Genomic DNA, 40,773 nt, shown 5'->3' on the forward strand with positions numbered 1-40,773 from the left:
ATCGCTGCATCCTCATGTTTTTGCGGGTCCCAAGCTCAAAAACCTAATCGTGCAAGCACGAACGGCTTTTGGAGCTTGGGACCCTGGTATCATATTATTATTTTGGAAGAACGATCTTTCTCTTCTTCTCTTCTTTTGCCGGGCGATACAGTACGATCATCTTTCCGATTACCTGTACAACTTCTGCGCGTGTACGCTCTGCTAATACCTCAGCAATAGAAGAACCATCATCAAAACAGTTCTTCAATACATGAATCTTAATCAGTTCACGTGCTTCTAATGCTTCGTCTACTGATCTGGTAATTTCTGGTGTCAGGCTGGACTTTCCAATCTGAAGGATCGCAGACTGATCCATAGCCAGACTCTTTAAATATGCTCTCTGCTTACTTGTCATTTAAAGTCTCCTTTTTCTTTACTCGTGATAATAATCAAAGTGCTGACCATACATCTTAACAGTATCGCCATCTTCGATTCCAAGATCCTCAAGCTCCTTTAAGATTCCTGTCTCCTTTAAGAAGCGCTGGAAGAAAGTAAAGCCCTTCTCGGAATCTAAGTTTGTATAGCCAAGCATCTTTTCAATACGAGGTCCTTCAACTGTAAATAAATGTTCATCTGTTTTTTCTACTGTATAAGGAAGATTGCTTCCAAGATCGTATTCCGGAACATATTCCTTTTCATAAACAGTCGGTTCTGGATCCATTGTAGACAGAATCTGCCATACATGGTATAAAAGCTCTTTTAAGCCCTGATTTGAAGCTGCTGAAACTGGAAATACCTTTAAGCCTTCTGGTTCAAAAGTATTCTTTAAACGCTCAATAGGATCTTCATCGCCATCTTCTGTCTGAATAACGTCAACCTTATTGGCAGCAATGACAGCTGGTTTCTTTAACAGCTCTGGATCATATGATGCCAATTCATTCTGAATGGTGCGAATATCTTCAATTGGATCGCGGCCTTCAGTGGAGGCTGCATCTACTACATGAATGAGTACTTTTGTACGCTGAATATGTTTTAAGAACTGGAAGCCAAGGCCGATTCCTTCTGAAGCACCCTCAATAAGACCAGGAATGTCAGCAAGTGCAAAACCGTTTGTACCCTCAAGGTCTACAATTCCTACATACGGATCAAGCGTAGTAAAATGGTAATTTGCAATCTTTGGCTTTGCATTTGTTACCATTGATAAAATGGTAGATTTTCCAACATTCGGATATCCAACAAGTCCGACATCTGCGATAACCTTTAACTCTAAGCGAACCCAAAGCTCCATAGCCGGCTGACCTGGCTTTGCAAACTTAGGAACCTGCATGGTAGGTGTGGCAAAATGCATATTTCCGGCGCCGCCTCTGCCACCTTTTAAGATTACTTCACGCATATTTTTTCCAGACATATCGGCAATAATCTTTCCGCTTGCATCGTCACGAATGATTGTTCCTTCTGGAACCTTTACAATCAAATCCTGTCCGTCTGCACCATGAGAGCGGCGTTTTTTTCCGTCCTCTCCAGACTGCGCAATATATTTGCGTACATGACGAAAGTCATTTAATGTATTCAGACCCTTATCTACTTCAAAAATAATGTCTCCGCCTCTTCCGCCGTCGCCGCCATCAGGACCACCGGCAGCAACAAAAAGCTCACGACGAAAGCTTACATGTCCATCGCCACCCTTACCGGATTTAATGAATATTCTGGCACTATCTATCATAAATACGTTACCAATGCCTTTCTTTTGATTTTCTTTTTATATATTGTTGCTTTTTTTCTTGTTTTTATCTACATTACCCAAAAGAGACCGTTGCGAACGGCAACGGTCTCTCCTCGTTTCATACTATTAATCTTACTCAGCCTTTGGATAAACAGAAACCTGCTTCTTATCCTTGCCCTTTCTCTCGAAACGGACAACTCCATCAACCTTCGCAAATAAAGTATCGTCTCCGCCGATACCTACATTGTTACCTGGATGGATATGGGTTCCACGCTGTCTGTAAAGAATGTTTCCAGCTAAAACGAACTGTCCATCTGCTCTCTTTGCACCAAGTCTCTTGGACTCGGAATCACGGCCGTTCTTTGTAGAACCAACACCCTTCTTATGTGCAAATAACTGAAGATTCATCTTGAACATGATTTACACCTCCCTGAATCGGATTTTAATATACTTCTTACCATACTCCTCGGCAATACTTGTCAAACCAAGTACCATCGAGTCCAACAATAGCCTGGAATCCTTCCCGACACCATGAGGAAACGAAACAGCAAGACTGCCAGTTTTCTCATCTATCTCACCGGAGAATGTATCATCCGTAAATTGCTCAATAGAATTTACGGTATTCTGCGCTAAAACGGAAACCGCTGCACAAATGATATCCTGCCCGTGCTCTGCATAGCCGGCATGTCCTTTTATAGAAAAACCAACATACGCTTTGGAAGCATCCCGGATAATCTCTACCTGAATCATTGATTAAGCGTTGATCTTCTCAATCTTTAACTCAGTATAGGACTGTCTGTGACCATTCTTCTTGTGATAGCCGGTCTTTCTCTTGTACTTGTATACAATAACCTTCTTAGCACGGCCCTCGCCCATAACAGTTGCGCTTACAGTTGCTCCAGCAACAGTCGGGGTACCAATGATCATCTCACCATTGTTTACAGCTAAAACCTGATCAAAGTTGTAGGTCTGTCCAGCTTCTACTCCAAGCTTCTCAACGCGAATGACATCGCCTTCTGCTACCTTGTACTGCTTGCCACCAGTTGCAATAATTGCGTACATATAGCACCTCCTAGATAATTACTCGCCAAGTACGGTGTCTGCTAAATTGCAGCGCTTAAACCTCATTGTGCGGCACACGATTAGTACTTTAACATATCTTTAATTGTTTGTCAAGTGGCTCTCTTATTTTTTTTCTCGTAATTTCAACAAGACCAAGTGCTGTTATATCAACGATTCTTGTATGCACAGGATCTTTACGTGCAAGAAGGGAAAGTTCTTCCATCAGTGCATCCTCAAGTGCATGATCAGTCATGTTAATAAAATCTACAAGAATCATACCAGATAAGTTCCTGAGTCGCAGCTGATACAAAATTTCCTTTGCTGCTTCTAAATTAATGCGGTAAAAATAAGAATCCTGATTTTCCTTTTTGCGTCCTGATGCAATTGCTTTTCCTGTATTAACATCTATTGCTACAAGCGCTTCCGTCTGTTCAATAATTAAGTAGGCGCCTGATGACAGATATACTTTACTTTTTAATGCCTTTTCAATAGTAGTATCCAAGTTGTAACATTTTCGCATAGGATATGAAGAATCCTGATAAAGCGAATAAGTTAATCCCTCACTTCCTTTACATTCATCCAAGGCATTTTTTACTTCGTTTAAAAGTTCTTCATTATCACAGACAATTGATTCTAAGCCATTTAAAGAAGTATCACGGATGGCACTTATATAGCATGGAAGCGGCTGCCAAAGCAAGCTTCCACTACTGCGAAAAGCTGCTGTTGACAGTACAGTCTGAAGCTGTCTGCAGCAGACTGATATTTCATCTAGTACAAGATCAGATGATACCTCTGCCGCGTTTGTGCGTACCATCACAGATAATGAAAAGCCCCTAAGACTTACAGCTTCAAAAAGCTGCTTTACTTCTTCAAGAGCCTCTGCCTCCTCAGAAATCTTTTCACGAAATGTAGCCTCTGTAATCTTTCTCGACAAAAGAATCTTTGTCTTTGGCTGTTTTCCTGCCGGCTCCATCATAACGACACAATATCGTCCTCCAATTTGAAGGGCAGAACCAGCACCAGGTTCCTTTGTCTTTAGCGCTTCCTTTGTCACCTGTACAACAATCTCATCGCCTTGTGTAATCATTCCCTCACGCTTACATGAGACAGCAACAGGCAGCGGATTTTCTTTTAGTGAATAATAAAGCTTCTGATCACCCGCAGACAAAAATGCACCGCTAATGCTTGGCACTATATGATCTACCTTTGCCAGATAAATACGTCCTAAAAATGCAGGTACACGCTCGTCCACACTGCATTCTATAATACGTCCATCATCCCAGAGGGCCGTCAGCACACGGTCCCCCTGCATAGAAAGAAGTCGGCGGCTCATAATACGTTTCCCATCTCGCGAAGCGGCACAAACTGCGGTGCTACAATGCAGTCTGGCGCAGAGACTGCCGTATTAGTATAAGTCTCAAGGCGGCAAATTGAAATGTCTCCAGGATTCCAGGAAAGACCAGTCTGCTCATGATATGCCTTTAATACAAGTTCAGGCTTTAAATTATCGGTGCTTCCAGTTGATACCTGCAAAAAGATTGCCGGACCGTCTCCTGTCTCACTTTTTTCCTGTAAACAAAAATCATAAATCAGCGGACGAATATCCATTTCGCGAGTGCCTTTTTTTGTTTCCTTAATAATTACAATAGATTCCTGCTGTAAAAACTCTTCAAAGCCTTTTAAATAAGCAGCAGATGTCATGCCAAACGTATCAAGCGGTGTGTGTTTCTCTCGAAATGTCAGGCAATAATCTGCAGCAGCCACACAGCTCATCGCGTTTTTTGCATCATCTGGCAATACACGATAGTCAATAATCTCCATTCCCGGAACCATAACTTCATTGAGACGCGCCAGCATTTCCTTAGAGGAACCGCTTGAATTAACCTCAAGATCAGCATACTCACCGCAGCTTGTAATGCCTACACCAAGAGGAGCCGCAAAAGATAAAATAGGATGCGGATTGTAACCCTGTGTATAGGCAAGATCTACATCTGCACGGCGAAGTGCCTTCTGAAAATAACGCATTATATCAAGATGTCCGATATAGATCATCTTTCCGTATTTAGCAAACTGAATTCTGATTTTCAAAGCAGACACCTCCTCCAAAACGCTTTGCTCCGCAGCCGGAACAGGACTGGCGGCAATTCGGCGTAATCTTCTCCTGCATTGCACGCTCCCATTCTCTCTTATAAAATGCCTTTGTCACGCCAGTATCAATGAAATCCCACGGGAATACCTCATCAAGACTGCGCTCTCTTGTATTATAAAAATCAATTGATAAGCCGCATTTTTCAAAAGCAGCTGTCCAAATCTCATAGTGGAATGTTTCTCCCCATGCATCATACAGTGCACCCATCTTATAGGCTGTCTCAATGGCATCAGCCACTTTTCTGTCACCGCGTGCCAAAACACCCTCGAGAACTGTTACATATGCTTCATGCCAGTTGTACTTGAGACTCTTTTGGTTATGCTGCTGCTTCATTGTGTGATTTACAATTCTTGCGCGTCCCAAGTAATCCTCAGGAGAATACATTCTTGCCCATTGGAATGGTGTACATGGCTTTGGAACAAAGAAAGATGTACTCATGGTAATCTGACATTTTCCATTTCTTCTTTCCTTTGGGATCTCATAATAAGCCTCTGCCATGCGCTCTGCAAGCTCTGGTATGCCCTTCATATCCTCTTCTGTCTCAGTTGGCAGTCCAAGCATAAAATACAGCTTTACATGACTCCAGCCGCCCTCAAAAGCTTCTCTTGCACCCTGAAGAATTACCTCCTCAGTCAAGCCCTTGTTTATTACATCACGAAGACGCTGTGTACCTGCCTCTGGTGCAAATGTAAGACTGCTTTTTTTGACATCCTGCACCTTACTCATAACATCAAGTGAAAATGCATCAATACGAAGAGACGGCAAAGAAATATTGATTTTTCGCTTGCTGCATTCTTCAATTAAGAAATTTACAAGCTCAGGCAGCTTTGAGTAGTCACTAGAGCTTAATGAGCTTAATGAAATCTCATCATAACCGGTATTATGAAGCATTGTAACTGCAAGTTGCTTCAGACGCTCTACATCACGCTCACGCACAGGACGGTAAACCATACCAGCCTGGCAGAAACGACAGCCTCTGATACAGCCTCGCTGAATCTCTAACACAACACGATCCTGCACAGCACGAATATGAGGCACAAGCGGTCTTTCCGGATAGACTGCACCTGTCATATCGAGTACAATTTCCTTGCGTACTGTTTTTGGCACATCATCGTAGATTGGTGTCATTGCATCAATAGTTCCATCTTCCTTGTAGGTGACATCATATAAAGAAGGTACATATATGCCAGGAATTTTAGCTGCCTCATGTAAAAAGTCTTCCCTTGAGCCGCCTTCTGCGCGCCACTTTTTATAAAGATCAAGAAGTGCACGATACTGAGTCTCACCCTCTCCCATATAGAAAAGGTCAAAGAATGGAGCAATTGGTTCTGGATTATAAGTACATGGTCCTCCTCCAATTACAAACGGATCATTAATATCACGGTCAGCGCTTCTAAGCGCAATGCCACTTAAATCCAAAATCTGCAGGATATTTGTGTAGCACATCTCATATTGAAGTGTGATTCCAAGAAAATCAAAACTCTTTACCGGTTCCTGCGATTCTACTGCAAACAGCTTTATGTCTTGTTCTCTCATCATTTTATCAAGATCAATCCATGGAGAATACACGCGGTCACAATATGTATCCTCAAAACGGTTAAACATATCATATAAAATCTGGATTCCAAGATGAGACATACCAATCTCGTAAACATCTGGAAAACACATACAGAAGGATACCTCTGCCTTTGATTTATCCTTATTTGCCGCATTTACCTCATTTCCAAGATAACGAGCTGGCTGCTCTACCTTCATTAAAAGCTCATCGGACAGAGCCATCTTCACTGATGGCCTGCTAAATTGCTTTGTTATCATTCAAAATTCCTCACTTTAATCTTTTTGCTTTTCAGTAGTTCTTGTTTCTGAATATAGATTTCTGAATATCAGATTTCTTTAACTGCATACTTTTCAACAATTTTCTTTAAAATCTCAACACACAGTTCCATCTGCTCAATACATGCATATTCAAAGCGGCCATGATAATTAGCGCCTCCTGTGCAGAGGTTCGGACATGGAAGTCCCATAAAGGATAATCTTGCACCATCTGTACCACCACGGATCGGAACACTCTTAGCATTTAATCCAAGCTCTCTCATAGCTTCCTTTGCATACTCAACCAAATGCATATGAGGAAGAATCATTTCCTTCATGTTTTGATAAGAACCGGTACGCACCACCTTAAAAGATCCCTCTCCATATTTAAAATTCAGATACTCCGAAGCCTTATCAATCTCAGCTAACTTCTGGTTAAGCTTTCCAGCGTCATGATCACGTACAATGTAATGCATTGTTGTATGATCTGAATCGCCTTCGATACCGCCAAGATGATGAAAACCCTCATAGCCATCTGTATATTCCGGATTATCAAATACTGTCAGCATCTGCTCAAATTCCATTGCCATGCGGATGGCATTTTTCATTTTGCCCTTTGCGCTGCCTGGATGGATGCCATATCCCTGCACTTCAACACGCAGATTTGCAGCATTGAAGTTTTCATATTCAATTTCACCGACAGAACCGCCATCTACTGTATAAGCAAAGTCAGCACCAAAGCCCGGCACGTCAAAATATTCAACACCATTTCCCACTTCCTCATCTGGTGTAAATGCGATGCAGATATCACCGTGCTTTACTTCCGGATGTGCCAAAAAGAATGCTGCCATTGTCATGATCTCAGCAACACCGGCCTTGTCATCTGCGCCAAGAAGTGTTGTTCCATCTGTAGTAATAAGACTCTTTCCTTTTAATTCGGCAAGTGCCGGGAACTCATTTGGTCCCATAGAAAAGCCACTTTCACCAAGTTTGATTACACCACCGTCATAATTTTGTATTATCTGCGGCTTAATATCTTTTCCGCTTAATGCAGGTGAAGTATCCATATGGGCTATAAAACCGATTGCCGGAACCTTCTTATCTAAGTTAGACGGAATCTTTGCGTACACATAGCAGTGATCGCTAAGACGTACATCAGAAGCTCCAATCTCCTCAAGCTCTTTTTTTAATACCTTTGCCAAGTCAAACTGCTTTTGTGTGCTCGGCACTTCACTGCTTTCATCCTTTGACTGTGTATCGTAGGAAACATAGCAAAGCAAACGCTTTACTACTTCAGAATTCATAACATTTGTTGTTTCAGACATTTTGTTACCTCCACTATTTAATATTATCTTTCAGTATTATACCTGTTTTTTGTCTGGAGAGCAACCAATATTATTTTGGAACTGCTGATAAAAGGGATCGCTTGAAAAAAACGTATTTGTCTGAGTTATATTTTCTTTAGATAATCCTTCACAGTCAAAAAAAATAGAAAGCGATGGAAGTGTATTAGAAACTGTATTGTCTATGCAACGATTTAAAAACTGTTCTGTCTTTTGTTTTGTCCAGCCAATGCCGCGCTGAATTGGATAGGGATTAATTTTCCATAAAATATAGGTAGAGCAGGCAAGTGCCAAAAACCAAAGTATCGTTGTGACTATTTTCTCTTTTCTCCTTGGATGAAAGCTTCTATACATTTATAAAATCCTTTCTTATTTTCTGGCCTATTCTATGCATCAGCCAGTTTTCTTTATTACAGCATTTTATCGTTTACATATTACTTGTGACAATGACGCTGCAAGTAAGCTGCTCATCGTATCTAATTCTTCATCAAGGTTTTTAGGCATCACAAAGAGACTCCCAAGCTCTGGCGCAAACACTTCTGATATAAGCTGATAATATTCCTCTTTATCAAGCATCGCAATACTTCCAAGAATCGTTTCATTATAGCCTATCTGCTTTAAAGAATCCATTGCATCAGATACAATTGCTGCGGCACTTACAACTGTTGGAATCCCAATGGCAATCACAGGAATCTTCATATTTTCCTTAGTTATGCCCTTTCTTGCATTTCCGACACCAGATCCTGGACGAATACCTGTATCGGTAAGCTGAACTGTTGTACCAAGCCGAAATGCACTTCTTGCTGCAAGCGCATCAATAGTTATGATGCAGTCTGGAGAAGTTTGTTGTACAATACCCTGTATGATTTCACAGCTTTCCATTCCAGTCTGCGCAAATACACCGGGAACGATCATTGAAGTATATGAAGCCATTCCTGACTGAGCCATTTTCTCAATTGTTAATGGTCCGAGTGCATCTGCTGTCATATTGGCATTTCCAAGACCAACAATCAAAAAAGAATGAGCCGATGATGGAAGCAGCCCATTTATATAGGATGCAAGAAGATTTGTATCAGGAAGCTTCGTTCCAGAAAGATTTTTATCGGAATGTTTATTAGAATGTTCTTTATCTGCAGACTCAAGTGTCATATAATTTCCTATGGGCCGCCCCATGCGTTTTGCTCCATCTGCCGTTTGGATTTGTATTTTTGTGACACGGATACCTTTGCCATCTTCTTTGTATTGTTCCAGTACAACGCCTGGAATCTCACCTTGCCTGCCACTGCATTCTTCCTGAATTTCAACAGCGAGATCAGTATACATCATTGTTTTGTTGTCTTTTACATTGAGCATTATATTTTCACCTTCCTTAGTTAAAATGGTTCATGAAATTATTCAAAGTTTTACACGTAAAACTTTATTAGAAGTTCCTACTTGTTTTACATGTAAAACTTTTTTGTATTTTTTGCATTTTTTTTGAAAATATGTATTGACAGATCAATGTTTTTAGGCTATGATACCACTTGTGTTGAAACGGTGTTTTCGAGTGATACACAGTATCGTTTTCAAACTATAAAAAGATTAAAAAACAAGAAATTTTGGAGGTGCCCCATGGCAAATATTAAGTCCGCAAAGAAGAGAGTTTTAGTTAGTCAGGCAAAGGCAGAGAGAAACAAGTCTGCTCGTTCTAAGGTAAAGACCTACATCAAGAAGGTAGAGAGCGCTGTTGCTGCAGGTGATAAGGCTGCTGCTCAGGCTGCAGTTGTTGAGGCTGAGTCCGTAATGAGAAAGGCTGCATCCAAGGGTGTTTATCATGATAACACTGTATCCAGAAAGATCAGCCGTATGAACAAGGCTGTTAACGCTATGAACTAATTTGTGTCTTGTACACATAAAAAGCTGTCTGCTTCATGCAGGCAGCTTTTTTTAGTCAGGCATGATATTCACGATTTGCAATTGATAATAAAACCATCTCGACTGCAATCCTTTCATTCATATTTCCTCTTTTTACAGCTTCTTCAAGCTCAACACATCGCTCAACACAGCGTATCAGCTGATCAATGGTGAATTGTCTTGCCTGTCCAAGCAATTTGTTAACTACAAACGAACGAACCTTTAAAGCAGCTGCAATTTGATCCTTATTCTGACGTCCGACTTCCATCTCCTTTACACATAAAAGTTGGTTCATCTGACGTGCAATCAAAAATAAAATACGCATTCCCGGCTCTTTCAATGCTAATAGATCAGCATATAACTCAAGAGCATACTGTGTCTTTCCCTCTGCTACGGCCTGTGTCATATCAAAGATTCTATTTTCAATCTGTTCTGTACAGACAAAATCAACATCTTCTTTTGTGATGCCTTCTTTTCCCATACAAAAAGAAGCCAATTTTTCCATCTCATTTCTGATGTTTTCCATGTCATCACCTGTTTTTTCAAGAAACGAATCAAGTGCAGACTGTGTGATTTTTAACCCATAACGCCCAAATCCCTTTAAAATCCACTGTGTACGCTGCTGCATTGAAGGATGCGTCATCTCTGCGCAATAGCCACATTCCTTTACAGCCTTATACATTCTGCTTCGCTTATCTACCTCCTGCTCAACAAAAAGGACATGGCAGCTATCCGGAATTGTTTTAACAAGATTACTCCACTGCTCATCACTGCTTTTAAATAACCCTGTATCCTCTAGCAGAACCAAACGTCTGTCTGCAAAAAACGGCATTGTCATTACCGCATTTTCCACCTCTTGTACAGGCAGACCTTTCCCGGTATATTGATTCAAATTCATCGTATCATCGCCGATGATTGCTTTTTTTAACTGATTCTTATACATCTGAACCAGATATCGTTCCTCACCATATAAAAGATATACGCGCTCAAACTGATTGGCACGAATATCTTGTCTGAGTTTTTCCATAAAGACTCCTATTAATGTTTTTTGTATTATTGTATCATTCTTTTTGCCGTCAATCAAGCAAATGGTGTTTACTTTACATCGTCAAGGAATTATAATCTCTTTGTGATAGTAAAGAAAAATATAAGGAGATTTACCTAATGCAATCATCAATGCCTAAAATTTTATTGATCGGCAGTACATGTGTCGATGTAATCATTGAAATTGATCATCTACCCAAAACAGCAGAGGATATTCAGCCAAAGCGCCAGACACTCGCACTTGGCGGCTGTGCCTATAACGCAGCTAATATTGTACGTCAGTCAGGTGTCCCGTATATGTTTGTGACACCTATTGGAACTGGTGTATATGGCGATTATATAAGAAAGTCGTTTCAGGCACGTAAACTTCCTATTCATGTGAATGTAAATGCAGAAAATGGCTGCTGCTACTGTCTTGTCGACGAAAACGGAGAACGTACATTTTTATCGGTGCATGGTGCAGAATATACCTTTAATCATGAGTGGATGGAAAATATTGACATTTCACAGATTTCTATGATCTATGTATGCGGCCTTGAAATCGAGGAGCCAACAGGTGACGATCTAATTTCATGGCTTGAACAGCACCGCGGTCCGCAGATCTTCTTTGCACCAGGTCCTCGTATTCGACAGATCGGTGAAAAGAAAATGAAGCGCCTATATAATCTAAATCCTATTCTTCATATAAACGATGAGGAAGCATTCGAGCTAAGCAGCTTAACGGTCTCTGATTTTAAATGTGGAGTAGATGAATTTAGCGCTGTATCTCTTTTAGAGGCGGCAAAGATTCTTCAAAATGCAACATCTAATACTGTAATTATCACAAAAGGTAAGGATGGCTCCTGCTGTCTGGAGGCAGGAAAAGATAATTTAACAGAGGTTGATGGCATAAAGACAACTGTTGCAGATACAATTGGTGCCGGAGACAGTCATATTGGTCAGATCATGGCCAGCCGCGCAAATGGCTGCTCTTGGGCAGAGGCACTCTCACAGGCGAATAAGGTTTCTGCCCATGTTGTTGCTAAAAATGGTGCCGGACTGACAGACAGCGAATATCAAGACTGCTTTGCCAGATAAGTTTCCACTTCTACACGATAACCGTCAGTTTGTATTATGATTGCACCGCAGTCTTTTGTAATCAAAACTGACGGTATTTTTGCCTCTTCTAAGCGTTTTAAAAGCTGTTTCCCAGGATGACCATACCTATTATTTTCGCTGCAGGAAATCACGGCAAGCTGCGGTGTTATTTGCTGCAGAAATGTTTTAGTTGTTGAATAATCAGAGCCGTGATGTGCGACTTTTAAGACAGTTACTGGCTTTAAGCTGATAAGTTCATCCTCGCAGTCGCCTGGAAGATCTCCTGTAAAAAGCATAGAAAAATCATGATAATTAAGGCGCCACACTAGTGATGATTCATTTGTGTCATCTGATTTTTCGCTTTTTGACGGCCACAGCACTTCAAAAGACAAATCTGGCAGCGTTTTTAATGAAAAAACATCTCCTTTTGAAATCCACTTAACGGGAATCTGCTTCTTTTTTGATGCTGTTAACAGCTGTTCAAACTGCTTTTTTGATGACTGGCTCTGCGGCAGCATAAGCGTTCCTATACGATCTGCGTCATTTTCAATCAATCCTATGATCCCATTAATATGATCACTGTCGGCATGCGATACAAAAACATAGTCAATCCGGCGAATGCCTTGTGAGTTTAAAAAAGGTTCTAATACATACGTATCAAGCATAGATTTGCTCGTGCTTCCGCCATCTGAAAGAATAGTCGTATGATCAGGAAGCATTAAAAAAATACCATCTCCCTGACCTACATCAAGCACAGTAATTTCCAATTTGTTTGTGTGATCTGCATGTAAAAAAACGCAGCCGAATATATAGCAGCCTGTGGCAAGAAAAACAGCAGCAATCTGACAGCGGCGTCTGTTTTTTTTCCTTTTTTCCTTATCATCATCTGTCTGTTTTCTTTTTTGCTTCTCATATATAAGCCTAGTTCCCATGCCTATTGTGAATAACAGTGTAACATATAATACAATTCGCCATAAAGCTGGTCTTCCAGTATACTGTGCTGATTCTGGAAGGCTTTTTGAAAGTTTGCAAAGCACAGTGTAAAAATAAATGACAAGATGGCCTGCTTTTAAGCATACTGCACCAAAAGCAGGTGCAAATAAAGAAAGTACAAGTGCCACGGCCGGTGATACAAGTAAAATACCAGCAAAAGGTATGACAAGCTGATTAAGTAAAATTGCATAAAGAGGATATTGGTAATAATGATATAACAGCACAGGAAGCATTGCAATAGAAAGTCCCATAACACTGCAGAAGCGGTTAATCCTTACAGTTGTTTTATCAGAAGAAGGCATTAAAATTTTTTTAAAAATATCTCCAACAAGGCTTATTCCAAGCACTGCGCCAAATGAAAGCTGCATAGAGGCCTGAAAAATGGCAAGCGGCTGAAAAATAAGAAGGCAAAGGGCTGCTGCTGCCACTGCCGTCGGCATATCATAAATACGGCCTTTTTGTCGCCCGATCATTAAAATAAGATACATAACACAAGCACGAATCGTCGAGACTGCATTTCCAGTAAAGGCAGAATAAAAAATGACAATAATGCTTCCAACTATACCGGAAATGGCAAATGATCCTGTTAATTTCATAAGCAAACCGCATGCAGCTAGTCCAACTACTGATATGTGAAGTCCTGATACCGAAAGGATATGAGCTATTCCCTGATCTTTAAAAAGTTCTTTCTGTTCTTTGTCTAATTCGCTTTTGTCGCCCAAAAGCACGGCACAGTAAATGCCATAATCAGTAATATTTCCTTCTAAAAGCCGTGAGAGTCTCATCTTTATGGCATCTTTTAGCTGCCACAGACACTCAGCAATGGGATCATATCGGCTACCTTTTTGTGTCCACGTCTTACCACTAAGGCAAAAATCATACCCTAAGTTATGATAATAACTTCTTGAATCAAATTCGCCTGGATTTGAAGCCTGTGAAAATAATGATAATTTCCCATAAACAGAAATTTTACTTCCGGCAAGAGGACGCTTTTGGTTGGAATGTGCCGAGACAGGAATCTGCACAATAACACCCTCCCCTGCTGCCTTTTTATTAATAGAGGCATTTTTTAAGTAAATCCAAAGCTTCGATTTTTCCTCTACCTTTGTCACGTTGCCTTCGACAAGCACGTCATCCAATGTATTTTCTTTTGAGTACTGCATTGATAAAAGTGTATCATAAATATGACTATGTGCATTTGCGCTAAAACAGCAGACTGCCCCTGTAAAAAAAGAAAAAGCGCAGATACACAAAAAGAAAGGCATTTTTTTGAAAAAGACATTTTTGCATACAATTTGTATCAGCATAAAAATAAGCGCCAGCATCAAAATGCCGGCGCTTAAAATAATTGATATTATAAGGCTCTTTATACAAAGAAGTTCTCCTGCAAGAAAAAAAACTACAAGAACAAGGAGTGGTCGTTTCAATAGTTTAAATTCCTTTCTAGTGGACTACTCAGTGATATATCGCGAAATACGATATTGCTGTCGCCGTCCACCATGATCTGAACACGCTGGACATCTGGCAGCTCCGTCAATGAATTTACAATCGAATATACAATCAAATTGCCATCAATAGAAAGCGCATCAGTCAGAAATGACGAATCAAAATTGACATAACAAATTTTGTCTTTAACGCTTATACTGATCACCTGCAGATTAGCAGGCAGTGTTCGAAAATATTCATCTTCAAAAGGTCCCTGAATCAGGCGGTTGATTACATCTTTTTCAATGGAATAGGAACTCTCATATACAACATTTTGAATCTTTTTTACAAGAGCATCCCCTTTTTCATTTGCATAGTATAAAGTAAGTGTGGTCTTTTTTTGACTGCTAAGTCCGCTTTCTATAATATCCACATAATCAGAAGCTGTCTGAGCACCAAGAGGTGCAAAGGAACTATTTGTAAGTGGCTTTTCGTCTACAAAAAATGTTACCGACTCCACACCTTCAACCTGACAGAAGGTTCGTACTATACCTGCCCTAAATAAAAGCTCTGACACAGTGTCCATATTTTGATAGGAACTGTCAAAATAAAGCCCAAGGCTGCTGTTTTCCACTGAAAAACGCACAAGCTTTAAATCAGACGGAATAAGACTTATACGTGCTTTTTCAGTATCGCTTTTAATCAGCTTTGCCCACAGTTCATTTATAACTGTTTCCTGATCGGTACCTGTCGGCTTATAATAATAGGAGCTAATGCCATTTTCTGACAGAGCCCTATAGTAAATACGGATTCCATCTGTTGATACAGTTTTTTTATCGCATCCAGCTGCCATACATAAAAGCAAAAGAAAAAGCACCAGATTTAATTTTTTCTTCATATTCTGTTTCCTTTCCATTTACTTAATTTACTCAATATATTTGAGCGGTATTCTAACAAGAAAGGTTGTTCCCTCTCCTGGTGTACTGTTTAGCTTGATACCACCATGGTGCAGCTTCACTACATTTTGTGTGATAGCAAGACCAAGACCTGTTCCGCCAGTCTCACGTGAACGAGCCTTGTCTACGCGATAAAAACGCTCATAAATTCTTGTTTGCGCATCCTTTGGAATACCCACACCTGAATCAGATACCTTAATATAAAAATATTTATGATCAGCATTCACAGATACTCGTACCCATCCGCCGTCATTGTTGTACTTTACACCATTTTCCACAAGATTTGTAACAGCAAGACTAAGCTTCGTCTCATCAACATCTGCCGTTACAGGACGAAAGCTTTCGAAAATGATTTCAATTGAACGCGTCTTTGCGATTGGACGCACGCGCTTTAAAATCTGTTCGACAAGATTATTAATATTAACTTGGCTGATATTAAGCTCAGTTGCATTTTTATCCATACGAACAAGTGTAAGCAAATCATTGATAATTTTTGTTTCTCTGTCGATCTCGTCTGAAATATCCTGCATAAACTCGCGATAAATATCAACAGGCACATTGTCACCTAAGATCAACGAATCAGCTAACACACGCATTGATGTGATAGGTGTTTTTAATTCATGAGAGACATTAGAAACAAATTCCTGTCTCGACTGGTCAATTGAACGCAGACGCTCCAATACCTGATTAAATGTATTAATGATCTCTTTTGTTTCATTATAGCCGCCTTCTGTCGAAAATGTAACATCGAGGTTTCCATCAAGCACCTGATTGAGTGTCGTTACAAGATTTTTCCACGGTGTTGAACTGGTCCAAGCAAAAATAAAGCTAAGTGCGAACAAAATCATAGAGCCTGTGATTTCAATCAAAAGGACCTGTCGATTCATGGAATTTATCATTTTGGCAATCCAAGCACCAGACGAGCTAAGAAGCAGCACTCCTGTAATACTATCATCACCATCTGTGAGCATCGTCTTTGTCCGAAGCGGCACAGCCAGCTCCAGATACTCTGTCTTTTGTGAATAATGTTCATACGGACGACTGCTGAATGTATCAATAATCTGCTCAGAAATGCAGTATTTATTTTGCGTTACACCGTATGTATCAAATAAAATACGATAAGAGCTGTCTACAAGAAGAAGACGTCCACCGCAGTATTCCGCAAGGAAATTTAATTCCCGTGTCATCTCATCATCTACTGCTTCCGCCAGAGAATTTCCGCTCATTTGTCCTGCTACAGTCTGACATGTATAACGCAGCTCCGAAAGCTTCTGATCAATAATGGAACTTCGATAAGAACGCTTAATCATCTCAGAGCCTGCAAGAAGCGGAAGCAATCCCATAATCATGAGAAGAAAAAATATACGAAAGCGAAAGCTTCCCCAGAAAAAATTATGATCCCGTTTTGCTATCATGCCTTATAGTAATATCCCACTCCCCATTTTGTAAATACATATTTCGGTTCACTTGGATTACGCTCAATCTTCTCACGCAGCCTTCTGATATGTACATCAACAGTACGCACATCACCAGGATATTCATACCCCCAAACAAGGTTTAACAGTTCTTCACGGCTGTAGACTTTATTTGGATTAAGCACTAGAATTTTAAGAAGATCAAATTCTCTTGAAGTTACATTGATCTCACTGCCTAAAATAAACAGGCGGCGGCCCTGAACATCAAGACGCAGATCACCAGTGACAATATCTGTACTGTTTTCCGGTGGCTGCGGCGGATGAATCATAGTATTGCTGCTTCTTCGCATAATGGCTTTGATGCGTGCTTTAACTTCAAGAATATTAAATGGCTTTGTAACATAATCATCTGCACCATATTCAAGACCAAGGATCTTATCCATATCGTCTCCCTTTGCTGTCAGCATAATAATAGGCATATTGGAAAACTCACGGATTGCCTGACACACCTGAAAACCATCAAGCTTTGGCAGCATTACGTCAAGAAGAACCACATCGTATTCTGTGTTTCTTGCCATCTCGACTGCCTGCTCTCCGTCATAGGCGCAGTCTACTTCCATTTGATCCTGAAGCAGACTGAACCGGATGCCCTTTACTATAATCTTTTCATCGTCTACCACTAATATCTTTGCCACCTTCGAGCCACTCCTGTTCTGTCTTACCTAAAAAACTGTAATCATGCCTTTGATTTTCTCAAAGGCTGCTTCTTTTATCCCCGGTACATTTTTAATTTCCTCGATAGAAGAAAACGGACCATTGCTGTTTCGATATGTCACAATTGCCGCAGCTTTAACCTGACCAATCCCAGGAAGCTGCATCAGCTCAGATTCAGATGCCTGATTTATATTAAGTAAGCCATCCGATGATGCAGAGGGAACTGCTGCTGCAGATGATATGACATTTTGTGTCTCGTTTTCAATCTGGTCGATTGATTCTGAAATATTTGGAATATAAATCTGTTCCGAATCTGCAAGAATCCGGGCGAGATTTACTGCCTCTGCCTGAGCATTTGCAGTCAGTCCACCTGCTTCTTCTACTGCCTGATAAAGACGTGATCCTGCCTGCAGTACATAGACACCAGGCTTACAAACTTCACCGCACAGATAAACAGCAATCGTCTCGACTGCTGCTTGTGTTGTTTCATGCAAACTGGATTCGGACACCTGACTTGTCTGTGCTTCTTCCTGAAAAAATTGCGTATCCTCTTTGGAATCGTCCATCTTTTGTATCTGTGTTGTCTGATAAAAGACAAGCTTTTCTTCTTTTTTTGTGCATGCCAAGATTTCAGACACAAAAAACAGAAAAAGAAAAAACAGCATCCACTGATGTGTCTTTTTCATCCTATCCCGCCTTTCGGCAGGCATACTGCTGCACCGATACTATCATTCTACAAAAATATGCGTCAGTATGCAAGGGGCTTTTGCAATTTTCTGAAAAACTTTCGTTTTCTTATTTTAAGCCTTCTCCCATCGAAACAACACGATCCCCGCAATGGCAATCAAAAGTCCAAGGATTTTTCTCCATGAAAATGATGCCTGACTGCTGCCAAACAAGCCAAACAGCTCTATCAGATATGCAACTGCTACCTGCGAAGTTACAATAATAATGACAGCCTGAGCGGGGCCTAGTGATCCCATACTCTGAACAACTGTTATCGTAATAAAGGCTCCCAAAATACCGCCAGTAAGAAGATACCATGGGCGAACTTCTGTAAGAAATGCCACATTTTCACGTCCTGTACAAAGCCACGCAATAACGCACACGAAAAATGCTGTTAACTGGACAAAGCCTGTGGATACCCACAGGCTTGTTTGCTTTGTCACTTCTGTATTAAATACCCCCTGAATACTCATCAGTGCCCCTGAAATAAGAGCAAGAATGATACCCCACATAATACCTCACTTTCCATCGGATACACTTTCCAATTGATTTTGCTGCTTAATAAGAGTGTATCCGCGAAAGGAACAATCATGCATTTACTGGAGACATTTTTTTAATTTTGCAATCATCTCATCAACATGCTTTTTTTCAATGACAAGCGGCGGAACAAAACGAATTACGTTTCCTGATGCAGAAATAATAATTAAGCCCTCTTTTTGAGCCTTTTTGATCACATCACCTACAGGAATTGTAAGCTCAATTCCCTGCATAAGTCCAATGCCACGATGATCCTTAATACAGTCAAATTCAGCTGTTAACTGCTCTAATTGCTCATACAAATATGCACCCACTTCTTTTACATGCGCAGTCAGGTTCAATTCTTCAAACTGATCCATAACTGCATTAGCAGCAGCACACACAAGTGGATTTCCGCCATAAGTAGAACCGTGATCGCCAGGTACAAGTGCTGCACATTCTTCACGGCATAAAAATGCACCGATTGGAAGACCATTTCCAAGAGCCTTTGCTACACAGACAACATCTGGCAAGATATCATAGCTCTGATAACAGAACATATTTCCAGTACGTCCCATTCCACACTGAATTTCATCGCAGACAAGTAAAATATCATGCTCATCGCAGAGGGCACGAAGTCCCTGCATAAATTCCTTTGATGCCGGGTAAATTCCGCCTTCTCCCTGAAGTGCCTCTAAGATAATACCGCAGGTACGGTCTGTAATCAGTGATTTTACACTTTCAAGGTTATTATACTCAGCAAAACGAACACCACCAATAAGCGGCTTGAATGGTGCCTGATAAGCATCATTTCCTGTTACTGAAAGAGCTCCCATACTTCTTCCATGGAATGAATGCTTCATGGCAATAATTTCATGATCTGTGCGTCCATCTTTATTATAGGCATATTTACGAACAAGCTTGATAGCTCCTTCAATTGCCTCAGTTCCACTATTAGTAAAGAATACACGGTCCATTCCTGTCAGCTGTGTGATTTTTTTTGCTGCCTTGGCTGCTGGCTCATTGTAAAACAGATTAGAGGTATGTACAAGCTTATCAACCTGCTCTTTAACTGCCGTTTTGTATGCGTCATTGCTGTAGCCTAGTGCAAATACAGCAATTCCTGCCGCAAAGTCAAGATATTTTTTCTGATCAGTATCATACAGATAAACGTCCTCGCCATGATCAAGAACGATCGGAAAGCGATTGTAGGTATGAAGCAGACTGCTTTCTGCTGTCTGAATAATTGTCTGTGTTTCCATAATTAAAGTGCCTTTCTGTGAAATAAATTACTTTTCGTCAGGTGTGTAAAAATGGTCATCGCCTGCCTTTAAAATAGCGGTACCAATGCCCTTATTTGTAAAGATCTCAAGAAGCAGGCAATGAGCAATTCGACCATCCATGATATGAACTCTTGATACACCATTTAATACAGCATCAAGACAATTTTGAAGTTTTGGCAGCATACCGCCTCCAATATTGCCGCTGTTTAACAACTCTTCCATATGATCAGTTGTCAGCTCAGAGATTAACGTATCTTTATCCTTTGGATCTGCATAAACACCTTCAACATCTGTTAAAAATGCAAGCTTTTCAGCTTTAACGGCACGTGCAATTGCACAAGCTGCATCATCTGCATTGATGTTATAGCTTTGACAGTTATCATCAAATCCGATTGGGCAAATGATTGGCAAAAAGTCTTTTTCAAGAAGATCAAATAAAATCTTTGGATTTACTTCTTTAATATCACCTACAAAACCGATATCCTGTCCATTAGACAGCTTCTTATCACAGCGAAGCAGCTGACCATCCTTGCCAGAGATACCGACAGCCTTTACTCCAAGCTCATTTACCATAGAGACAAGACTTTTATTAACCTTATTCAATACCATCTCTGCAATTTCCATCGTATCAGCATCGGTTACGCGAAGTCCATTTACAAAGCGCGGCTCCATGCCCACTTTAGATACCCAACGGCTGATTTCTTTGCCTCCTCCATGCACAATGATAGGTTTAAAACCAACCAGCTTTAACAAAACAACATCTTTAATGACGTTTCGCTTTAACTCCTCATCTGCCATTGCGCTTCCGCCATACTTTACGACAATAATCTTTCTGTTGAATCTCTGTATATAAGGCAGTGCCTCAATCAAGGTAGCGGCCTTTTCCATAATTTTGCTGTCTAATTCCATTTTGTGTTCTCCTCTTTTTTATGGGTAGTCGTTGTTACAAGCTTTTTATCAGCTGCGGTAATCGCCGTTGATCTTTACATATTCATAGGTTAGATCGCAACCAAATGCTGTTGCTGTCTCATTTCCCTCTTTAATATCCATTTTTGCAATTACTTCTTCCTCAGAAAGAATCTTTGTTGCAGTTTCCTCACTGTAATCTGTTGCAATTCCGTTTTCTACGATTTTAATAGTACCAGCCTTGCTCTCTAACCAGATATCAACCACTTCAGGATCAAACTGTGCACCTGAGTAGCCCATTGCGCAGAGGATACGTCCCCAGTTTGCATCATGACCAAATACAGCTGCTTTTGTCAGACTAGAACATACAACAGACTTTGCGATTGTTCGTGCCTGATTTTTGTCCTTTGCGCCAATTACAGTTGCCTCAAACAGACATGTACAGCCCTCTCCGTCTCCGGCAATTTTCTTTGACAGCTCAAGCATAATAAAATGAAGGGCCTCACAGAAAGTCTTGTAGTCTTCACCTTCCTTTGTGATTGGTGTATTTTCTGCCTGTCCATTTGCCATTACAAGTACAGTATCATTTGTAGAAGTATCACCGTCAACAGAAATCATATTGAAGGTATCAACTACATCTTCACTTAATGCTTTTTGAAGCAACTCATGAGAAATTGCCACATCTGTTGTTACAAAACAAAGCATAGTACACATATTAGGATGAATCATGCCTGAGCCCTTGCACATACCTGCAACTGTAACCTGCTTACCGTCTAATTCCAATGTGCATGCAACCTCTTTGCTCTTAGTATCAGTTGTCATAATTGCCTCTGCTGCAAGCTTGGCATCTTCTCTGCTACTTCCAAGTACCTTAGAAAGAGCTGTTACACCAGACTTAATCTTATCAATAGGAAGCTGTTTGCCAATTACACCTGTTGATGCGACAAGAACTGCAGTTTTAGGAATGTTTAAAGCTGCTGCCGCCTCTGCTGCTGTATCTGCACAATAGCCAAGCCCCTCTGCGCCTGTACATGCATTTGCAATACCACTGTTTACAACGACTGCCTGTACATAAGGAGATGTTGTTACAAGTTCCTTATCCCATTTGACAGGTGCTGCTTTTACAAGATTTGTGGTAAATACACCAGCTGCTGCACATGGTGTGCTGCTGAAAACCATTGCCATATCTTTTTTTGTCTGATTCTTAATGCCGGCATTTAATCCGGATGCCAAAAAACCTTTTGGAGCTGTTACGCCTCCATTTATCTTTGTAATTGCCATTTTTGTATCCTTTCTTTAATTTTGTAATTTCTATGCCAAGTATAACACACTTTGAGGTCAAATCAAGTATAATCCACTATTTTACTTTACTATGATAAAATAGTCATGTGCTATAATTTTATACACAGTAATTGAATATATACACTGTGTTATCGGCTAATATTCAGTATTATACGCATATATTTGCATTTATGCAAGAGCTTTTTTGACTTTTTTTGTTTTTCCTATTGCATTTCAAAAAGTAATGTTGTATAGTGGTGTACAGAAAACAAACAACGCATATCGTTTTGATATGGTTTTCAACAAAAAGTGAAAAAACAGAGGAGATACTATTATGAAAGAAAAAGTTGTTTTAGCATATTCTGGCGGTCTTGATACTACTGCTGTTATTCCGTGGCTGAAGGAAAATTATGATTATGATGTTGTATGCTGCTGTGTTAATGTAGGACAGGGCAACGAGATTGATGGTCTGCAGGAACGTGCAAAGCTCTCTGGCGCTGAGAAGCTTTATATTTTAGATGTAGTAGATGAGTTTTGCGATGAGTATGTTGCTCCATGTGTTCAGGCAAACGCTACATATGAGAATGAATATCTGTTAGGTACTTCTATGGCACGTCCGCTTATTGCAAAGAAGCTTGTTGAGATTGCAAGAAAAGAAGGAGCTGTTGCTGTATGTCATGGTGCTACAGGAAAGGGAAATGATCAGGTTCGTTTTGAGCTGGCATTTAAGGCACTTGCTCCTGATTTAAAGATCATCGCTCCTTGGAGATGTAATGAAACCTGGAATATGAAATCACGTGAAGATGAGATTGAATACTGCAAGAAGCATGGCATTAATCTTCCATTCTCCTCTGTTGATAACAGCTATAGCCGTGACCGCAATCTGTGGCACATCAGCCATGAAGGTCTGGAGTTAGAGGATCCGTCTCAGGCACCAAATTATGATCATCTGCTTGTTCTTGGCGTATCTCCTGAGAAAGCACCAGATGTTGCTACTGAGATTTCTATTTCTTTTGAGAAGGGTATTCCGGTTGCATTAAACGGAAAAGAAATGAAGTATTCTGAAATCGTTACTGAATTAAATAAGATTGGTGGTGCAAACGGAATAGGAATCGTTGATATCGTTGAAAACCGTGTTGTTGGTATGAAATCTCGTGGTGTTTATGAAACACCTGGCGGAACTATCCTTATGGCAGCTCATAAGCAGCTTGAGGAGCTGATTCTTGACCGTGATTCCATGGCATTCAAGAAGACTGTTGACAACCGTTTTGCAGATATTGTTTACGAGGGCAAGTGGTTTACACCTTTATGTGATTCTCTTCGCGCTTACATCAAAGCGAGCCAGGAATATGTAACTGGTACTGCTAATCTTAAGCTGTATAAGGGCAATATCATCAAGCAGGGAACTACTTCTCCATACAGTCTGTACAATGAAAGCATTGCTTCCTTTGCTACTGGAGATATGTATGATCATCATGACGCAGAGGGCTTCATTAACCTGTTCGGTCTTTCCTTAAAGGTTCGCGCAATGAAGCTGGCAGAGGCTGAGAAGAAGAAATAATTATTATGTCACTGCTTCAATATGTAAAAGACATTATTTATAAAGCAAAGGGCTTTGATAACGTAAGGATTCCACAGGCATACGACAGCTTTGGAATCCTTATGCCGGAAGCTTCATCAAGTGTACAGGGCATTCGCCCATTTCCACTTCCAGAGGATGAGCATTTATTTGCTCTCCTCTGGAATATTCATGATGGTCATTTATTGTCAGCTACAATTCTTCCGACACCTTACCCATTTTGTTATGAAAGAAGTTTCCTGTCTGGAACACGCACACAGCTGCACTCTCACGAATATCTTGAATTTTTCTATGTTTTGGAAGGCGAATATCACCAGAAGATTCTGGAAACAGAATATATTTTTCATCCTGGTGAATTTTGTCTGATTGATAAAAATTGTCTGCATCAGGAAATTTTAGATGAAAATGAGTGCACGATTGTATTCTTTGGTATTACAAATGCAATGTTTACAAGTATCAGTGATAATCATACCGCACCAGAAGATATTGCATCATTTCTTCATATGGCACTATTGGAGCAAAAAGCATTACAGCAGTTTTTAACCTTCCGACCGCGTGAAACACATGTAATTCAAGATATGGAAGATACGCTGCGTTCTGTATTATATGAGCTGTCACGTCATGACATTGCAACACCGATTATTTGCAGCGGACTTATGACACGCGTTTTTCAGATGTTGGGTTCCCAATATGAATTTTCACTTTCTAAAAAGCAGCGCCAACGTATGAATGTCATTCTTTTTAATCAGCTTACTGATTTCATAAAGCTTCACTTAAATCATATCTCAATTCAGATGCTGACACAGGAATTTCATTTTTATGAAGATTATTTTAATCGTCTTTTGAAGGTTCAAACAGGAATGACATATATCGAGTATTTGCAGATGCTTCGTTTAGAACGTGCAGAACTGCTGCTTACCGAGACAAATAATACTATTGAACAGATTGCTGAAGAGGTCGGATATCATAACAAGGGATATTTTTACCGTATATTCATAGAGCGAAACAATTGTACGCCGGCTCAATATAGAAAAAAGAGACAGGAAAGACTATAATACTTCCCTGTCTCTTTTTATTTGATTTATAATCGTAATTATTCAGAGCCGCACCTCGATTCCACTACGCTCTTAATAATTACAAGTTCCACTTCCAGTCGCGAATCTCTGGCATATCAATACCATACTCATGGATATACTGCTTATGCTCTACTAATTTATCATTCATCTTCTGAATCAGATAAGCACCACGATTTCCTAACTGTGGCAGATTCTGGATTGCATTCTTTACCAGATGGAAGCGGTCGATCTCATTCTGAACACGCATATCAAATGGTGTTGTGATGGTACCCTCTTCTTTGTAGCCGTAAACATGGATGTTGCGGTTTGTTCTGGTATAGGTTAACTCATGAATCAGTGTATGATAACCATGGAATGCGAAGATAATCGGCTTGTCCTTTGTGAACAAAGCATCATAATCAGCATCAGTAAGACCATGTGGATGCTCAGTTGCCGGCTCTAACTTCATAAGATCGACAACATTGATAACACGAATTTTGATCTCTGGAATTGCCTCTCTTAAGATCGTAACAGCTGCTAATGTCTCGAGTGTTGGTGTATCACCGCAGCAAGCCATAACGATATCCGGCTCAGAGCCCTGATCATTGCTTGCCCACTCCCAGATGCCGATACCCTGTGTGCAATGCTTTACAGCCTGCTCCATGGTCAGCCACTGCTGTCTTGGATGCTTGGATGTTACAAGTACGTTTACGTAATCACGGCTTCTGATGCAGTGATCGAAGCATGATAACAGACAGTTTGTATCTGGCGGCAGATAAAGACGAACAACATCTGCTTTCTTATTTGCGATATGATCTAAGAAGCCTGGATCCTGATGAGTAAATCCATTGTGATCCTGCTGCCATACGTTTGAGGAAAGGATCAGGTTCAAAGATGCAATAGACTGTCTCCATGGCAGCTGATTGCAAACCTTTAACCACTTTGCATGCTGAGCACACATGGAATCTACAACACGAATAAATGCTTCATAGCTTGCAAAGAATCCATGACGTCCTGTTAACAGATAACCCTCAAGCCATCCCTCGCACATATGCTCACTTAACATAGAGTCCATAACACGGCCATCAGCAGCTAAGAACTCATCTGTATCATACTTTTCATCGTTCCAGTCACGATTTGTAACTTCAAATACCTTGCCAAGACGGTTTGACATAGTCTCATCTGGTCCAAAAATACGGAAGTTTTTAGAATCATCATTCATCTTGAAGATATCTCTTACAAATCCTCCAAGCTCGATCATATCCTGTGCCTCAACAGCACCTGGCTTTGGCACATCAATGCCATACTTACGGAAATCTGGAAGACGAAGATCTCTAAGAAGCTTTCCGCCATTTGCATGTGGGTTAGAACCGATTCTTCTGTCACCCTTTGGTGCCAATTCTCTTAATTCTGGAATCAGTCTGCCGTTTTCATCAAACAGTTCTTCTGGATGATAGCTCTTTAACCAGTCATTTAACATCTGAAGATGCTCAGGCTGATCCATCATAATCGGAACCTGATGAGCACGGAAGGAACCTTCAATCTGCTTTCCATCAACTACCTTTGGTCCTGTCCATCCCTTTGGTGTACGAAGAACGATCATTGGCCATTTATGTCTTGTTGTATCATTATTTTCACGGGCATTCTTCTGGATTGCCTTGATCTCGTCCATTGCCTGATCAAGAGCATCTGCCATCTTTCTGTGCATTTCCATCGGATCACTGCCTTCTACGAAATATGGCTTCCAACCACATCCATCAAAGAAGTGCTCTACTTCCTCATGAGTGTTACGTGCGAAGATGGTAGGATTGCTGATCTTATATCCATTCAGATGAAGAATTGGAAGAACGGCACCATCATTAATTGGGTTTAAGAATTTGTTGCACTGCCATGATGTTGCAAGAGGACCTGTCTCAGCCTCTCCATCACCAACTATACATGCAGCAATAAGATCTGGGTTATCAAATACAGCACCAAATGCATGTGCCATGGAATAACCAAGTTCACCACCTTCATTGATGGATCCTGGTGTTTCAGGAGCGACATGACTGGAGATACCACCTGGAAATGAGAACTGCTTGCACAGCTTCTTTAATCCATCCATATCCTCACCGATATTCGGATAAACTTCGCTGTAAGTACCCTCCAGATATGTATTTGCTACAAAGAAATTTCCACCATGTCCAGGACCTGAAATTAAAATCATATCCTGATCATATTTCTTGATTACACGATTTAAATGAACATACACGAAGTTCTGTCCCGGAACTGTTCCCCAATGACCTACGATCTTCTTCTTTACATGCTCCATTGTCAGCGGCTCACGTAACAGTGGGTTATCAAGCAGATACAGCTGAGCAGCACCCAGATAGTTGGCAGCACGCCAATATGCATTCATTTTTTCCAGGTACTCATCGCTTACTGGCTGACTATTTGCAATATTTGTCTCTACCATGTGGTATATCCTCCTATTATAAAAATTCAAAGTCTTTAGTTGTTTGACACACTAAGCTTATCAATCAGTATATTACACAACAAAACAAATCAAAACAAGTTCCAATTCCTGCTAATTTCACATAAAGTTACCTATTCCGACAATTATTTATATTCTTTTTCCTGAGTAAATCCGCGGCCGCGCACTTCTGTTACACGGCTGATGATTAAAAATGCACTGCTGTCAATGCTGTGGACAAGTTTTCTGACACGTCCCACCTCACGGCTGGACACTACACTTAAGACAAGCTCTGTGTTTTCTCTCATATAACCAGTCTGTCCATTTAAAATGGTGACGCCTCTGTCGATTTCCTGTAAAATTTCCTGACGGATCCTCTCATGCTCATGACTGATTACCTTAATCTCAACCTTTTCTGTTCCTATCATTAGACATTTATCCAGAACAATCGTATAAATCAAAATTAGTAAAATTCCGTATAGTACTTCTTCTCCTGTACATGAAAATGCCTGTAAAATTAAAATCACGAAATCAAACAAGTACATCGTTACGGATACTGGCAAACGAAACAGCTTGTTCAATACAAGAGGAGGAATGTCCATACCACCTGTTGAAGCGCCTGTACGAATAACAATTCCAATCGCAGCTCCTATACATAATCCACCAAATACAGTACAAAGAACGGGATCAGTTGTTATGACAAATCCGTTTGATAAGCGCTGTATCATCTCAAGTGCAATCGGATATACAAATGTAGACAAAATGGTTGTCGCGGCAAATTTGCGGCCAAGTACTAATAGTCCCATAAAAAACATCACCGCATTAAAGCAGAGTACGAAGGTGGAAATGGGAACACCAAACAAATGTTGAATAAACAGGGCAATTCCTGTTGTTCCTCCTGTGATTAATCCGCCTGGAAGAATAAAAAAGGCGACACCGCAGGCATAAATGATGTTTCCGCCGATCACGATTGCAATATCGCGAAGCAGAGGAAAAATTTTTTTGAACATATGCTGCTCCTTTCTGAATTTTAATCAAAAAAAACGGCTGCCAGAGAGATTTTCCCTGACAGCCGTGGATCGAGGCTACGCGCCTAATACTTAAAAAGTATAACAAAAATTGCATTAAATATCAAGCTCTTTCTAAAATTCTTCAAGTGTTTTAAAGGAATATCCCATTTCCTCCCATTTTATTAAAAGCTCATCTAGAATTTCACCGTTTGTCTTTGAGGTATTATGCAGAAGTACAATCGCACCAGGATGGATTCTTGGAATTAGTTTGGAGAATGCTTCATCATGTGTTGGCTGATTGTCAGCATTCCAATCCACATAGGCAAGACTCCAGAAAAATGTTTTATAACCTAATTCTTGCGCCATTTTTAAATTTTGTGTACTGTATTTTCCCTGCGGTGGACGATAATACCATGCCATTTCCAACCCTGTTATCTTTTTATACAGACTGCGTACATCATCAAGTTCTTTTTTAAAGCTTTCTATTGTTGATATAGAGGACATATCAGGATGGTGATATGTATGATTTCCTACTGTATGGCCTTCTTGCACCATACGATTCACCAGATCAGATGCAGACTCTAAAAAATGGCCAACTACAAAGAAGGTTGCCTTTGCATTATGTTTTTTTAACGCATCTAGTATTGCACCAGTATTTCCATTTTCATAACCACAGTCAAATGTTAAATAAATTGTTTTTTCATCTGCATTTCCAATATAAAAAGCATCGTATTCTGCGAGCTCCTTAGCAGAGGCATTTCCTGTTGGCTGTGTACCTGATGCACCAAAGCCAAGTCCCCAGTTTTCTGAATATGACACGGCAGCAGCTGTTTCCTGCAAATAGCCTGCCCCACGACCCATTAAAAAAACAGTACAAAAGAGGGCAATGATTGTAAATCCATGTTTGATTTTTTTGCTCAAGCCTTACTTCCTTATTATATGCATCTGATTGCTACCACTCTATTCTGTAAGATTATTTTTTATGTGCAGCACTTTTTGTCAATGCTTGACTTTATATTTTTCAGCTCTTATAATGGACTTTGTGGCAATACAAAAACAAGCATACGCGTAAATTATTAAAAAAAAGAAGGCGTTGCAGAAAAGAGGGAAAAAATGGCCTTGTTTACAGAAAATTATCAGGAAGAAATGATGCATATCCTTAAGGATATGGCGCATGTACGTATCAGTGGCACAAAAGAGGAAGCAGATTGTGCAATTTATCTTCAGGAATGCTGTAAAAAAATGGGATTTGAAACTTGTCTGGAGGCATTTCAGGTTGAAATGTGTGATATCCACGAAGCAGTACTGACTGTTGATGGCAAAGAAATTCCTTGCAAGGGATATCGCTGTGCTGGAAGCGGTACTGTTGAAGCACCATTTTATTATATGCCAAATACTGATGCCTGCTCACTTGCTCAGTGTAAGGGAAAGATTGTTATGCTCGACGGCGGTGTTGGCTACTGGGGCTATCGCGATTTAATTGAAAATGGCGCTGTTGGCATTATTACATATGATGGAAATGCAAACTATGCAGATGAAGATATTGATCTTCGTGAGCTCAGAAGCTTTGTGCGTGAAGGAAGTGACAACAAAAAAATTCCTTGTGTCAATATCAATGCAAAATCTGCAATCAAGCTAGTAAATCAGAATGCAGCTAATGCAAAAATTGTTTTAAATCAGGATGAATGGATGGGTGATTCTCATAATGTAATTTTAGATCTTCCTGGTGAAACTGATGAGATGATCATTTTGAGTGCACATTATGATTCTACCCCTCTGTCACAGGGTGTATACGACAATATGTCCGGAAGTGTTGGTCTTCTTGGTATTGCAGATTATTTTAGACAGCATCCGCATCACTATAGCCTTCGCTTCTTATGGTGCGGCAGTGAGGAAAGAGGTCTTCTTGGCTCTAAGGCATATGTTGCAGGTCATGAAGAGGACTTAAAGAAGACTGTTTTAAATATCAATCTGGATATGATCGGCTGTATCATGGGTAAGTTTATTGCCTGCTGTACTTCTGAAGAAAAGCTTGTTCACTATATTGAATACCTTGCTTCTGAGACAGGTTTTGGAATGGCTGCAAGACAGGGTGTTTACTCTAGTGACTCTACTCCATTCGCTGATAAGGGTATTCCTGCTGTTTCTTTTGCACGTATTGCATCTGGAAATACAGCCACCATCCACAATCGATATGACACAATGGATGTCATGAAGGCGGAGCATATGGCAAAGGATGTTGCTTTTATCACAGCATTTACTGAGCATATGGCATGTGCAAAGCATTGTCCTGTTTCCAAGGAAATTCCGGAAAATATGAAGGAAAAGCTGGATATTTACCTGAACAGAAAGCGCGACAATACATCTCACTAAATAAAATCCTATATTAAAACATGGAATAAAATAAATAATGCAGAGGGCTGTTTTGGTGTTTGTATGTATGAGCATCAAAACAGCCTTTTAATTTTTATAAAAGCTCAATATGGCCTGCCAGTGCATCCTCTAATTCCTTACTTGAAATACCGATATAGCGCTGCGTAATAGCCGCAGAGCTGTGCTGTAAAAGCTGCTGTACAAGAATGATATTATAATTGTTGTTTACATAAATTTCCGTTGCAAAAAACTTGCGAAAGCTGTGAGTGCCAATATTAGGATATCCGAGTTCAGATGTCACTTTTGCAAGATATTTTTGTATAGTACGCTCAGTAATCGGGAAAATAGTCTGATCTGTTTTTATGTCGTGATCAATACAATATACTCTCAGATACTGGTAAATCGGCTGTGGGACTGTAAATATACGCTTTTTCTGTGTTTTTTCCTCTGTAATATCAAGGCGATACCGTCCTCCATCCAACACAATATCCTGCAGTCTAAGCTTTAAAATATCTCCTATTCTAAGTCCAAGGTTTGCTTCTAGGACAAGTGCTGTCGCAATCCTATCATTTGCCCTAAAAGTATTACCTCCTTTTCTCATCGATCCAATCAAATTTTCATATTGCTCCTTGGTTAGAGCAAGTGATTTCTTATTTGCCATTCTGTAATACATCTCCTATTTTCTAATAAAATTCTTATTCAGTTTAAAGTGCTTTTCGATATAAAAGTTCGTATAATATTCATTATACGTACTTTATTTTAATATAAATGTAAACGTGTACTTTACAAAGTAAACATTATGTATTACAATAGAAATATAGATTAAAAACAGGAGGCTTATCATGACTGGAATCAAATCATTTCGTATCTCAGATGAGACAAAGGAACGCTTGGAATTACTATCAGCTTCAATCGGAGGCAATAAGGATCGTGTATTTAATACACTGATGGATACCTATTCGCTTGAACAAGAAAAGGCGACAGTGGCTGCATCTGATCAAGAAAAAAATGTAGAAACATTCGAGCAGTATGCAAATACACTTGTTCGTCTTTATTTAGAGGCCTTACGTGCCGTATCATCATCTGATGATCGAATCCGCGGTGAATTTCATAATCAGCTTGAAGAAAATGCCAAGACAATAAAAGAGCTTAGAAACCAGCGTGATCGCATGGTAAATGAACTTACACTTGAAAAGACAAATGCGCAAAAAGAAGCTGTCGAATTTCAGGCTAAAAATAAAGAATTGACAGCTGTAATAGAACGGTTGGAAAAGTCACTGGCTGCTGCTAACGAACAAGTTGATGCAAAGCAGGCAATGAATGAGGTACTTCTTTCTCAGGTAAAGCAGACTGAAAAAGAGAAAGAAGAATATAACCAGATGGCGGCACGCTTCCATGAGCTTGAAAAGCAATTGGAAGATGAAAAGACTTCTTCCAGAAAGGAAAAACAAGCATTTGAAGAAGAATTACGCAAAGCTATTTCCGAAAAAGAGAAAGCTGCTTATGAAGCTGAGTTATTAAAAAAAGAAGAAATACATAAAGCAGAAGAAACAATCCGAAAGGAAAAAGATGAAGAAATTGCTGCTCTTCAAAAACAACTCTTTGATATGCAGACCAGACAGCTTTCTGATCAGGCTGCCCTTCAGGAAGCAAAAACCGCACTGCTGTCCCTTCGTTTAGAATTATCACAAGCACATCAAAAAGAACTTAATGAAGTGCGTATAGAAAAAGATAAGAAAATTGAGGCATTGCAAAATGAACTGTTAAAGGCTTTTGATAAAAAATAAAGAACACAATATTTGTAATTGACATTAGAATATAGTTGTCTATAATAAAGTTAAATTTACTATTCAGAATGCATAAAAAATAATTTTATGCTTATCTGGATAATTACAAGTTGGAGGCTTATTATGAGTACACATGAAGATTTTGAAGATTGCCCACTGCAGAATATAATTCGAGATGGAGGCATGATGAACATCTTTCGCACAATTGGCTGCATTGGAGACAGTCTTGCGAGTGGTGAATTTGAATATTGGGATAATGGTCAAAAAGGCTACTGGGACTTTTATGAATACTCCTGGGGTAAGCAAATTGAGCGCATCACTGGTATTTCAGTAACGAACTTTTCGCGCGGTGGTATGACTGCTTTTCATATGTATCAGGAAGCAGACAAGCAGGACGGACCAAATGCAGATATTGCACACTTGTTTGACCCATTTAATTTAAAGCAGGGTTATATCATTGCGCTCGGTGTAAATGATTTAAAGGGTAAAAATAACTTAAATGATCTGTACGAAGGAAATGTCGGTTCAGCAAAAACAGACATTTGTCTTGAAGATTATAATAAGAATGCAAATACGTTTGTTGGCTGGTACGCAAAGATTATCCAGCGTATTCAGAAGATGCAGCCTCACACCAAATTTTTTCTGGTAACAATGCCAGATGAAGGTACTGGAAACTGGAAAGAGGAATCACACGCAAAGGCACTTCATGAAATTGCTGATTATTTGAAAAACTGTTACGTAATTGACTTGTATCATGAGGCTCCGAAATATGATGATGAGTTTCGTAGTAAGTATTTCTGCGGTCATATGAATGCAATGGGCTATTTGTTAACTGCTCATTATTTCATGACATATATTGACTGGATCATCCGCCACAATGTACATGATTTTCGTTTTGTCCAGTTTATCGGAAGCGATAAAATTCCGTTTGCTCTTGGTAAAGAAGCTGCTGAAAAACAACAGCAAGAAAATGACAAAAAGAATGCCGCAAAAGAAAAAGTTCTTGTGAGTGGTATGTCTAATGACTAATTTTGTATAAACGAAAAAGAGGAGGAATACGAATTGTTTTTCCTCTTCTTTTTTTTTGCTTTTTTAACGAAAAAGAGGAGGAATACGAATTGTTTTTCCTCTTCTTTTTTTTTGCTTTTTTGTGTGTTAGAAATGTTGTTTTGAAGGGAAAGTTCTGGGTGGAAAATTTTATGCTATTTAAGTTATGCTACTTTTATGTTATTATATATCCAGTAGCATTTTTTTATTTATCCATTTTTCGCAGAAAACCTCGTCCGACATACGACATAATCTGGCGAAGTTTGTTCAAGTAATATTCCTGCAAAAGAGAAAACTATCAATACCTTTTAACAAAAAATAAGCTGTGACATCTTATAATACTTCGATGTCACAGCTTATTATCACAAAAATTAGATTCGATAAAGCCCCTCTCCCACCCTCACTGTGTGTTAATATCTGGTAGTAACGATAAAGAATTTCTATGCGCATGTAACGATGCTGGAGATTACAATGATTTTATACTGCTCTCCCTCACATGTTTTTCCTCTCTATTTTCTGTATGTTTTGCTGCTTTGTGCTCTGCAGCTGAGCTGATATTCACTCACACAGCTACCGCTATCTTATCTTATTTTTTGCTGTTTCTAATTACCTTACAATCTTTTCATTCTTCTATCAGATCTGCTGTCCAGTTTGCTGCCTGAATTCGATTATCCAATATTCGATAGTCGCGACTCAAGGCATCTACCTTTTTTTGCAGTGCCTTCACATCAACTGCTGATAATTGGCGAATTTCATCGCCGCGTGATCTAAAACACAGATTACTTGCAATTGAAATTGTATTTTGAAAGCTTGCAATACGCAATTTCAAAACATCACGCTTTGCAAGCAGATCTGACAGCAATTCACCGTCTGATACAACTGCCATATTTGTTTTATTAATTACGATAATCAACTTTTCCAGCTGATTCAGGCATTCATCGAGTTCCTTTAAAAGCTGTTCTGGATCTTCTACTGGCAAAACTCCTTCCTGCATCAATGCATTGCTCGTAATACGAGAACGAAGCTGCTCAATTTTCTTATTTAAATCTGCTCTTTCCTGTAATGCTTCTGCAAGCTTCATGTTTTCTCCTCTCTTATATGCTATCCTATTATGGTAGTATTTTTCTTGTTTTATAAGTTATGCTACTTTTGTGTTATATTGTTTGTTATGATATCTTTTTGGAGCCAATTTTATTAGCGCTGCAAGTTTACATCATTTGATTTCATAACACGAATAATATCTTCTTCTGTTACAATATTAAAATCATGTTGAATCATCAGCTTCAATACACTGGCTGCAATTGAAAAATCAATCGTATACTGTGGATTTTCTTTCTTTTTCAGCATATGAATCAGTGCTGCAGCAAATGCATCTCCTGCTCCTACCGCTTCTAAACTATGTACATGATGTACTGGCGTCTCATAAAACTGATCACCAATCAGATAAATGGCCATCCAATCTCCATCTTCAACTGTATACATACTGCGAAGCACACTTGCTACTGCTTTACAATTTGGAAACTGTCTTGTAATTTCCTGCATTCCCTCTCGATATGTATCAATCTGTTCAATTCCTCTTGACATGTCTCCATCAAATGCATGAATTCCAAGAGAAGCTTCAAAATCTTCATCATTTGCAATGCAAAGTGTTACATATGGCATAAGCTCTCGCATAACGCACTGGGCTGTATTTTTATCCCACATCTTAGCGCGATAATTTAAATCACAGACTACCTCGATTCCCTTTCTTTTACAGCATCGAAGTGCATCCAAAACCGTTTCCTTGACGCTCTCACTGACTGCCGGCGTTACTCCAGAGAAAAAGAAAATATCAGTATCTTCCAGAATTTGATCCCAGTCATATTCGTCTGGCTTTGAACAGGCAAATGCACTGTCAGCGCGGTCATACACCACATTTGTAGGACGAATATTATTCCCCTTTTCAAAATAGTAAATGCCAAGACGTTTTCCGCCTCTTAAAATATGAGTGGTATCCGTTCCGTAACGGCGAAGCTCATTTAATGCTGCCTGACCAACTGGATTATCGGGAAGCTTCGTAACCAATGCTGCTTCTTCTTTTAACATGGCAAGTCCTGCTGCCACATTTGCCTCCGCCCCGCCATAACTTGCTTCAAAATTCTGTGCCTGCACGATACGAAGATATTCAGGTGTCTTAAGGCGCAGCATAATTTCTCCAAACGTTACCGCTTTCATTATAAAATTTACTCCTTCCCATCTTCATTTTATACAAGTATACCACTTATCTGACTGTTTTTCAACACAAGAAAAATTGCTTTACCACTTTCTTCTCATGCGTATTTGCATTCTTATATCGCAGCTTTACAAATTTTATTATCATTTCTGGTGCATCTGCAAAATATTTTCGCACTTCTAACTCATGCAAAACCAAAACAATTGGATTACTTGCCAGATTTATCAGATCCATATAGGTGCTGGGACTTTTTTCTTTTCTCAAAATTTCGTATTTCAAAAATCTCTCTGCTTTTGAATCTGAGATTGCTATGCCATCACGCAGGTTCTTGCGTACTTCTTCTTGCTTTGTCTCTGTCCAACTACTCTGCTCATCCCCCATCAAGGTATTCAGTTCTTCCAACTCCTGCCGTGTCTTTTGAGGTATCTTCAAAATGTAGAAATAGCCGTATGTGCCTTTAATCTCTTTTGACATCAGTATTTCTGAATCAAGCATCTCTGTTACCATGTCTGAAACCTCATCTGCACTGTATAAGCTGTAGAATCCATGCCCACGTGATTCAAGAACGTTGGCATTCAATGTCACTTTGGTACCGCGCATTAACTGCACCACTGCATTTTGTGTAATATAAGTTTCATTTTTGGAAACACACTCAAAAATATCGCGTGCAAGATAAGAATCCAGATACAGATGATATTGCTTTTTAAGCTCATTTTTCCGTTCTTCTTTGGTGGCTGCTGCCAACATCTTAATCTGTTTCACATTCCTTTGCAGTGTCTTTTTCCATTCGGGAACAGATTGCTGATAAGAGGCAGTCTTATACAAATATGAAAATGCCGGAATACCAGCCATATGGAAGGTAAGCTTTGTGTCCCCGTTTAAGATTCCCGCATTCTTTGATTTGCATTTAATGCGTCCAAATCCTGAAAAAACTTCAATGGCATGTTGTCTGCAGCGTTCACGGAGCTTGGTATTCTTTAATAGCTGGTACTTTTTAAATTGTTCCGATGCCGTATACTTCGAACCCTTTCCGTTAACCGTAATGCTGCCGGCTTCATTTGTAAAAATTACTTTCTGCTGCTCAATATACAGTTTTCCATCAACAGCCTTCTCCATTCCTGTACTAAAGCCATCCAGCCATGAAATCGCCCAACTGTTATATTCCTTTACCTTGTCATCCAACTCACGCTTGTATGATACTGGACTTGTGGATGGAGCTAATGGAATGCCTTCTTTTACTTCCTGTTCCAGTTTTTTTACAAACTTTTTTAGTTTTGCTTCAGTCGCAGCATCCCAATCTACACAAATTAAATCCCATAATCTGTCGTTCCGCTCTGTAATCGTTAGATATGATTTTATCCATGTCGGCTCCTGAAAAAAAGATGCAATGGATTTGCCTGAAAAAGTATCGCAAATGAACTTCATTCCTAGGTGCGAGACTGTGATATCTACTCTTTTGTCTTCATATTTGTTGCAATGCAAGGTTCCCTCAAATTTGGCATTGTTCCTGCACACCTGGCTCAAATACGCATTTACGCATTCCTGCCCCTTTCTTTCAATCTCTTCCCAGTAATCTCGAATCAAGTCTTTCATTTGTTGGCGCTGCCTGGCTGCTTGCTCTTTGCGGACATCTTCAATTATTTCATCAGTCAGCTCTAAAAGATAAGACTGTACTTCATCTATGTCCGTACACAATCCCAATCGTGTACAATCTATCTTCCTTTCTAACACAACCGGTAGTTCATCTGCATTCAACCATATATGATAAATTTCTTTTTTCTTTCCAATATTTTCAACATCCAATTGGAATTTCCAATCTGGTTTACCTAATTTTTGACGAATATGCTCCCGAAGCTGCGGCAATATCTGCGTTTCTACCTCTGAGGTCGAAAGCCATCGTCCCCATTTATTTCTCTGTACTTCATTTATTGGAACTGTTTTTCCAAAGTCTGACGCATACTGTACGTAGTCCTTCTGCAACGATACCGATTTCAGGAGATCTTGTTTTGTCAAGATCGTCTGCACCTGCAAAGCCCACAAAAGCTTTACATTTCCAACTTTTGAGATGCCGGCCTCTGCTTTTTTGTTGTGCTCAATAAATTCTGGCATCTGTGTGATTGTCTGGTACAGTGACGGATATTTTTTTTCAAATGATTCGTCTACATTGATCCATTTTTCTGGCGTTCTCATATTGCTTTTCTGGCGATCTGCCATCCTGCAGACAGCCATCCTCCTTTCTTCTCTTATTGACCTGGCAATTACTTCATTTCAGAAAGAAATCCCAGTAATTGTCGGATATTTCTTATCTCATACATTGCTGCATAGTGTCCATATACAGAGGCAATGGAATCGCCCTGATCCCACTTTTTACGATCATCCGTATTTAACCAATACGCACATTTCGCCTTTCGGCAGATGTTTTTTATATAATTCTCCCCAGCATCGTTTTTGTTGTTTCTTGCATCGCCAATAAAGATGATCATGCTATCATTGCTGATGCGATTGCGGTACTCTTTCCACATACTCCGCAATGGTCGCTCATAGTTTGAGTACTGCCCGCTGCGCGGAATCATCGTAAGAATCTGTTTTGCAGCATTATCAACATATTCCGTATCGTAAACCCTTGAAATATCATAAAGAGAATTGACAAAAGCAAATGCACTGCATCCTCGTGGAAAGGCCTCTTTCAAAAGCCCTATGAAGGTGAGCATCATCTCCGAGGCATCCTTGCAGGAACCGGACACATCCAAAATGAGAACCAGATCGGCCTTACTGCGCCGTGGCTGCTTATATATAAGGTTGATGGGCTGTCCGCAGGTGCGAATAGACTCTCGCATTGTCTCTTCCAGATTCAGAGACAGGCGCCTTTTGCTGTTAATATTTCTGGTCATACGCGTCTTAAATGCCAGAAGATTCTGGCGCAGGTATTCGCGCATTTGATTTTTTTCTGCTTCCGTCAGCTTTTTAAACGGCTTCTCGCTAAGTCTCACAAACTCTGCATTCATCGTTTGTATACTTCCGCCGCCGATGAAATCTGCACGATGGATCATGGAAGACGACTTAATTATTAGCGAATCATTTGAACTATCCATGCCTCTTTTCATTTGTTCAAAAGCACGATCCAGTTCTCTGCACGTGTCCTCATAGCGTCGCTGTTCATCCTTCATCTGACGCTGCAGCTTTTTGATTTGCTGGTCCGTTTCTTCTTGTGCCTGACTGATTGCAGACTCCAACTCAGCCATATTCTTTTGCCTTTTTGTGATAGCAGAACTTAGTTCCTTACTGATATCCATCATTGCGTCTGCCTGTTCCAAATCTCCATCGTACAGACTTTTCTCTGCCTGCTTCATCAATGTCTGATATAAGCAACCTGCCTGTTTCTCATCCCATGGCAGTTCACCTAAAAGCATTTTTTTAGCTTGTTCTATCTGCTTTTGAGACTTTGTTTTTGTTTCCGACAATTTCTTTAACTGTGTCTGTGCTTTTCTGCTTACCTTTGGTTTCGGCTCATTCTCATGTGCCTTTTGAATTAAATTCTTTCGAATTCGTTCTTTTTGTTTTTTCAAATTCTCCAGCTGTTTTTGAGCGTCAGACACGAATAAGTCCAGTTCTTTTCGTTTCTCCTGCTTCTCTTTTTCCTTTTGTTCCTCCCTTTGCGGGATTGTTTTTTTGCTCAGAAACTCTCGAAACAACGCTTTCATCTTTGCTACCTGCTCGCCTGTCTTTGCCAGGCAGACAGAAAGTGCGGACAACATTTCATCTTCCTCTGTGATATCCACTCCGGCTGCTTCCACTGATCTTAGCAGATGTGCAAGTGCACTCTCGGAAACTGCAAATTTATGATCTTGGAGAAAAACAGCAAATTCCGAAAGGAAATCAAGAATATCTTTTTGCATCGCATTCCTCCATTAGAACAGTTTTGCATTTTCCATAGTCTGACGGTCTTCCTTGTTTTTCGCAATCATACAGAGAGACGCTTTAAGCGTTTCTTCCTCAAGTTCATCACTATTCAACGTAGACAGATACTTTGCCCACTCACTCAGTTCTGAAATGGAAGGCTGCTGTTTTAACGGCAAAGAGCGAATCTGTTTTGCACAATTTGCTACCGATTCTGCAATTTTCGGGTCAATGCTGCTCTGCATTTGAAGTATTTCTTTCAACTCTTCGGCTGTCTTTTGCTTAATGTAAAGATAGTTGCAACGACGTTTCAATGCCTGCGACAGATCTCTGTAGCGGTTAGATGTGAGAAATACGATTGGACGCATCTCTTCTGGACAGGTCACGGTACCATACTGCGGAATGGAAATGCTGAAATTCTCCAGCACTTCAAGCAGCGTGTATTCTATCTCCTCTGATGCTTTCTCCACTTCGTCCAACAAGAGAACATAGCGTTTCTTTCCGCTAATTGCCTTTAAGATCGGGCGTTCAATCAAAAAATCACGTCCATAAAAATTGATTTTGCCTGCCGCATCCAGCGATTCCTGCAAGTCTTTTCCTGCAAGCGATTCCTTAATCGTTCCCTGGATCGCCTGAATCGTCAGGAGCTGTTTCTGATAATCATAGTCATACAGAATCTTATCATAAGACAGACCATCGTAGAACTGAACACGCATAAGCTCCAAATCAAGCATCTTCGCTGTAGCATAGGCAAGTGACGTTTTTCCAACGCCTGGATCACCTTCTACTAGAAGCGGAACCCCGTTTATCGCGCTCATTACAGCAAAATTAATGTACGAATTTGAGAGATACCCATTTTCTCTGAGTTTGTTTCCAATTTCTAACATTGCATTTCCCTCCACTTCATGTAATATTATATATTTGTGTATATTATAGTATACATATAAATATAATTCAAGCCCTAAAATAAGATTTTGAGGAAATTTAGGTGAATTGGTAAATTGACTTCCAGTTTGCAAAAGTAAATACCTGTTCTTAAAAGTTCTTGCAAGACTAAATTCCGG

Annotated in this window: 37 protein-coding genes; 7 read left to right on the forward strand and 30 right to left on the reverse strand. The window is 39.9% G+C overall.

Going from position 1 to position 40,773, the window contains the following annotated elements:
* Positions 1 to 97 precede the first annotated feature (97 nt).
* The 11 genes from yhbY to gpr all read right to left on the reverse strand — a co-directional run bounded on the left by yhbY (position 98) and on the right by gpr (position 9,421).
* Positions 98 to 394 (reverse strand): ribosome assembly RNA-binding protein YhbY, encoded by a 297-nt coding sequence (yhbY, locus tag LKD48_RS11635; RefSeq protein ID WP_118612805.1) that lies wholly within the window; start codon positions 392 to 394, stop codon positions 98 to 100.
* 18 nt (positions 395 to 412) lie between these two features.
* Positions 413 to 1,702 carry a GTPase ObgE gene (obgE, locus tag LKD48_RS11640; RefSeq protein ID WP_308732077.1) on the reverse strand — a complete coding sequence of 430 codons (1,290 nt, stop codon included), beginning with the start codon at positions 1,700 to 1,702 and terminating at the stop codon, positions 413 to 415.
* 132 nt (positions 1,703 to 1,834) lie between these two features.
* A complete protein-coding gene (gene rpmA, locus LKD48_RS11645) occupies positions 1,835 to 2,119 on the reverse strand; it encodes a 50S ribosomal protein L27 (protein WP_066561810.1) in 285 nt (94 codons plus the stop codon).
* A 3-nt stretch (positions 2,120 to 2,122) separates the two neighbouring features.
* Positions 2,123 to 2,452: a ribosomal-processing cysteine protease Prp gene (locus LKD48_RS11650; protein ID WP_118612803.1), complete on the reverse strand. Its 330-nt coding sequence runs from the start codon at positions 2,450 to 2,452 to the stop codon at positions 2,123 to 2,125.
* 3 nt (positions 2,453 to 2,455) lie between these two features.
* Positions 2,456 to 2,764, reverse strand: coding sequence for a 50S ribosomal protein L21 (rplU, locus tag LKD48_RS11655; protein ID WP_066561806.1), 309 nt, complete (start codon positions 2,762 to 2,764; stop codon positions 2,456 to 2,458).
* Positions 2,765 to 2,852: 88 nt separating this feature from the next.
* Complete coding sequence (locus LKD48_RS11660) at positions 2,853 to 4,097, reverse strand: ribonuclease E/G (RefSeq protein WP_308732078.1); 1,245 nt, start codon at positions 4,095 to 4,097, stop codon at positions 2,853 to 2,855.
* Positions 4,094 to 4,861 carry a TIGR03936 family radical SAM-associated protein gene (locus tag LKD48_RS11665; RefSeq protein ID WP_408628579.1) on the reverse strand — a complete coding sequence of 256 codons (768 nt, stop codon included), beginning with the start codon at positions 4,859 to 4,861 and terminating at the stop codon, positions 4,094 to 4,096. The genes LKD48_RS11660 and LKD48_RS11665 overlap by 4 nt, the downstream gene beginning before the upstream one ends.
* Positions 4,827 to 6,728, reverse strand: a complete 1,902-nt coding sequence (locus LKD48_RS11670; protein WP_118612800.1) for a TIGR03960 family B12-binding radical SAM protein — start codon at positions 6,726 to 6,728, stop codon at positions 4,827 to 4,829. The genes LKD48_RS11665 and LKD48_RS11670 overlap by 35 nt, the downstream gene beginning before the upstream one ends.
* Before the next feature lie 68 nt (positions 6,729 to 6,796).
* Positions 6,797 to 8,050 carry a peptidase T gene (pepT, locus tag LKD48_RS11675; RefSeq protein ID WP_227100491.1) on the reverse strand — a complete coding sequence of 418 codons (1,254 nt, stop codon included), beginning with the start codon at positions 8,048 to 8,050 and terminating at the stop codon, positions 6,797 to 6,799.
* 36 nt (positions 8,051 to 8,086) lie between these two features.
* Entirely contained in the window at positions 8,087 to 8,422 is a 336-nt protein-coding gene (locus LKD48_RS11680; protein ID WP_118612799.1) for a hypothetical protein, read from the reverse strand.
* 66 nt (positions 8,423 to 8,488) lie between these two features.
* Positions 8,489 to 9,421: a GPR endopeptidase gene (gene gpr / locus LKD48_RS11685; RefSeq protein WP_308732079.1), complete on the reverse strand. Its 933-nt coding sequence runs from the start codon at positions 9,419 to 9,421 to the stop codon at positions 8,489 to 8,491.
* Between the two features lie 258 nt (positions 9,422 to 9,679).
* Between gpr and rpsT the strand changes: the two genes are divergently transcribed.
* Positions 9,680 to 9,943 carry a 30S ribosomal protein S20 gene (gene rpsT / locus LKD48_RS11690; RefSeq protein WP_227100493.1) on the forward strand — a complete coding sequence of 88 codons (264 nt, stop codon included), beginning with the start codon at positions 9,680 to 9,682 and terminating at the stop codon, positions 9,941 to 9,943.
* Between the two features lie 55 nt (positions 9,944 to 9,998).
* Here rpsT and holA read toward each other — a convergent pair whose 3' ends face one another.
* On the reverse strand, positions 9,999 to 10,988 hold the full coding sequence (holA, locus tag LKD48_RS11695; protein WP_118612797.1) for a DNA polymerase III subunit delta: 990 nt from the start codon (positions 10,986 to 10,988) through the stop codon (positions 9,999 to 10,001).
* Positions 10,989 to 11,125: 137 nt separating this feature from the next.
* On the opposite strand from holA, the gene LKD48_RS11700 reads away from it, so the two are divergent.
* Positions 11,126 to 12,082 (forward strand): PfkB family carbohydrate kinase, encoded by a 957-nt coding sequence (locus tag LKD48_RS11700; RefSeq protein ID WP_262535806.1) that lies wholly within the window; start codon positions 11,126 to 11,128, stop codon positions 12,080 to 12,082.
* Here the strand turns inward: LKD48_RS11700 and LKD48_RS11705 are convergent.
* From LKD48_RS11705 to argJ, 9 genes are all read right to left on the reverse strand, one after another.
* Complete coding sequence (locus LKD48_RS11705) at positions 12,061 to 14,502, reverse strand: DNA internalization-related competence protein ComEC/Rec2 (RefSeq protein WP_308732080.1); 2,442 nt, start codon at positions 14,500 to 14,502, stop codon at positions 12,061 to 12,063. The two genes, LKD48_RS11700 and LKD48_RS11705, sit on opposite strands and share 22 nt — an antisense overlap.
* On the reverse strand, positions 14,499 to 15,398 hold the full coding sequence (locus LKD48_RS11710; protein ID WP_308732081.1) for a GerMN domain-containing protein: 900 nt from the start codon (positions 15,396 to 15,398) through the stop codon (positions 14,499 to 14,501). The genes LKD48_RS11705 and LKD48_RS11710 overlap by 4 nt, the downstream gene beginning before the upstream one ends.
* A 27-nt stretch (positions 15,399 to 15,425) precedes the next feature.
* Positions 15,426 to 16,871 carry a sensor histidine kinase gene (locus LKD48_RS11715; RefSeq protein ID WP_308732082.1) on the reverse strand — a complete coding sequence of 482 codons (1,446 nt, stop codon included), beginning with the start codon at positions 16,869 to 16,871 and terminating at the stop codon, positions 15,426 to 15,428.
* A complete protein-coding gene (locus tag LKD48_RS11720; protein ID WP_227100498.1) occupies positions 16,868 to 17,566 on the reverse strand; it encodes a response regulator transcription factor in 699 nt (232 codons plus the stop codon). The genes LKD48_RS11715 and LKD48_RS11720 overlap by 4 nt, the downstream gene beginning before the upstream one ends.
* A gap of 27 nt (positions 17,567 to 17,593) precedes the next feature.
* Positions 17,594 to 18,271: a helix-hairpin-helix domain-containing protein gene (locus LKD48_RS11725; RefSeq protein ID WP_308732083.1), complete on the reverse strand. Its 678-nt coding sequence runs from the start codon at positions 18,269 to 18,271 to the stop codon at positions 17,594 to 17,596.
* A gap of 114 nt (positions 18,272 to 18,385) precedes the next feature.
* Positions 18,386 to 18,823 (reverse strand): DMT family transporter, encoded by a 438-nt coding sequence (locus tag LKD48_RS11730; protein ID WP_308732084.1) that lies wholly within the window; start codon positions 18,821 to 18,823, stop codon positions 18,386 to 18,388.
* 84 nt (positions 18,824 to 18,907) lie between these two features.
* Entirely contained in the window at positions 18,908 to 20,089 is a 1,182-nt protein-coding gene (locus LKD48_RS11735) for an aspartate aminotransferase family protein (RefSeq protein ID WP_227100501.1), read from the reverse strand.
* 27 nt (positions 20,090 to 20,116) lie between these two features.
* A complete protein-coding gene (gene argB, locus LKD48_RS11740; protein WP_066561776.1) occupies positions 20,117 to 21,019 on the reverse strand; it encodes an acetylglutamate kinase in 903 nt (300 codons plus the stop codon).
* 48 nt (positions 21,020 to 21,067) lie between these two features.
* Positions 21,068 to 22,297, reverse strand: a complete 1,230-nt coding sequence (gene argJ / locus LKD48_RS11745) for a bifunctional glutamate N-acetyltransferase/amino-acid acetyltransferase ArgJ (RefSeq protein ID WP_308732085.1) — start codon at positions 22,295 to 22,297, stop codon at positions 21,068 to 21,070.
* A 334-nt stretch (positions 22,298 to 22,631) separates the two neighbouring features.
* Between argJ and LKD48_RS11750 the strand changes: the two genes are divergently transcribed.
* Positions 22,632 to 23,858 (forward strand): argininosuccinate synthase, encoded by a 1,227-nt coding sequence (locus LKD48_RS11750; RefSeq protein WP_227100503.1) that lies wholly within the window; start codon positions 22,632 to 22,634, stop codon positions 23,856 to 23,858.
* 5 nt (positions 23,859 to 23,863) lie between these two features.
* Positions 23,864 to 24,931, forward strand: coding sequence for an AraC family transcriptional regulator (locus LKD48_RS11755; RefSeq protein ID WP_308732086.1), 1,068 nt, complete (start codon positions 23,864 to 23,866; stop codon positions 24,929 to 24,931).
* A 79-nt stretch (positions 24,932 to 25,010) separates the two neighbouring features.
* Here the strand turns inward: LKD48_RS11755 and LKD48_RS11760 are convergent, their stop codons facing one another.
* The 3 genes from LKD48_RS11760 to LKD48_RS11770 form a co-directional block, all read right to left on the reverse strand.
* A complete protein-coding gene (locus LKD48_RS11760) occupies positions 25,011 to 27,386 on the reverse strand; it encodes a phosphoketolase family protein (protein ID WP_227100505.1) in 2,376 nt (791 codons plus the stop codon).
* A gap of 143 nt (positions 27,387 to 27,529) precedes the next feature.
* On the reverse strand, positions 27,530 to 28,393 hold the full coding sequence (locus tag LKD48_RS11765) for a YitT family protein (protein WP_262535799.1): 864 nt from the start codon (positions 28,391 to 28,393) through the stop codon (positions 27,530 to 27,532).
* A 132-nt stretch (positions 28,394 to 28,525) separates the two neighbouring features.
* Positions 28,526 to 29,254: a delta-lactam-biosynthetic de-N-acetylase gene (locus LKD48_RS11770; protein WP_308732092.1), complete on the reverse strand. Its 729-nt coding sequence runs from the start codon at positions 29,252 to 29,254 to the stop codon at positions 28,526 to 28,528.
* Between the two features lie 252 nt (positions 29,255 to 29,506).
* On the opposite strand from LKD48_RS11770, the gene LKD48_RS11775 reads away from it, so the two are divergent.
* Complete coding sequence (locus LKD48_RS11775) at positions 29,507 to 30,766, forward strand: M28 family metallopeptidase (RefSeq protein ID WP_308732087.1); 1,260 nt, start codon at positions 29,507 to 29,509, stop codon at positions 30,764 to 30,766.
* Positions 30,767 to 30,860: 94 nt separating this feature from the next.
* On the opposite strand, the gene LKD48_RS11780 is transcribed toward LKD48_RS11775, so the two are convergent.
* Entirely contained in the window at positions 30,861 to 31,427 is a 567-nt protein-coding gene (locus LKD48_RS11780; protein ID WP_227100508.1) for a tyrosine-type recombinase/integrase, read from the reverse strand.
* A gap of 181 nt (positions 31,428 to 31,608) precedes the next feature.
* On the opposite strand from LKD48_RS11780, the gene LKD48_RS11785 reads away from it, so the two are divergent.
* Together LKD48_RS11785 and LKD48_RS11790 are read left to right on the forward strand one after the other, a co-directional pair.
* A complete protein-coding gene (locus LKD48_RS11785; RefSeq protein WP_308732088.1) occupies positions 31,609 to 32,553 on the forward strand; it encodes a coiled-coil domain-containing protein in 945 nt (314 codons plus the stop codon).
* Positions 32,554 to 32,676: 123 nt separating this feature from the next.
* Positions 32,677 to 33,582 carry an SGNH/GDSL hydrolase family protein gene (locus LKD48_RS11790; protein WP_262535796.1) on the forward strand — a complete coding sequence of 302 codons (906 nt, stop codon included), beginning with the start codon at positions 32,677 to 32,679 and terminating at the stop codon, positions 33,580 to 33,582.
* Positions 33,583 to 34,222: 640 nt separating this feature from the next.
* On the opposite strand, the gene LKD48_RS11795 is transcribed toward LKD48_RS11790, so the two are convergent.
* The 5 genes from LKD48_RS11795 to LKD48_RS11815 form a co-directional block, all read right to left on the reverse strand.
* Positions 34,223 to 34,681, reverse strand: coding sequence for a DIP1984 family protein (locus tag LKD48_RS11795; RefSeq protein WP_066561753.1), 459 nt, complete (start codon positions 34,679 to 34,681; stop codon positions 34,223 to 34,225).
* Between the two features lie 113 nt (positions 34,682 to 34,794).
* Positions 34,795 to 35,814 (reverse strand): sugar kinase, encoded by a 1,020-nt coding sequence (locus LKD48_RS11800; protein WP_066561752.1) that lies wholly within the window; start codon positions 35,812 to 35,814, stop codon positions 34,795 to 34,797.
* 61 nt (positions 35,815 to 35,875) lie between these two features.
* Positions 35,876 to 38,026: an RNA-binding protein gene (locus LKD48_RS11805; RefSeq protein WP_308732089.1), complete on the reverse strand. Its 2,151-nt coding sequence runs from the start codon at positions 38,024 to 38,026 to the stop codon at positions 35,876 to 35,878.
* Positions 38,027 to 38,070: 44 nt separating this feature from the next.
* A complete protein-coding gene (locus LKD48_RS11810; RefSeq protein WP_308732090.1) occupies positions 38,071 to 39,708 on the reverse strand; it encodes a VWA domain-containing protein in 1,638 nt (545 codons plus the stop codon).
* A 12-nt stretch (positions 39,709 to 39,720) separates the two neighbouring features.
* Entirely contained in the window at positions 39,721 to 40,596 is an 876-nt protein-coding gene (locus tag LKD48_RS11815) for an AAA family ATPase (RefSeq protein ID WP_308732091.1), read from the reverse strand.
* Positions 40,597 to 40,773: the final 177 nt, after the last annotated feature.

Source organism: Anthropogastromicrobium aceti (genome assembly GCF_020687335.1).
In the GTDB taxonomy this organism is placed as follows: Bacteria; Bacillota; Clostridia; order Lachnospirales; family Lachnospiraceae; genus Anthropogastromicrobium; species Anthropogastromicrobium aceti.

Bases quoted from the DNA above. Each gene is read 5' to 3' on its own strand.
- LKD48_RS11805 (WP_308732089.1), bottom strand. From the start codon at position 38,026: ATGGCAGATCGCCAGAAAAGCAATATGAGAACGCCAGAAAAATGGATC.
- LKD48_RS11785 (WP_308732088.1), top strand. From the start codon at position 31,609: ATGACTGGAATCAAATCATTTCGTATCTCAGATGAGACAAAGGAACGC.
- LKD48_RS11795 (WP_066561753.1), bottom strand. From the start codon at position 34,681: ATGAAGCTTGCAGAAGCATTACAGGAAAGAGCAGATTTAAATAAGAAA.
- LKD48_RS11755 (WP_308732086.1), top strand. From the start codon at position 23,864: ATGTCACTGCTTCAATATGTAAAAGACATTATTTATAAAGCAAAGGGC.
- LKD48_RS11765 (WP_262535799.1), bottom strand. From the start codon at position 28,393: ATGTTCAAAAAAATTTTTCCTCTGCTTCGCGATATTGCAATCGTGATC.
- pepT (WP_227100491.1), bottom strand. From the start codon at position 8,050: ATGTCTGAAACAACAAATGTTATGAATTCTGAAGTAGTAAAGCGTTTG.
- LKD48_RS11680 (WP_118612799.1), bottom strand. From the start codon at position 8,422: ATGTATAGAAGCTTTCATCCAAGGAGAAAAGAGAAAATAGTCACAACG.
- LKD48_RS11650 (WP_118612803.1), bottom strand. From the start codon at position 2,452: ATGATTCAGGTAGAGATTATCCGGGATGCTTCCAAAGCGTATGTTGGT.
- holA (WP_118612797.1), bottom strand. From the start codon at position 10,988: ATGGAAAAACTCAGACAAGATATTCGTGCCAATCAGTTTGAGCGCGTA.
- rplU (WP_066561806.1), bottom strand. From the start codon at position 2,764: ATGTACGCAATTATTGCAACTGGTGGCAAGCAGTACAAGGTAGCAGAA.
- LKD48_RS11790 (WP_262535796.1), top strand. From the start codon at position 32,677: ATGAGTACACATGAAGATTTTGAAGATTGCCCACTGCAGAATATAATT.
- LKD48_RS11735 (WP_227100501.1), bottom strand. From the start codon at position 20,089: ATGGAAACACAGACAATTATTCAGACAGCAGAAAGCAGTCTGCTTCAT.
- LKD48_RS11700 (WP_262535806.1), top strand. From the start codon at position 11,126: ATGCAATCATCAATGCCTAAAATTTTATTGATCGGCAGTACATGTGTC.
- LKD48_RS11670 (WP_118612800.1), bottom strand. From the start codon at position 6,728: ATGATAACAAAGCAATTTAGCAGGCCATCAGTGAAGATGGCTCTGTCC.
- rpsT (WP_227100493.1), top strand. From the start codon at position 9,680: ATGGCAAATATTAAGTCCGCAAAGAAGAGAGTTTTAGTTAGTCAGGCA.
- LKD48_RS11775 (WP_308732087.1), top strand. From the start codon at position 29,507: ATGGCCTTGTTTACAGAAAATTATCAGGAAGAAATGATGCATATCCTT.
- LKD48_RS11800 (WP_066561752.1), bottom strand. From the start codon at position 35,814: ATGAAAGCGGTAACGTTTGGAGAAATTATGCTGCGCCTTAAGACACCT.
- rpmA (WP_066561810.1), bottom strand. From the start codon at position 2,119: ATGTTCAAGATGAATCTTCAGTTATTTGCACATAAGAAGGGTGTTGGT.
- argJ (WP_308732085.1), bottom strand. From the start codon at position 22,297: ATGGCAATTACAAAGATAAATGGAGGCGTAACAGCTCCAAAAGGTTTT.
- obgE (WP_308732077.1), bottom strand. From the start codon at position 1,702: ATGATAGATAGTGCCAGAATATTCATTAAATCCGGTAAGGGTGGCGAT.
- LKD48_RS11770 (WP_308732092.1), bottom strand. From the start codon at position 29,254: ATGGGTCGTGGGGCAGGCTATTTGCAGGAAACAGCTGCTGCCGTGTCA.
- gpr (WP_308732079.1), bottom strand. From the start codon at position 9,421: ATGCTCAATGTAAAAGACAACAAAACAATGATGTATACTGATCTCGCT.
- LKD48_RS11725 (WP_308732083.1), bottom strand. From the start codon at position 18,271: ATGAAAAAGACACATCAGTGGATGCTGTTTTTTCTTTTTCTGTTTTTT.
- LKD48_RS11810 (WP_308732090.1), bottom strand. From the start codon at position 39,708: ATGCAAAAAGATATTCTTGATTTCCTTTCGGAATTTGCTGTTTTTCTC.
- LKD48_RS11750 (WP_227100503.1), top strand. From the start codon at position 22,632: ATGAAAGAAAAAGTTGTTTTAGCATATTCTGGCGGTCTTGATACTACT.
- yhbY (WP_118612805.1), bottom strand. From the start codon at position 394: ATGACAAGTAAGCAGAGAGCATATTTAAAGAGTCTGGCTATGGATCAG.
- argB (WP_066561776.1), bottom strand. From the start codon at position 21,019: ATGGAATTAGACAGCAAAATTATGGAAAAGGCCGCTACCTTGATTGAG.
- LKD48_RS11710 (WP_308732081.1), bottom strand. From the start codon at position 15,398: ATGAAGAAAAAATTAAATCTGGTGCTTTTTCTTTTGCTTTTATGTATG.
- LKD48_RS11715 (WP_308732082.1), bottom strand. From the start codon at position 16,871: ATGATAGCAAAACGGGATCATAATTTTTTCTGGGGAAGCTTTCGCTTT.
- LKD48_RS11660 (WP_308732078.1), bottom strand. From the start codon at position 4,097: ATGAGCCGCCGACTTCTTTCTATGCAGGGGGACCGTGTGCTGACGGCC.
- LKD48_RS11730 (WP_308732084.1), bottom strand. From the start codon at position 18,823: ATGTGGGGTATCATTCTTGCTCTTATTTCAGGGGCACTGATGAGTATT.
- LKD48_RS11760 (WP_227100505.1), bottom strand. From the start codon at position 27,386: ATGGTAGAGACAAATATTGCAAATAGTCAGCCAGTAAGCGATGAGTAC.
- LKD48_RS11815 (WP_308732091.1), bottom strand. From the start codon at position 40,596: ATGTTAGAAATTGGAAACAAACTCAGAGAAAATGGGTATCTCTCAAAT.
- LKD48_RS11780 (WP_227100508.1), bottom strand. From the start codon at position 31,427: ATGGCAAATAAGAAATCACTTGCTCTAACCAAGGAGCAATATGAAAAT.